Raw genomic sequence first — 57,671 nt, forward strand, 5'->3', positions numbered from 1 at the left:
GTAAACACTAAAGCTGAATCAAACCGAAAATGCCAAGCGTTGGGAATCCGTCTTAAACGCTTTGTTAGGAATATTTTTCTCGAATCTTACGCTGGAATTCTTCATCAGACATTTCAGGGTTCAAAGCCATCAGTTCTTTGGGTGTCCAAGGCTTTAAACCATAACGTTCAACAACCTTGTTGGAACCACCAAAAAAGATTTGTTCGTGAACATAGTCAGGTGGATCACCACCATCCATGGAAAGGTGTATGTATTTCAGTCCCGACCAATCATTGAGAACTAATTGAATTGCATTTATAGCTTCACGAGCGGGAATCCGAGAACCAAGCCATATTCCCTCTTGACCAGATAAGCTGGTATGAACTTCAGACGGGAAAGGAGAAGGATCTTCGTAAACTTCCACATTGTAACCCCTAGCTTTTAATTTCTGTGAAAGAGCGATAGCACTTGGAGTGTTTAGTAAACTCACTAGAAAGTTATTGTCCTCAACCTTGTCAGTAGCCTCAGCACTCGAAGGTAGCTCTGGGAGACGAACCCCCTGAGTATATTGACCTTGATCTTTCAACCAACGCGCATATTCTTTTCCATCCTGCAAATGTGGACGAAATTTAGTCAACATTAAAAACACACACGCAATAACTGTAATCACCACAAGTGAGGTGAAACAAACCAAATAGCCTGCAGCCCAAACAGGGCTTTCGATTTGAACAGCCGCCGTAAGTAATACTGAACTAAGGAGAACGAGCATTGCAAACCATGCAGCCATTAATTGAAAAGGGCTAGTGATCTTCTCTGGAGCCAAGTTTGTTCCTGACATACTTATTGTTTACCTCATATTCCTAACGCCGCGTTAAGTGGTGAGCAACGCTAACCACCCTGTCTAAACCATTGTGACATAAACACTTAAATTGAAGTAAGCCGAAAACGCCATGCGTTGGGAATCCGTCTTAAACGCTTTGTTAAGCTTCATCTTCAGGGAACCACATTACTACGTTTTGCTCCATAAAGACTTTAAGGATAGTTAGTGATTGAAGCGCATCAGACTTAGCTAAAAGTTCCGCAGACTCAAAACGTCCATCGATCATCTTTTTTATGAGCGAGCCCGACTTAATGCCGGCTTTAGCATGCACATACGGATTTCTAATTTTCCTCAGCGCCTCCAATAAATCGTAAAGTTCTGCATCGATAATATCGTTACTCAATGAGTTATCGATGATTTTTTTAAACGACGACTCTGCAATTGCGTTTTGACCCCGCATTATGAATTCGCCAGATAGAGAGTGCTCAATAAACGCTTGAACAAGCAACACAACAGCCATGTAATTTCCATTGACATAGCTATTAGCTAATTCATGCAATGCGAGTTGAGATTGCATACCACCAGTTAGTAATTTGTCACCTTGTGGTCCAAATAATTCATTTAACTCTACAAAATGTTCAATTCTGCTAGCTTTGTTAAGTTCTTCGTCAGCAAGGAAACTTTCGATTCCTTGCCTTTTTAATTCTTCATAGTCCATAACTTTCTCATTGAAGCTTAACGCCGCGTTAAGTGGTGAGCAACGCTACCACCCTACCTAAACCATTGTGACATAAACACTTAAACCGAAGTAAGCCGAAAACGCCAAGCGTTGGGAATCCGGCTTAAACGCCTTGTTAGCTATATTGTTTCTTAAATACTCTTGCTTTTAGAGAAATCTAGATTGAGCTTTCTTTGCTTAGTGGGGTTGTTGAGTGCTTCTTCCAATATATCATCAATCGAAATACTATTAGTTCGTGAGTCATAAGTCTTGACCTTTAAAGATCTAGAAAAGTCACTTTCAATTGACTTGAGAATCTTATTCTGGGTAACTTGCATACTATGAACTGCTGCTGTTAATTCATTCACTTGAATAGCTGCGCGATCTTCAGCTGAAATGTCAGTTTGATTTAGTTGAGCGGGCGTAGTGAGTTCCATCAGTCGAATTAATGAGTTAATTTCTGACTTATCATCTTTCTTTTCATAAGTTTCTATTATCGTTTGAGTCAGTTTTTCTATTGCTAACTTCACATCTCGATAGCCCATGTCTTTTTTATACTCAACGTACCGGAGGCTCGATACATCAAAAGGAGCAGGGGTTACATCGTCAATCATGAGAACTGTCGGTTTATCAAAAGCCTGCCGAACACCTAGTTCATAAAATACATTGGGATTTTTTGCGCTCATATCACAAATTGCAATATCTGACTCTATAACTTTACGTAAAATATCCAACTGAATTAGATTGGTATTAACAGTTTCATCAGCCCGTACAGCTTTCATTCCCGCAGCTTCAACAGCTGGTTTAATAATATCCTCGTAAACCAAGCTAAAATGACTTGATTCATAACCCGATTGATTTGAAATTGGCATGATTACAAAACAAATTTTTGCTCGCAAATCAGCTTCTTCGGTCTCTTTCTTTTTATTCGTCATAACAATACTTTAGAATGTAAAAAATACACTTTCAGTATATTCCATGCGTGACGGGTTGTATATATAGCTAACGCCGCGTTAAGTGGTGAGCAACGCCAACCACCCTACCTAAACCATTGTGCCGTAAACACTAAAGCTGAATCAAACCGAAAATGCCGAGCGTTGGGAATCCGTCTTAAACGCTTTGTTAGCTTTGTTGGTTAATGGATGGGTTTGCCGTTAACGCCCATGAATTGATATCAGCTCCGCACTGCAAGAGCTTTAAGTCTCTCCGCCCCCATGATAAAAGGATCTCTTTAAGCTCATCACCACTGAGGTGTTTCTTTTTTGAAACATTTTTGTATATATGTCGCCCCAAATATACTTCTTTTATTGCGTCAGTTGGGATATCAAAACAATATAGTGGACGTCCCGCCACCGTGATTTTATTCCACTCATTGCAACGACCCTCACCAACATGATAACCAAACGGTAACTTTGATATGTCCTTTACGACACGAACCTCTTCTTCATAGCCCCATTCAATTGATTTGTATAAAAAGGCTCTCTTAACCAAATTAAAAGCATCCGAGTTAAACTTAATGCCGTTGCCAATACTCATTAATTCATTTTCACTAATGATTGGTAAATTGTTATGGGGCTTAGTCGCGGAATAAATAACCTCTCCGTACTGACTAGGAATAATGGCGGCACTCTCATCCGATAGATTGGCTAGGTCAACGTCAATACCTATAACAACACCTTGGTGCTCGTCGCCATAATGCGCCCACATTAACGAGTTTAAAGGTTGTCTCGTCAATGACAATACACCATAGTTTCTCGAAAATCGGTTTTTGCACGCGTTCGTAGCAATATTAGCTGTGATAATCGAACCATCACTCTCTTCAAACCCAAACGAAGTACATTCAAAAGGATCATTCAGATCTTCTAGACACGAAAAACCAAGTGACGAGTTTTCAATAACTGACCGTGCAGCTTGAAACGACATATATTTATACAGAATCACCGTTCATCCTCAAAAAGCTAACGCCGCATTAAGTGGTGAACAACGCGACCACCCAACCTTAAACCTTGCCACATTTAGCACTGAAGCTGACCTAGCCTGAAACCGCCAAGCGTTGAGAATCCGTCTTAAATGCTTTGTTATGTTTTAGCACAATTCGTTGATTTACTTGGCAAAGAACTGAAGTGTAGACCTAGTTTTCTGAACCAAATCACAAGCTCGAACTAACTTGACTACCAGATGCGCCAAACCAACAACGAGTAAGTCCACTTCCCTGCAAATGAGGCAACTCGATCAAGCCTCAACAAGCGCCCTTTCTTAGCAACAATAGCGCAAAACAATGGTGATTTGCCGAGGCAACTGCCAAGGTTATTGGCTGATTGGGAAATACGCTCAAAGCGACTTTAAACCAGAAAAACAAGATGACCAACCTACCCCGAAACCTGAATAAAGCAACCCACGAACTTTGACATGTTTTACGGGTGAAGTGATTCAAGAATTGAGGCAGATAATAGTGATTTGCTGAATCTACTCCCAACAAATAGCCAAAGGGACAAAGAACGACTCAAAGGCATTTAAGCCATTGAAATCCCATTAAAACATAACGCCATGTTAAGGGGTGAGCCAACGCATTACACTGAAGCCACGGCAAACCACCTTAAACACCATTGCTGAATTTAAACAGAATTCGCCAAGCGTTGCGAATCCTCCTTGAACATTTTGTTATGCAAATTCAGCGACATAGCCAGAAACTTACCACAGAAGCCAAAGCCATTAAGCCAAAAACAGTTCCCAAAATCATAGAACTCTACGAAGTTCACGAACTTAAGAAACCTAAAGCCTCAACAAGTAGTAGGCACTCAACTTCAGCGCTTAAAAATGCTTTTGCGACAAATAACTAAAAGTGCCAGAGCCTCAGCAAGTTTGGGCTATCGTTTACTTTACCCTTTCCACAGTTTAAGCCAGCTAAACTCACCACCAACCAGATAGAAAAATTGAATGAGGCAACCCACAAAATTTGGCATGTTTTACGGCTAGAGAGATTCAAGAATTGAGGGCGACAATGCCGATTTGCCGACACCAGAAAACGGGTAGCCAGAGAGAACAAAAAAGACGATTACTACCAATTTTGCTCTCATTGCATAACGCCCTGTTAAGGTGTGAGCAACGCAATACCAAAGCCGCCGCATACCACCTTAATCACTTAAACCAACGCATACTGAAAATGCCACGCGTTGCGAATCACTCTTAAACAGATTGTTATAGCACAGCTATCGTCGGCATAATTTTCATCCGATAAAAAAAGATGAAAGCACCAATTGCAATTATGGTTAAGATAATCGCTACACTATTGAAGATGCGATCATTTTTTTTTGCATTTTTACTTTCCGGCTCATAAAAGCAACTTTTAATGCCCTTTACGTTATCTACCAATTCCCAAAGAATAAATACCCCTAAACTGAGAAGTATTGCAAAAGAAGGAGTCATGCTTCCATCAAAGCACTTCGCCATATTCATAGATATAAGCGCTCCAACAACTGTTCCATTACATGTATTAAAAAAAACAGCTATTGAATCATGTAATCGGCTGATACCACAAAATAGTCCAACCATACTAAGTATGGAAAATATAAATACTAAAACTTTGTATATTCCATTATTTATATGGGCATCGATTAACATGTCGAAGTTATTAAATCCACCCACTACCGCTACTAAAGCAGGTAAAGACAGTACACTTACTAGTGTTGCAAACTTTTGCATAGTTTATTATTTATCCTTATGTGCTATAACGCCGCATTAAGTGGTGAACAACGCGACCACCCTACCTTAAACCTTGCCACATTTAGCACTAAAGCCGACCTAGACTGAAACCGCCAAGCGTTGAGAATCCGTCTTAAATGCTTTGTTATGTTTTAGCACAATTCGTTGATTTACTTGGCAAAGAACGGGGATACAGACCTAGATTTCTGAACCAAGTCACAAGCTCAAACTCACTTGACCGCCAGATGCGCCAAACCAACAACGAGTAAGCCCACTTCCCTGATAATGAGGCAACTCGATCAAGCCTCAACAAGCGCCCTTTCTTAGCAACAACAGTGCAAAACAATGGCGATTTGCCGAGGCAACTGCCAAGGCTATTGGCTGATTGGGAAATATGCCCAAAGCGACTTTGAGCCAGAGAAACCTGACTACCGAACCACCCAAAATCTCGAATGAAGCAACCCACGAACCTTGGCATGTTTTACGGGTGAAGTAATTCAAGAATTGGGGCAGGCAATCGTGATTTGCTGAGTCTACTCCGAACAAGTAGCTAAAGGGGCAAAGAACGACTCAAAGGCATTTAAGCCATTGAAATCACATTAAAACATAACGCCGCGTTAAGTGGCGAGCAACGCTAACCACCTTACCTAAACCATTGTGACATAAACACTTAAACCAAAGTAAGCCGAAAACGCCATGCGTTGGGAGTCCGTCTTAAACGCTTTGTTATACGTGTTTACCACTTGGGGACTATACTCAAAGCAGAAGTAATTTGATCTCTTGCCACTTCCCCAAATAGATGAGTATTTGCCATCAGCATATTAACCGCGGCTCCATTAGAAGCAATTTGCTTGCGAATACGTTCTTTTGCCGCAAAAGCTGGTTTCTGACGTTTATAAACGTCTTCCCACCAATCTCGACCATATCTATTTATGAGACTATTTTTAATTGATTTAAAACGTTCTCTACTTCGAACACCCTCAGCAGATACCAAAACGCTAGCCCAAATCATGCGCTTTTGTAAATCATTTGGAATCCAACTTTGACGTTGAAGATCGGAAATAACATCAGGATGAAGATAAAGCGCATTCTCAGAAACCTTTCGTGCTATCCACAAAGCCTGAGCACGCTCAAAAGCTAATTTCTTATCCTGAGGACTAAAACCTTGGCTATATTCTTTCCAAGTTTCTAGCTCATCAATTAATGCTAATTTCTGAACTAATTCTTCCAAGACTAAAATCCTCCGAGAACGTATAACGCCGCATTAAGTGGTGAACAACGCGACCACCCAAGCCTAAACCTTGCCACATTTAGCACTAAAGCTGACCTGAACTGAAATTGCCAAGCGTTGAGAATCCGTCTTAAATGCTTTGTTATGTTTTAGCACAATTCGTTGATTTACTTGGCAAAGAACTGAAGTATTGACCTGGTTTTCTGAACTAAATCACAAGCTCGAACTCACTTGACCGCCAGATGCGCCAAACCGGAAACGAATAAGTCCACTTCCCTGATAATGAGGCAACTCGATACTCTTTCAACAAGTGCCCTTTCTTACCAACAACAGCGCAGAACAATGGCGATTTGCCGACTCAACTGCCAAGGTTATTGGCTGATTGGGAAATATGCCCAAAGCGACTTTGAGCCAGAGAAACCTGACTACCGAACCACCCAAAATCTCGAATGAAGCAACCCACGAACCTTGGCATGTTTTACGGGTGAAGTAATTCAAGAATTGGGGCAGGCAATCGTGATTTGCTGAGTCTACTCCGAACAAGTAGCTAAAGGGGCAAAGAACGACTCAAAGGCATTTAAGTCATTGAAATTACATTGAAAAATAACGCCGCATTAAGTGGTGAACAACGCGACCACCCAACCCTAAACCTTGCCACATTCAGCACTAAAGCCGACCTAAAATGAAATTGCCAAGCGTTGAGAATCCGTCTTAAATGCTTTGTTATGTTTTAGCACAATTCGTTGATTTACTTGGCAAAGAACTGGGATGCAGACCTAGATTTCTGAACCAAGTCACAAGCTCGAATTCACTTGACCTCCAGATGCGCCAAACCAGAAACGAGTAAGCCCACTTCCCTGATAATGAGGCAACTCGGTTAAGCCTCAACAAGTGCCCTTTCTTAGCACAAGCAGCGCAGAACAATGGCGATTTGCCGACTCAACTGCCAAGGTTATTGGCTGATTGAGAAATATGCCCAAAGCGACTTTGAACCAGAGAAACCGACGACTAAACCACCCGAAAAGTCGAATGAAGCAACCCGCGAACATTGGCATGTTTTACGGGTTAAGTGATTTAAGAAAGGGACGATAATAGTGATTTGCTGAGTCTACTACCAACGAATGGCTAGAGGGGGCAAAGAACGACTCAAAGGAATTTAAGCCATTGAAATTTCATTAAAACATAACGCCGCATTAAGTGGTGAACAACGCGACCACCCAACCTAAAACCTTGCCACATTTAGCACTGAAGCCGACCTGAACTGAAATTGCCAAGCGTTGAGAATCCGTCTTAAATGCTTTGTTATGTTTTAGCACAATTCGTTGATTTACTTGGCAAAGAACTGAAGTGTAGACCTAGTTTTCTGAACCAAATCACAAGCTCGAACTCACTTGACCGCCAGATACGCAAAACCTGAAACGAGTAAGCCCACTTCCCTGCTAATGAGGTAACTCGATCAAGGCTCAACAAGCGCCCTTTCTTAGCAACAACAGCGCAGAACAATACCGATTTGCCGAGGCAACTGCCAAGGTTATTGGCTGATTGGGAAATATGCCCAAAGCGACTTTGAGCCAGAAAAACCTGACTACTGAACCACCCGAAAACTCGAATGAAGCAACCCGCGAACCTTGGCATGTTTTACGGGCTGAGAGATTTAAGAACTGAGCGACAATCGTGATTTGCTGAGTCTACTCCCAACGAATGGCTAGAGGGACAAAGAACGACTCAAAGGCATTTAAGCCATTGAAATTCCATTAAAACATAACGCCGCATTAAGTGGTGAACAACGCGACCACCCAACCTTAAATCTTGCCACATTTAACACTGAAGCTGACCTAGGCTGAAATTGCCAAGCGTTGAGAATCCGTCTTAAATGCTTTGTTATGTGCCTGAACTATATAACTTTTACAAAATACACTGGAGACGTATTTTCAGGAAAAGTCGATACAATTGGTGCAGATTCAACACCCCATGCAAAAAAGGTTTGCTTGTTGCAAGCAGTACAAGTGGCAGCATATTCGCCGTTAACTTGAAATACTCCATTAAGAGCTGCTTGATACTTCGTGCCACATTCTTTACACACTACATCAGTTATTGAGTACGACATTTTCACCTACCTGTTTGATTTATAATAAGATCGTGAACCAACTTTCTTGAATTCCACTTTATTCTGGTCTTGTAAGTGGCGAGCTAACGTTGCGAAAAGCCACCCAGTTTTATTGTCAGTTTTGTTACCTTGCGGGTAAGCATTCTTAGTAAGGTTAAGCTGTTGCTTGATAAAAGCTGCTGGTACCCAACCTTCATCAAACCCTGATTCAGACTTAGCTATAAAGCTTAATACTTGCTCCGCCATCTCATTAAACAATTGATCTATTTGATTCTTTTCTTCCACCAATGCCTCCTGACACATAACGCTTTCTATACGCCTACCAGCTCGCTTTCCACGAATGATAACATTATCTTTCATGCTATCTTACTGGCAAGGTTGTGCTTATAAGTACTTAAAAAATTTTGCAATTTATAGCATAGATACCACTTTACTTTTGCGTGTTATACGCTCAAATGACTCATATTTCTTGCTTATCTCTATTTTTATACCATATGTACATAAACACATATTCAATCACATTGAATGCTATATAATAGAAAACCCCGTAATTCATTTGAGGTCTAACCGTAACCCCTTTACAAGTATGGATATGGGTTTTCAAATGTATTTATTGACCTCATCGTATCGCAACCGATGCAAGCTAATTTTTTATCCCAATAAATTCAATACGTAACACGCACAACGTTCAGTAAACCATAAACACTGAGGTAACTTTGCCTACGTTCAGCTCATGTTTTAAAGTGCGGGATTCAGCACTTTTCTCTTGTTGTTTTTCAATCAGATACCGTCAACTCACTGACTAAGTAAAATTCCCTTCGCACTTGCTCAGATTGATTTTTAGTCTACTTTTGTTTAGAGTACGAAGGTTTTTCGGTAAAAATTAACAATTATTAAAGGACTAATAAATGTCGCCCATCTTGGAAGTTCAGGGGCTCTACAAAGTCTTTGGGGAAGATCCCAATAGAGCATTTTCTCTTATTGAGAAAGGCGCAGATAAAGATGTTATCTTCGAGAAAACCGGGCTAACCGTCGGTGTTCATGATGTATCATTGTCTATCAACGAAGGCGAAATCTTCGTCATCATGGGGCTCTCAGGCTCCGGAAAATCCACTCTTGTTCGATTGCTCAACCGTCTTATCGAGCCCACCCGCGGCAACGTACTTTTACGTGGCAAAGATATCGCACATATCTCTGAAGATGAATTGAGGGAAGTTCGTCGTAACAATATCTCAATGGTATTTCAAAATTTCGCTTTGATGCCGCATATGACGGTGATTGAAAATGCCGCTTTTGGATTAGAGCTTGCAGGTGTGGCGCCCCAAAAACGCAAAAGTGCCGCGCTTTCAGCACTTGCTCGTGTGGGACTAGACGCCTATTCAGAGTCTTACCCCGATGAATTATCCGGAGGTATGAAACAGCGTGTTGGATTGGCCCGAGCTTTAGCTTGTGACCCCGATATCCTGCTAATGGATGAAGCATTTTCAGCATTAGACCCGCTCATTCGTACAGAGATGCAAGACGAGCTGATCCGTCTACAAGGTGATGATAAACGCACAATCGTATTCATCTCCCATGATTTGGATGAGGCAATGCGAATCGGCGACAGAATCGCGATCATGCAAGATGGCGTGGTTGTGCAAGTCGGCACGCCAGACGAAATTCTAAACAAACCTGCCAATGACTATGTCGAAGCATTTTTCCGCGGCGTTAATATCGCCAGTGTCCTTACCGCTAAAGACATTGCTCGTAAAAACCCTGCAGCGGTATTCAAGAAGTCAGAACATGATGGTCCGGCTTCTGCACTTAGATTGCTCAGCGACAATGACCGCGAATTTGGCGTCGTCATTGATAAGTCCAATAAGTATTCAGGTTTGGTTTCTATTGACTCGTTACGTGAAGCACAAAAATCTGGCAGTTGCCTTGTTAGCGCTCAGATCGAATCAACAATCACATTGACACCAAACCAACCTATTAATGAAATTTTAGGTTCAGTCGCGGAGGTGCCTTACTCAGTCCCCGTGGTCGATGAGCAAGGTCAGTATTTTGGCGTGGTATCGAAATCACGTTTACTTCATGCATTAGATAGGGATTAGTCGACATGTCAACACAACAAACCAGTAATGATCCCTGGGCACAAACAACACCAGAACAAAGTAACCCATGGGGCGAAGAAACTGCAGCATCCAGTGATGCGAGTTGGTTATCAGCAGAGGCTGTCGAAAAAGCCCCGTTTGATATCATGAATCCCTTTGACGATGCAGTGATCCCTTTTGATATGTGGGTTGAAAATGGACTTGAATGGTTAGTGGATCACGGAAGACCTCTTTTTCAGGCAATTCGCGTACCTATCGATTTCATTCTCAGCTCTTTTGAAACCGCACTTGTTGCCACACCAGCACCTTTCATGCTGCTGATTCTATTTTTACTCACTTGGCAGTTCTCTGGCTTGAAGTTGGGGCTGACTACCCTTGCCTCTTTAGTCGTTATCGGGCTCATTGGCGCATGGAGTGAAGCCATGACGACTTTGTCACTGGTGATGACCTCGGTCTTTTTCTGTCTGATTATCGGGCTACCGATGGGCATATGGCTAGCGCGGAATGATACCGCAGCTAAAGTGATAAGACCCTTGCTTGACGCCATGCAAACCACCCCTGCCTTTGTGTATTTGGTACCGATTGTAATGCTATTTGGTATCGGTAATGTGCCGGGCGTTGTTGTGACGATCATATTCGCGTTGCCGCCAGTGGTTAGGCTGACCATTTTGGGAATTCAACAAGTGCCAGAGGAGTTGATCGAAGCGGGTCATTCATTTGGTGCCAGTAAAAAGCAAATGCTCTATCGCATTCAATTGCCCCTCGCAATGCCAACCATAATGGCGGGTGTGAACCAAACATTGATGCTGTCACTTTCGATGGTGGTTATCGCTTCGATGATCGCGGTCGGCGGACTTGGGCAAATGGTTCTTCGCGGCATTGGTCGCTTAGATATGGGGTTAGCGGCGGTGGGCGGTTTAGGCATTGTAATCCTCGCCATCTTACTCGACCGTGTTACGCAAAAACTGGGCGAAAACGCACAAGATACAAAACTGCGCTGGTATCACTCAGGTCCAGCTTCTTTAATCGCTAGGCTTAGCGCAAACAAAACCGATGGAAAATCAATCCAGGAGAAAACTGAATGAATAATTCATGGAAGAAAACACTACTAGTAAGTGCAGTATCTGCGCTGACTGTCTCAACAAACGCTTTGGCTGCAAAACTGCCGGGCGAGGGTGTGGTTGTACAGCCTGTTCAATCGACTGTAGCTGAAGAGACCTTCCAAACATTAATCGTAAATAAAGCGCTAGAAGCACTAGGCTACGATGTGAATGAAACAAAGGAAGTTGACTACAACGTTGGCTATACATCAATCGCAAAAGGTGACGCTACGTTCTTGGCTGTCGGTTGGTTCCCACTGCATGCTGATAAATACACCATGGCCGGCGGTGATGAAAGCTTCTACCGCGAAGGTCAGTACATCAGTGGCGCAGCTCAAGGTTACCTTGTTGACAAGAAGACAGCCGACAAATATGGCATCACTAACATTGGACAGCTATCTGACCCTAAAATTGCCAAACTATTTGATGCAGATGGCGATGGAAAAGCAGACCTAACGGGTTGTACTCCGGGCTGGGGTTGTGAAATGGTGATCGAAGAACAACTAACCGCTTACAAACTTCGTGACACCGTCACTCACCAACAAGGCAACTACGCCGCTATTATTGCCGATACGATCTCTCGCTACCAAAATGGTGAGTCAATTGTCTACTACACATGGACACCATACTGGGTAAGTGGCGTGCTTGTACCGGGTAAAGACGTTGTTTGGCTAGAAGTACCGTTCTCTGCGCTGCCTGGCGAGCGTAAAGATATCGACACGACACTACCAAATGGTAAAAACTACGGTTTTGAAATGAACTCAATGCGCATTGTTGCGAATAAACAGTTTACTGATCAAAACCCAGCTGCGGCGAAGTTGTTTGAGATTATCAAGGTCGACATTAACGATGTTAGTGCACAGAACATGATCATGAGTAAGGGTAAAAACTCTTCTGCTGACATTGAAGCGCATGCGAATGGCTGGATCAAAGCCAACCAAGCATTGTTTGATTCTTGGATTTCAGAAGCGAAAAAAGCCGCTCTTTAATTCAAAACGAACTTAACTAATAGAGCCAGTGGTTTCCTCCACTGGCTTTTTTTCCGGCAAAATACCCTCTCGCCCTCTAACCAGCATTAGCCCCTTTCAAGTGATTAAACTGCCGTCCCAATTTATTTGCATTAACTACCATTTGAAACGTTAACGCCATTAGCACCACACATTAGTGAGGCTTAAGTCTAAGCGCCTATCTCTCTATCAATTTAGTATTAAATTCAAGCAAGTCAATAAGGTAACAACATGATAGTAACGAACGCATTTAATCAAAACTTAACTGACGAGTCGAAACAGCACTGGCTAAGTTACTGGAAACATTTTACTGATGAGCCATACAGTTACTGCGCGGAGCAAAACTGCACACAGCAACAACAGCATGGTGTTTTAGTAACCCAGCCTAAATTGTCACCACACACCTTATTTGTTGTGCCTCTTTGCGAAGGACACAGTAATAGTTTTGTTAGCCAGCTAGAAATTGACGACAGCGCCAGAATTGTTCCGACAGAACTGAGCTTGTAATAGAGATTGGTAGGGATTTTGTTGGACTTGAGCAATGACACACTCCTTGTCATTGCTCTTTTTTTTTAACTATAGCATTTGAACTTAATTAAACGACTAATTGGCTTAGAGAAAGCACAGCGTCACTGTTGCAGCTTGAATTTGTGGAAAACATTTCTTCTATCTGTTCTTGGGAGACGATATTGGCATTAAACGCCGCTATATGAATTTTATCGCCCGCATGCACAAAATTATCGTTGCCCCATTGGGTATAATTTGGCGCACCAGTATATAAAATTAATTCTGATGGAAAACCCATGTTTGCCAAGGTTGGCAATATTTCTTGATACATTCCTTCACCTTGCTGAGTATTAATTCGCTCAACCATCCACGCCATTAGATAACAATAAAAGACTTTCATTTCCGTGCAACTCACCACTGGCGTCGCAAGATGTAGCGTTTGGTCACGTTCAATATAAGAGACCAGTTTTAAATTTTCGTCGTAATTTAGTGGTGAAAGGCGTGAGACATTCCACCAATGATTGTTGATCCCTTTAGACTGCGTCCCCCACGCTTTTCTTTGTGAAATTTTTTCACTGCCTGCAAGCGAACGAATGGTCATGTCGTTACCAATCGAAATATGAGTGGTCATCAAAGAGCTTACTTTGCCATCTTGGTACCCAACCTGACAACGTAGTACAAACTCAGGTTCAATATCCACCTCTGTCCCCTGTCTTGGGTAACGCAACTCTTCACCAGAGGTAAGAGTGTCATTCTCTTCGCAGTTAATAACGAAAATGCCATTCGGCATTAAATCTTCTGCGACCTTTTCTGCACCACTCAAATGACCAGTGAAATTTCCTATTATTCCTAAGCAAAGCATTGATGTTCCTTCTTTGTCCGAGCTATATACACGTCATACTTGAAGTTACCGCAGTGTCGGCTGTGTTCGTGCGCCCCAATCACATGGTTCACCTATGCTCAGGGGACTTTCTTACTTGCCGCCTATCTGTACCTTCAAGTTTCTTGGGTATATGCTCTCGTTTTAATACATTTAATCTCGCCAATTACTTGTTAATCAGCACCAGTGAGCAAATGTCGAGTTGCACCAGTAACCAGGTCGCCGCCAGCAAATCGGCGCTCCCGCCAGGGCTAATGTTACGTTCGATAAACAGGCGGTCCATCGCGAAAAGATGTTGCTCAAAATCATGATGGCTGTCATAGCTTGTTGTCATGAGGCTATTTGCTTGCTGCTTAACAAAGTTCAAGCCAACAAGGCCGGCACGGTTGATAACATTGGTGTCGTTGTTTTGCGCCATTAACGCAAGCAGGGTTACGCTTAAGGCCTTTTCTTCAGAGCTGCCTTGTTCTATGGCTTTGGTATAAGTTGGCAATGCACAGTCAAAAATTGTTGGGTAACCTTGCGCTGCTTCGCCTCGAATACCCGTTAAACCATATTGATGAAAAATGCGCTCTCCAGCAGTATTCGTTTTTGATCGACTCTGTTCTAGTTCTTTTTCTACCAACGAAGCACAACTCGCTTTTATCACTTCCCGAACACTTCGCGCGTTATAACTCTGCCCATTTTGATGCAGCCAACCTACCGCACCACAAATAAGCCCAAGGGTAAAAATCATACCTTTGTGGGTATTCACGCCCTCCGTCACAGCAAACATTGCTTTTTCTGCTTCAATCCCGATCGGTCGAAGATGGGTGAGAAGATCGCTAGCTGAAACATTTGAGGCTTGGAAACCGGCGTGAACAAAGGCTTTCATAAACGGTCTTAACGCATCACAACTGGCGACAAAAGTGGTTAGATCCATATCGTTATGTGAACCACTATTGGCGCAGTCCACCAGCCCAGGTTTAGGCGTAAGATGAACCTCTAACATCATCGCATGGTAGGCAAGATTTCCCGCCAGTACTGAAACATTAAGTCGAGACTGCCCCTCCTTCTCCGGGTGATAAATACAACAATCATCCAGCAACCACATCAGTGTTTTATTGGTAATCATTGGTCATCTCCATCATTTTATTAATCAATTGTGCTTTGGTGTGCGCTCTGCTTCTTGCACAAAGCTTTGCTTCGCTATCGCACACTAGGCAACGTCTTGGGGAACGATTAACTTCTTGGCGAGAAATTGGCTGGAGATTTTGGGGGATCACATCAATGTCAAAAAGACGCCCGAGCGTATGCTCCTCTTCTATTGCGATCATCCGTTTCTTTAAACGGATCACATCATGAGTATAGATGGCAGCAAGCAATTCATATCCGCTATCTGCCTCGACGCATTCATGTCTAATAATCGTCAATTGGGCGGCGTCACAAGCTGCGAAAATCGCTTCAACGCCAGCATTAAACGCAATTTGGGCGATGGTGTTTTTCTTCACCTCACCCATCATATTGATGCTAAAACTCACCAGCGGCAAAGAGTGAGTTTGCACCCACTCCCGCTGCTTGTTGGCTCTGTTTTCGCGACTTTCGAGAACTTGCTCGAGGCTAACGACAGGACCGTGATACACAGCTACTCCTTCACTTGGCGAATAACATCAATCACTGAACCATCGCGGTAACGGATGAAACCGACCACCTTGTCTTCGTATCGGATCGATCGTGCTTCACCCGTAAGCAGTTCAGCTCGTTGTTGCAGAGCCTCAATGGTAACTAACTCGACACCCGCTTTTTCAAGCCTTGCGATCACATCCTCTCTGGCTGGGTTAACCGCAATGCCGTGGTCAGTCACCAATACATCTATCTGCGAACCTGCTGTTACGATGTTTAGCACCGAATTAACCACTGTTGGAATTCGCCCGCGTACCAATGGCGCAACAATGATGGTCAAATTCGCTGAAGCTGCGGTATCACTATGCCCACCGGATGCACCGCGGATAACACCATCAGAACCGGTAATCACATTTACGTTAAAATCGGTATCAATTTCGAGTGCACTCAATATCACCACATCGAGTTTTTCTACCGCTGCGCCTTTAGAAGCTGGATTGGCGTATTGATTAGCCGATATTTCAATATGAGCAGCATTACGCGCCATCGATTCAGCGGCACTGGCATCAAACGACTGAACATCGAGTAAAGTCTTAATCAGCCCTTTCTCGTGCAAATCAACCATAGTTGAAGTAATACCACCTAAAGCAAAACTCGCTTTAATATCATTACTTGTCATCTTTTCTTCTAGGAAGCGAGTCACCGCCAGTGAGGCACCACCAGAACCGGTTTGCATGGAGAAACCATCGTAGAAATAACCAGAATGCTCAATCACATCAGCGGCTCGGCGCGCAATCAATAGTTCTCTTGGGTTGCTCGTCATTCGCGTAGCACCGCCACCAATTTTTGATGCGTCGCCAACGCTTTCTACTTGCACAATAGCATCGACTTGATCTTGTGCGATGGATGCGGGTTGATTTGGAAAAGCCACTAACTCTTCGGTAAGTAAAACGGTGTATCGGGCGTATTGAGCATCAATTTGCGCATACCCTAACGAGCCACATTTTGCCTTGCCACTTACCGCATTGGCATTACCAAACTCATCGCTGGTTGAAACACCAAGAAAGGCAACATCAATATTAAGTTCACCCGTTTCAACCAAATGAACTCGCCCACCATGAGAGTGGATATGAATCGGTTCTTCCATTAAGCCACGGGAGATCTCTTCAGCTAAATCACCACGTAGCCCTGAGGTATAGATTTTCTTAACCACACCATTTTTAATATGCTCAACCAATGGAGAGTGGATCTCTGACAGCGAGCTGGACGCTAAAGTGAGATCTTTAAAGCCCATTTCAGCTAGCGCTTGCATCACTAAGTTGATGGTTTTATCACCGCCACGAAACGAATGATGAAACGAAATAGTCATGCCATCTTGTAAGCCACTCTCTTTAATTGCTTGCTCAATACTTGGCGAGATTTTTCGATGCTTTCTATCGACGCCTTGTTTAAGTTGTGGAGTCAGGGCATGAGGTCCTGAATAAGGTTGGATCTGATAGCGTTCAAAAAGCTCAAGGTTTATATTTTTCATTCTGCAACTGCCTTAACGTTTAATGCCTGACTTCGCGCGCTCTAAGGTCCATCGTGCACGCTCAATAATTGGTCCATCGACCATTTTGCCGTTCAATGAAACAACGCCAGTACCTTGTCGCTCCCCTTCTTCTGCCGCTTCAATCACCGCAATCGCATGGTCAACATCCGCTTGTGATGGTGCAAATACGTGATGCAAAAGCTCAATCTGACGAGGGTTAATCAAAGATTTGCCATCAAAGCCAAGCCCGTGGATCAAGCTCGCCTCTTGCAAGAAACCGTCTTCGTTGGCGGAATCAGAATAAACGGTATCAAACGCCATGATCCCCGCAGCACGTGCCGCCTGCAAAATTGAGCAACGGGCAAACAGTAGTTCAATGCCTTCAGCAGAACGCTGCGTACGTAAATCACGAACATAATCTTCTGCGCCTAAGGCAATACCAATTAAACGCTTGGAACCGTGGGCAATGGCAACCGCGTTATTGATCCCCATCGCCGATTCAATTGCCGCCAACATTTTAGTGCTACCCAACTCGCGACCAAACTCCATCTCAGCGTGTTCAATCATCATTTCCATTTCAATGACGTCTTGCAACGTGTCGGTTTTTGCTAAGCGAATAACATCCACGCCAGCTTTCACCATCGCCAGCACATCGGCTTTACCAAATTGAGTATCCAGTGAGTTAACGCGCACGACGGTTTCAATATCGTCGTAGAGTGGGTGTTGAAGTGCGTTATAAACCAGCAAACGGGCGGTGTCTTTTTCTCGGATTGAGACGGAATCTTCAAGATCAAACATGATGGCATCGGCATCATAAATAAACGAGCTACTTAGCATGGCTGCATTCGAACCGGGTACAAATAGCATGCTACGACGTAATTTCTGGCTCATATTGCCCCCCAAACAAGTTGATGGCACTCTTCACCTTGAGCCGCGCGCAATACTGCCGCTTGCACTCTTGCTCGAATAACGCAATCAAGCGCGCCTTTATCATTAATTGAAATGCGAGCCGACTTGACGCCTAGTTCATCTAGCGTGGTCATAACGACTCTACGGATTGCGGGTTCGAACTGCTTCTCAACAGAGCTTGAGATCTCTACCTCAATAGAGCTCTCGTAAGCTGGCGCGACTTCAACTAGCAAGTCGCTAGATTCAAGCGTGCCAGCGTATGAGCGCTGAAATATTTCCATGTTGGGTCCTTAGGGTACTATTTTAATTAGAGTAAGAACTGTGCTAAGTGAATCATCACTTTTGCTTTACGGAATATTGTCTGTGATGTGGTGAATCCATTGCTGGACTGCGCTCAAATTTCGCCATAGGGTAAAGTTGACTTATGTTTTAAATGACGTTTATTAATTTGATATTGATGTGAAAAAATAAACCCTTTCCAAATTGAAAAGGGTTTATTGAAGATTATCGCTATGAGGTTAGTTTCTAACGTAAACCCGCTCTGGTCGTCCAACCCGACCATGCTCATTTTCTACCATTAAGAAACCACTCGCTGAGCAGTACTCCAAATAACGGCGCGCGGTGGTTTTACTGATCCCCACCTCGTTTCCTAACGTTTCAGCAGTAAACTTAAGACCTAAATTATCGTTAAAAACTTGCTTGATCTTATCCAAAGTCAACTCACCAATCCCTTTCGGTAGGCGACTAGAGCCCTTGTCTCGTACCTGCATGTTGAACAAGTCATCAACATGACGTTGGCTAATGTTATCAAACGCCTTAATGGCGCAGTTGTACTTTAGATAGCGATTGAGCGTTTCTTGCAGGCGTTCATAAGAGATAGGCTTAAGAAGATAGTCAAAACAGCCGCATTGAAGCGCTTCTTTTACAGTGTCCATTTCACTCGAAGCGGTAACCAAAATAACATCTGGTTGGGTGGCTTTTTTATCTGCCACAATTTCTCGTAGCAAATCCACACCTCGACCATCTGGTAAGTAGTTGTCCAGAATAATCAGCTTAGGCTTATGGATACGAATCATACTGCGAGCCATGACCAAATTAGAGGCAATACCCACAGGGTTAAATCTTAATGTTTGACGAAAAAACTGGGCATGTAGCTCTGCAATTCCCACTTCATCTTCAACAATTAGAACATCAATTAAATTCATGCGTTGTTACCTTATTAGGAATAAATATTGAAAATGTTGTTCCCTTAGGCTCAGCATCGTCAACTAGAATAACTCCTCCAGCATTGGTCACGTAGCGTTGGATCAAATAGAGGCCAATACCATGACCATCACGGTCTTCCTTGCTCGTCACACCTCGGCTAAATATACTGCTGGCGATATCATCTGAGATGCCGCAGCCATTGTCGGAAATTTCAATCACCAAATCATTGCCAGCATCGGTAATTAAAACCGTTACTATCTTGTTGCTGTCAGGGTTTTTTAGTGTGGCTTCAAAGGCGTTATCAATCAAATTCCCTATAATTGCCGATAAATCGTTCGACTCAATTGGGGCATTGAGTTGTAACAATTGACAGGTCGGATCGAACTGCAGTTCTATACCCAACTCTTGAGCTCGTGAATATTTACCAAGAAGAATTCCAGCGACTTTTTTCAATCTTATTCTCGATGTTATAAAATCAATTAGCTGTTGTTTCTTATTATTTTCACTATTAATAATTTCTAATGCGGAATTATATTCTCCTATTTCAATTAAACCACTAATTGTAGAGAGTTTGTTAGCATGCTCATGGCGCATAACTCGTAAATTCTCTGTATACTGTTTTATTTGCGTCAATTCAGCCGTTAGCGAATTAATATCGTTTTTTGCTCTAAAGCTAACAACCCAACCTATTAAATTTTCATCATCGTAAATCGCGACTCTATTTGCAATAACCGTTTTTCCGTTTAAGGTTATAATTTCATCCTTAAGATTTTGCTCATAAGGTGTTTTAAAGAAAAACTGGTAATTGGTAATAAATTCTAGTAACGAATTTTTTTTCAATGCTTCAAAATGTTGGTTTATTCCTAGTATTTGTACTGCGCTTCTATTCACAGCTAGCGTTTTTCCTTGCCTATCTATGGCAATGACACCTTCATACACCGAGCTTAATATTGACTCTTCTAAGTGAAGCGCAAACGCAATTTCAGCCGGTTCCATGCCATTCATTTTCTTCTTGATATGTTTAGAGAATAACCATGCACCGCCAAGAGTGAGTATCAAAGACAAAATCAACTCGTAAACCAAGGGTTTAAAATAGAGAACGACCCACTGATCGAAGCGATTTAGCAAGTAACCGACCGAAATTACGCCAATTGTATTGCCATCAAAATCGACTATGGGTGCTTTTCCTCTTACCCCATAGCCTAAGCTACCCTCTCGAATAGAAATGTAAGATTCGCCACGCTGCAATGCCCCTGCGTTATCGCCACCTTGCATTGGAAAACCGATTTTTTCTTTATCAGGATGGGAGAGACGAACGCCTTCCTCATCACCAATAACAATAAAGCTTGCATCTGATATTTTATGTAGTCGATCCGTTACTCGTTCAATTGCAACAATATTCTTGATTCTAACTTCTTGTATTAATTCAGGATCACTAGCAATCTCTTTTGCTTGAATTAATGCTCTTGTTCCTACTTGGTCTTCTAAAGTATCAAGTAACGTCTGATGAAAATTAGTTGTTACAAATGCTAATTGAATAAACATCAAACCCAAAATTAACATGAACACTCTGCTACTAAATGACAAGCCATGTTTATATTTGTTAATTAGTTGCATGGCAGGCACCTTCATATAAAATCCTTTTATAAACACCATTAAAAATATTTAATCTTATTTTGCGCTAATAATAATTAAAAAGGAAGATAACGAGTTCTTCCTTTTTAATATTTTTGTTAGCTACCGATCACATACTTGATCATTACACCCGCAGCGACAGCTGAACCTATTACTCCAGCAACGTTTGGTCCCATTGCATGCATTAATAAGAAGTTGCCACTATTGGCTTCAAGACCTACTTTATTTGATACCCTTGCTGCCATTGGTACTGCCGAAACCCCAGCCGAACCAATCAGTGGATTAACTTTTTCTTTACAAACTAAGTTCATTAATTTGGCCATCACAATACCCATCGCGGTACCAACACAGAATGCAACAATGCCCAATGCCAAGATACCCAGTGTTTGTGGCTGCAAGAACTTATCTGCCATGAGCTTAGAACCCACAGAAAGCCCCAAGAAAATCGTCACTATGTTGATCAAGGCATTCTGCGCGGTATCATTTAAGCGTTCGACTACACCACACTCTCGCATTAAGTTTCCGAAACAGAACATACCCAATAGTGGCGTTGCCGAAGGCAGTAACATCGCAATTAAGATCAACAGCATCAGTGGAAAACACACTTTCTCAACCTTGCTGACACTGCGCAGTTGCGTCATCGAAATTTGGCGTTCAGCGTCTGATGTTAGTGCTTTCATGATTGGCGGTTGGATCATTGGAACCAATGCCATATAAGAATATGCAGCAACCGCTATCGCACCCAATAATTCAGGCGCTAACATGCTTGATACATAAATCGCCGTCGGACCGTCAGCTCCACCAATGATACCAATGGCAGCGGCTTGAGCAACGCTAAAGTCCATCACCCCTAATTGGCTAAGACCTAAAGCGCCTAACACAGTGGCAAAAATACCAAACTGCGCCGCGGCACCTAATAGCAAGGTTTTCGGGTTTGCCAATAACGGTCCGAAATCCGTCATTGCGCCAACGCCCATGAAGATCACTAATGGACCAACACCTGAAGCAATCGCAACACTGTAGAAGGTGTAAAGCATGCCATCACTGTAATTGTACTGCTCTGCCAACAATTGCAATTGCATTTTTTGCGTTGGGTTAGCCATTTCATAAGCATGCTTTAGGCTATCAAACGCCACATCCGTGGTACCAAGAATGGCAGCAAGCGCTTGGAGTACCTCTTCCTTGCCACTATAGATAGCAGCTTCGACTGCATTAATAGCCAAGTTAGCATCTGGTAAATTTGCTAATATGCCACCAAGCCCAATTGGAACCAGCAACAATGGCTCAAACTTCTTGACGATCGCTAAGTAAAGTAACCCCAAGCCAATCAGTATCATTGCCGCTTGACCAAGTTTTAAATGCAGAAAACCAAAGTCATTAATTAGTGCTAATACGCTTTCCATACTACCGCCTTACGCCAAGCTCATGAGTGCATCGCCAACTTGAACAGCATCGCCTTCAGAAACCGTGACACCATCAACGATACCATCACGTTGTGCGCGAATTTCTGTTTCCATCTTCATGGCTTCTAAGATCAAAAGAACTTGGTCTTTTCTCACTTCGTCACCCGGCTTAACGTGCACTTTCCAAATGTTACCGGCTAAAGGGGCTGGTAAGGTTTCGGCATTGCCCGACGCGGCAACTGGCTTCACTGCCGCTTGCGTGTTGACTGGCGCCGATGCCAACAGTTCCGCGTCAGCACCTTCGTTGACCTGAACCACATAGGCTTGATTGTTAACATTGATGGTGTAGATGCCTGTCCCGCTCTCACTTGCTGGCTTATCTGCCGTTGACGCGGTTTTTTTGGTCGGTACTGGCTCAAAAGCGTCTGGGTTATGGCGATTTTCTAAGAACTTCCAACCAACTTGCTCAAACAACGCAACAGTCAGAACGTCATCAATCACATCGTCGCTAAGAGAAATCTCTTTCTGCTTTGCGTTCTCTAGCACATCAAGTGTCAGCGTTTCAATTTCTGGGTTGATAAGATCGGCTGGTCGGCAAGTAATCGCTTCAGCGCCTTCTAACACGCGCGCTTGCAGCTCTGCGTTAACGGGGGCTGGTGTATGACCGTATTCCCCTTTCAATACACCCGCAGTTTCTTTACTGATGGTTTTATAGCGCTCACCCATCATGACGTTAATCACCGCTTGCGTACCGACAATTTGCGAAGTCGGTGTCACTAACGGAATGTAACCTAGATCTTGACGAACTTTAGGGATCTCTTCTAACACTTGGTCTAGTTTATCTAGCGCATTTTGCTGCTTTAACTGCCCTTCCATGTTAGTCAACATGCCACCAGGCACTTGTGCCACTAAAATACGCGAATCAATACCTTTTAACTGCCCTTCAAAATCGCTGTACTTTTTCCGTATTTCACGGAAGTAAGCGGCAATATTTTCCAGTTTATTAATGTCTAAGCCAGTATCTCTATCGGTACCTTGTAGTGCTGCGACAATCGATTCGGTTGCTGGGTGCCCGTATGTACCACTCATTGAAGAGATCGCCGTATCAACACGATCAACACCCGCTTCAATCGCTTTAAGCAGCGTCATATCCGCTAAGCCCGCCGTGGAGTGACAATGTAAGTGCAGCTCTACGTCCAATTGTTTTTTCAACGTCGAAACCAGTTCACTGGCTTCGTATGGTGTCATCACGCCAGCCATATCTTTAATCGCAATCGAGTCAACGCCCATTTCAACCAATTGCTCTGCTACATCAACCCATGACTGCATGGTATGCACTGGGCTAGTGGTATAGCAGATTGTTCCTTGTGCGTGAGCGCCTTGCTTTTTCACCGCTTCAATAGAGCGTTGCAAGTTTCGAGGGTCATTGAGCGCATCAAACAAACGAAACACATCCATACCATTAACAACGGCACGTTCAACAAACTTATCCACCACATCATCAGCGTAGTGACGGTAGCCCAAAATGTTTTGACCACGGAATAGCATTTGCTGTTTGGTGTTTGGCATCGCTTTTTTCAGCTCGCGTAGACGCAGCCATGGATCTTCACCGAGGAATCGAATACATGAATCGAAAGTTGCACCACCCCAGCTTTCCAGTGACCAGTAGCCAATTTTGTCTAACTCAGCAGCGATTGGCAGCATGTCATCAAGGCGAAGACGCGTTGCAAAAAGAGATTGGTGAGCATCGCGCAGCACCACATCGGTAATTCCTAACGGCTTTTTAACTACAGACATTTGTTTCTCCTAAATTTGAACACTATTTGTTTTAAGTTTTTTGTGGTGATGAATTGCCGCAGAAATGGCAGCAATAACAGTGTCGTCAGATGAGGAGGAACGCTCCGGTACTGTCGATGTTTCTAATGGCTTAGGGGTAACGAGAGCTGCTGCTCTTGCGAGGAGATTTATCGCGACCACCATTAAGCAGAGGAAAAAGAAGACAAAACTCATGCCTAAAGCCATGAGCATGAGGCCCTCATAGATGATTGGTTGTTGGCTCATTGTAAATACCCGTATTTTAAGAGTAGGGTCATTCTAAATGTCGCCCCACATGCACATCGTGAAGCGCATCATCGTAATGACCCCGCTTAATGGGCATCAATGGCGTTAATGGTTTTTATTATTAATCCGCTAAAACGAACCAAGAAATTACAACCATTAACACCATTTAAAACGCATTTTTCACCAATAAGTGTTCAGAACATCTAAATAGAGTTACCAACTTTTCGATAGGTTAAATGTCCCTATCCCAACCAAGAGAGTGAGACATGCTTGATACATTAAGCCCTTTAGAACAGTACAGTGAAGAAAGACAACAACTACTCAACAATTACAAATTGCCCGTTGTCACTCTGAAGTTAAACTTACCTGCTGAGTTACAACACCATAGCTATGCAAACACCTTGTTCGAGGCTGCAATGGCAACGTTTGATCACCAATTAGCAGCCAATGAAATTCAACTTGTCGATAAGCGAGTGTCGCGCGATAACCGACATCAAGCGATGTTCTCTACCCACTTTCACTCGGTAACATTACTTAAAAAACTGATGATAGAGATAGAAAGTACCCATCCTTGGGGCAGTCTTTTCGACTTTGATGTGATCTCCGCTCAAGGCAAGACTCTTTCGCGTCGTTCAGCCTACATGGAGCCAAGATCGTGTCTGGTTTGTGACAATGCTGCGCAAAAGTGCGCTGGTATTAGGCGCCATAGCGTGCAAGAAATAGAACAAGCAGTGAAAAATCTAATGGGGCTATAAATCTCGGCAGAACAACTATTTAGAAAGAGCGCTAGGTTGTAACCACTAGCGCTCTTCTACGGTGAATACTTGCAGTTATGTATTAAATCTTTTTAAGCTATCTGAGCATCACGCTGCTCACTCACCAACATCGCTCTTCGCTTCACCTGGTACGGTGAGGTTTCCAAATCAAACAACTTTTTCAGATGTAAGAAAGTTGTTCTCGGTACCAGTTTCTCTATCATCGACCACTGGTTATCAAACAGTAAGTTACGCACTAAAGATGCAGACACAGGTTCGTTGTTACTCTCCATTCGCGGTATTTCAATTAGCGTGACGGGCTCGCTTTCCAGTGTTGGGGTTGTCAGCCATTGCTGCATTTGCTGATTATAAAAATTGGTCACTTTACACAAGGGCTCAGTGCCGACATAACGGTGAGTAATACCTAGTGCAGGGGCAATATGGGTGCGGAAAATTTGTAGATCCATTGCCGTATGGCAGTAATTAATCACCCCTTCATCTTTTAAGAAATAACTTGGGAATGTCGCGCGTGAAATAATATAGTCAGAACCTTGATGAACAATCACGTTATTGAGATCTTTCAAACCGGCTTGAATCATCAATAAGCGGTCTTTGTAAGTGAAAAACGAGCGATCTTCCTGAACGACGAACAGATGTACCCAATCGCATTCCTTTGCCGCGCGTTCAACAAGATGGCGATGTCCATTAGTAAATGGATTGGCGTTCATCACTATGCTACCTACCCTTTTACCCGGTTGCTTAGCACGCGATAAGCCATAGCAATATTCGCGTAAACGGGACTTGCTGTTTTCAAGCAACACAACGCGATTTTTCACTGAAGCAAGTAAATAGAAACCAGCCTCTTTAAATAACTTATAGTTCTCAGGCTTGGTATAAATAAATAGGTTGAATCGCCCCAGATCGTAGGCGGCTTTGACTAATTCACTGATTAGACTGGTAGAGACGCCTTGCCCTTGCAAGCCCTCATCCACCGCGATGGATTTCAAGGTATTACCAGCCAGACCGCCCGTTGCAACAACTTGTCCATTTGAAAACGCAACCACAAAAAATTCAACGTCAGTATCAATGCCTAGCCCCATGCGGCTAAGAAACGCCCTAACAGGCTCAATTTTGCGGGCATTTTGTCTTCGTATTCTTTCAAAATAATATGACGTGAGCACTAGCCTATCTCATTTATAATTCACGATTACATTATCCTATTGCTGTGAATACGAAATAATGACCATAATCAAATCGCACCACAGGGATAAAATATTTAAATGGTGTTAATTAATTTAATCCCGCCAGCTTGTTACATACTGCCTACACAAAAAGCCAATCGACCTAAATCGATTGGCTTTTGTCATATTTAAATAATCAACTAAACCATTTTTTTACTTAAGCTGGCTGCTGCGCTTCCTCTTTGCGCTTGCTGCGAATCATGCTGATTACTGGTAGCGCAATTGATAGCACTGTAATCACAATCAGAACTTGAGAGACTGTCGAACCAACAAAGATTGATAAGTCTTGGTTCGAAATTCTAAATGCCTGACGGAACGACTGCTCCATAGTACCGCCAACAATAACCGCTAGAATCATTGGTGCTGTTGGGATATTAACGCGCTTCATGACCACACCTGCAACACCCAGAATTACCAGAATGTAGAACTCGATAACTGAGTTACTGATTGCGTAGCAACCAATAAACGCCAAGCCCAATACGATTGGGTATAGAATCTTAGGTGGAATTGCCAATACTCGAACCAGCACACCAGCGAGTGGAATGTTCACAAATGCTAGGATGATATTAGCCACAAACATACTTGCGATTAGGCCCCATGCAACATCCGCATGTTGAACAAACAGTAGTGGACCAGGCTGAATACCCAGCATTAGAAGTGCACCCATCATTACCGCTGTGGTACCTGAACCAGGAACACCCAGTGATAGCATTGGAATCATCGCACCGATTGAAGCGGCGTTGTTCGCCGATTCAGGTGCCGCTAGACCTTCAATTGCACCATGACCAAACTCTTCGCTGTTCTTAGAAAGCTGCTTCTCGTTGTTGTAACACATCAGTGAAGCCATAGTACCACCGGCACCTGGTAGCGAACCAACAAGGAAGCCTACCGGTGCACTGCGCAAGATTGGCCATTTAGAACGTTTCCAATCATCACCTTCAATCCAAATACGCTTGAATTTCGTTTGCGCTTTCTTGGTTCCTTTACTCAGTGAACTAAAGCTCTTGAATACTTCACCCATCGCATAGATACCGATGATGACTACCAAGAAGTCCACCCCGGTTTGCAGGTGAAGGTTGCCAAATGTAAAGCGTTCTGTACCCGTTTGAGCATCAATACCAATTGTCGCAATTGCCAGACCAACCACCATTGATAAGAAGCCTTTCAGCATATTGCCTTTTGACATTGACGCCGTCATTGAAAGCGCGGCAACCATCAACAAGAAGTACTCTGCAGGTCCAAATTTCAATGCAAATCCAGCAACCGGTTCAGCAAGCAGAGTCATCAATACTGCGGCAATCATACCGCCGATAAGTGAGGCAATCGCAGAAATCGCCAATGCTGATTCCGCTCGCCCTTTTTGAGCCATCGGATAGCCATCAAATGTCGCCGCGAGTGCTGCGCCATCTCCAGGAGTATTAATCAGAATCGAGCTACGCGAACCACCAAACATGGCACCAATATAAACACCGGTCATTGTAATTAGGGCGGCTGTTGGTCCCATAGCAAATGTCATTGGCAGCAGTACCGCTACGCCAGTAGCAGGGCCAAGACCTGGTAACATACCGACAATTGTACCTAGCACACCCCCCACGGTGACGAGCAATAGGTGGTATGGCATTAGTGCAACACCAAAGCCATTCATTAAGTTAGCAAAAATTTCACTCATGATAAGTCCTTAACCCATGAAAGGAAGTGGTGGAAGACTAATAGCCAGTAACGTATTGAAGATAAAGAATACGCTGACTGCAAATGTCGCGGCGACCAGAGCATTCTTTTTCCACTCTGATAAACCACTGGTAATGACCAACATTGCAAAAAGGAACATGAATGTACTGATCACGTAACCTAAAGTGTCAAACACTAAGGCATAACCAATCGAGACCATACAGGTATAAAGAATCCGCTTACGATCAAACTTTTTGGTTTCATCTTCGTTGATTAAATTAACCCAAGCTTGGACTGAAGCCTTAACGTTGCTTTTTGCTAGCAGAATACAACCGACAATAACCGATAATACTGCTACACCCATTGGGAAATATAGGGGATCTAATGGGTTACCAAATGCGGCCCTAGGCATCGCATATGTCATACCACCATAAATTAAACCAAAACCAATACTAAATATGCCGGTAAACGCATCCCAGTTTGGATGAACTTTTTTATTTTCCATGTTAAATCCTTACAGAACCGAGAAATATGGAATGTAGAGCCGAGTAATAGAGCACTAAAAAGTGGTGCTCTATTGATCACTCGGATAAATTACTTTTTGAAAATTTCCGCTAGAATTTCTTTATATTCCTCGTTTGTTTGTGCAAGGAAATCATTAAACTCTTCGCCCGTTTGGTAAGCCGCATCCCAACCGTTACGCTTACGCGCTTCAGCCCATTCAGGTGTCTCTACCATTGCTTTTAGTGTTTTGTTCCAGTAAGTCACGGCATACTCAGGCATGTCTTTAGGAGCAAACAAACCACGCCAGTTTTCAAATGTCGCATCAATACCCTGCTCTTTTACTGTCGGTATTTCTGCTACTTTACCGTCGCCGACACGCTTATCAGCCGTTTGAGCTAGCGCATGTAAGTTGCCGCTTTCAACTAACTGAGCAACATCGCCAAGACCGGTTGAAATGAGGTCAACGTGTCCACCCAATACCTGAGCCACTGCACCGCCGTCTTGAAACGAGATGTAATCAATTTGATTTAAGTTTGGTACGCCCGCCGCTTTTGCAATCAACAAGAATTGGATGTGATCCATACTGCCAGCGGCAGATGTACCACCAATTTTCACTGACTTAGGATCTTCCTTCAGTGCTTCCATGACTTGGTTGATCGTGGTGTATTTTGAATCTTTTGATACAACAAATGCGCCATAATCCGTGATCAAACGAGCCAATGGTGTGGTGTCTTGGTAGCTGTATTTACTCGCACCTGTTAGGTTAGTCAGCAGGATTGGTGGTGAATAAACTGAAATCAGTTTGTCACTGCCTACTTGCGTTTGCATGTACGCTAGGTTTACTGCACCGCCGCCACCAGGTCGGTTAGTGATTGGCATATTCGCATCGACTAAACCTGTGTCTTTAAGCGTTTTTGCCACGGTTCGAATTGTCAAATCCCAGCCGCCACCCGCACCAGAAGGGGCGACAAACGAAAGTGTTTTTGGTGGGTAGTCTTGAGCGGCAACACTCGTCATTGGTATTGCAGCAACAGAGGTCATTGCAGCTCCAATCATTAAACTCTTTAGTTTCATGTTCATTCTATATTCCTATAGTTATTTTGTTTTTAACTTCAGCTTGAGAAAAATATTTCATCTCAAGTTGTTAGGACTATTATTCAATGAACAGGCAAAGTGTTATGTGATTGGCTAGCTTATAAATTAGTTGTTTAATGTAGATTATGGCGTTAATGGATTTTTCTACTTGAGCCCTTATTTAAAAAGAGCTCACTGAGTATTAACACCATAATTAGGATGACAAATAGCGTGGAAAAACATGAGTTCCATCAAATTAACGTCGTATTGAAATCGCCCGAAAATATTTTTGAGGGTATTTGTCAATATATACCTTAATTATCGAATTGTTCTTAGATAAACGCTTAATTCAAGATCAGACTTACTTTGAGCGTAATAGGTAACCACTGAGGACCATTGTAAAAGCAAAGAATGTACTTGTGGGGAGAGAAGTGGGGTGAAGGAGTGCTTGCTCGACATTATCTCAAGCAAGCATCATAAAGGCGTTATCGGCTCACCGAGACCAGCGCGCTGCACTCGCCCATACCTTGAGAGCAATAACTATAGAAGAAAGTTGCATTGTCAGATAGACAGGCGCTGAGCTTATTACTACACGTTTGGTAGTTTTCTAAGTCAAACTCTCCATGGGCTAAATACAGTAAACCCGTAACACACGGACAATCTTCATCACTCAAAAATTCAATCAACTTTTCTTCACTATTAAAAGCCAATAGTTGATGGTCATCGTCAGCAAGATATCGAATATCAGCCACATCGATATTGTTGGGGAAATCACGGCTATCTAGCTTGGTTTTAACATTAGCGATCACCTGCTCAACCACTTTTTCGTCATGATCTAATGACTCAACACAAGCCGCTACACAGCCAATTTCTTCACACCAGAACTTAACCAGTGCCGTTTGCAAGGCGGAAGCCCCACTAACCAGTAAAAGGTCCAATTGAAGCTCAGCGATGACATCCTCGCTAAGCTGGTTGAATGGGATGAAATAATCACAATCAAGTTGTGTACTTTTATTTAGCGCTGATAAGCCAACGATAACTTGCTCTTCTTGAGGCTCTAACGGCTCAAACATTGCGCCTCCGACTTCTAAACTTCTACACTTTCGCTTCTATTTTCACTTACGCGTCTTTTTTTTTACTTCGAGTCTAACTACAAACCAGCTAACAAATTCAACCCAGTATTATACGCATTTATGATAGGTATTATTTCATTTATTTAGGACAAAACTCAACCAGCTACGCACGGTATTACTCTCTAGTCGCTCGCTGTAAGCATAATCGTGATAAACTAAGTCTAATAGTTTCAGAAACATCGACACTGCCATAGTTTCAAATGGATAATTCGGTGCGTGAGTATTCGTCATGCCACCATTAAAACCTTGGAAAACTGTAAAGCAGACAATATTATAAAGGCATACAATTCAAATGGTTAACAACTCAATTCAATGGTTTCCGGGCCACATGCATAAAGCGCAAAAGGAAATTGCAGAAGCAATTCCTCAAATTGACGTGATTATTGAAGTGCTCGATGCGCGGATTCCATTCAGTAGTGAGAACCCTATGATTTCTGAACTACGTGGTGAAAAACCGGTAGTTAAAGTGCTTAACAAGCGCGATCTTGCTGATCCAGAGATGACTCAACTATGGATTGATCACCTCGAAAAAGAGAGCAACGTAAAGGCGATTGCAATCACTACCACTCAGCCACAAGAAGTTCAGAAGATTCTAGAATTGTGCCGTAAAATTGCGCCGCATCGCGAAGAGATTGGTAAAAACATTCGCACCATGATCATGGGTATTCCAAATGTGGGCAAATCAACCATTATCAACACGCTTGCTGGTCGCACAATTGCCGTTACAGGTAACCAGCCCGCGGTAACTCGTCGTCAACAGCGCATCAACTTACAAAATGGCATCGTGCTGTCTGACACTCCGGGAATTCTATGGCCGAAAGTAGAAAACCCTCACAGTGGTTTCCGCTTAGCGGCGACTGGTGCGGTAAAAGATACCGCGATGGAATACGATGAAGTTGCGTTCTACACCGTTGAGTACCTTGCACAAGCGTACCCAGAGCAACTTAAAGAACGTTACCAAATTGAAGAACTGCCAGAATCTGACATTGAAATTATGGAAGAGATTGGTCGTCGCCGCGGCGCTCTTCGCGCAGGCGGTCGAGTAGACTTACATAAAGTCTCGGAGATTTTATTGCATGAACTACGTGGTGGTATCCTTGGACAAATCACGCTTGAACGCCCAGAGATGATCACTGAAGAACTGGTACAGGTAGAAATTGAAGCAACACGCCGCGCTGAAGAAAAAGCAAAGCGCAAAGAAGACCGTCGTAAACGTTACTTAAAGAACAAACGTTAATTTACCTGACACATGCATTAATAAAGGGGACCTAATGTCCCCTTTGCTATTTCGACTCTGCTGTGAAAGCGTTTTCGCTATTTAACTCCTGCCAACTGAATCAATACTTGCTCTAGTTGATCCCACGCCAAACATTGTGAATCTATCACTTCAAGCCTTGATTCAAAGCCCGTTAAACTCATCTGGTTTACGGAGACAATGCCATTTGCCACATTAAATGCGTAGCAGCCTTGGTCAGTATTGACTACCGCTTTTACTCGCTCAGCGGTTAGGTCTGAAAGCATTGAAAACAGTGCGTCAAAGTCAAACTCATATTCCGCACCAAACAACCAACCACAGCTGAAATAGCCCTGCCCTTTGTTTTCACGGCGAATGAATGCTTGCCCCGGTGGCAACTCAAACTGCGGCTCTAAACTCGCATGCTGATGATGATGGTGCTCAATATGGCTTGAAGCACTACCAAACACCCGCTCAACGTCGAGTACCTCTAGAGGCAGATCGCCATTTTTCATCAGCTTGCTGAACACTTTCGGTGGTTGCTGAACGGTGACCCAACTATTGAACGCATCCACGTCGGACGCATGGCAAAGGTCGACTTTATTGCCAATGACAACATCAGCACTATCAAGCTGGTCGTTAAAGTTCTGATTGGTTGAATACTTCGAGTTAGAAAGGTTACGCGGATCCACCAGCGCGATAGTCGCTTTTAAATCAACGTACTTCTCATACTGTTCTGACGTTAACGTCGCAATCACTTGTTTTGGATGACCAAGCCCTGTCGGTTCGATGATCAAACGATCAGGCTTTTGACGTAGTAGCGCATTAATACCCACAGACATCGGTACTCCTGCCGTACAACACATACATCCGCCAGGTACTTCTTTAATTAACGCGCCTTGATCGGTCATCAGAGCGCCATCAATACCAATTTCACCAAACTCATTCACCAAAACAGCCCAGTTTTCGTTCTCAGGTTTGTTCTTCAATAGGTTCAAAATGGTCGTGGTTTTGCCAACACCTAAAAAGCCAGTAATGATGTTGGTTGGTACTCTTGATGTCATGGTTGTTCTCCAAACGTATTATGCTAGGAGTATATCGCCAAAATGGTCTTTGAGCAGCATTGATTTACTGTGGTATAAACGACAAAAGGCGCACTGTAAAAGCGCGCCTTCTTTCCCTCGTTACTCAATCGTGAGTTTGCGAATCAGAATGTCTATTGATGCATTCCGATAAAATACGAGGCTTTCGAAATGACTATGTTGAATCCATCCAAATTGTAGGTAAGGCTTACATTCCTCCATGGGGGTCGATTCAATTTGCCTTACACTCTAAATATGGCTCAAAACAGTGAAAGTGCAAGTAATTTAAATGACATCCAGTTCATTTTACTCAATATTACGCAACTGCTCACATTAATCACCAAACAGACAATAAAACCAATTATGGAATTCAATATTTCATTCTTGTCGCTATAGTTATACCTATAGTGGCGTATAATTTTACTTCCTTCCAAAACACTGGCTAAATAGCCACATCCTAAGAGGTGATGTTCCGAATGACCAAAAGAGAGAAAATTAAGCAATCTTTACTCGCTAAAATGCCGAAAGATGCCATCAATCAGTTTCTCTCTAAAGACAAGACGCCAATTTCAGTACTCTTTATGTCACTGTTAGTGGGCATTTTTGCCGGTTTCGTCGGGACCTATTTCGAACATGCAGTTGAGTTTGTGTCTGAAACTCGTACCGAGTGGCTAAAATCAGAAATTGGCAGTTTAGTACCTCTTTGGTTAGCCGCCTTTATCATTAGTGCTGCACTTGCCTTCATTGGTTATTATTTAGTTCATCGCTTTGCTCCAGAAGCTGCTGGGTCAGGTATTCCTGAAATCGAAGGGGCAATGGATGGCATTCGCCCTGTTCGCTGGTGGCGAGTGCTTCCAGTAAAATTCTTCGGTGGTATGGGAGCACTCGGTTCAGGCATGGTGCTTGGTCGCGAAGGTCCAACCGTGCAGATGGGTGGCGCAATTGGTCGTATGGTGACGGATATATTCCGCGTTAAAGACAACGATGCTCGCCACTCCTTACTTGCCTCCGGTGCCGCTGGCGGTCTTGCTGCTGCCTTCAATGCCCCATTAGCAGGCATTATGTTTGTGGTTGAAGAGATGCGCCCGCAGTTTCGCTACTCGCTGATCTCAATTAAAGCGGTGATCATTTCCGCTGTGTCCGCCAATATCGTGTTTCGTTACATCAATGGGCAAGCTGCCGTCATTACGATGCCGCAATACCAGCCACCAGAGCTTTCTGCCTTGTGGTTGTTTTTGGTGCTCGGCGCACTGTTTGGTATTTTTGGCGTGGTTTTTAACCGCCTAGTCACACTGGCTCAAGATCTCTTTGTTCGCTTACATAAGAATGACCGTAAGCGTTACTTACTCACTGGATCTATGATTGGCGGCTGCTTCGGCTTAATGCTGTTATACATACCAGAACTGACTGGTGGCGGTATCTGGCTGATCCCAAATATCACCAATGGTGGCTATGGCGCAGCATTCTTACTGCTACTTTTTGTTGGTCGCATCTTTACCACCTTACTCTGTTTTGCTTCCGGCGCGCCCGGTGGCATTTTTGCCCCAATGCTTGCCCTAGGCACATTGTTTGGCTATGCCTTTGGTCTTATCGCGCAACAATTATTCCCTGAACTTCCAATTATTCCTGGAATGTTTGCAATTGCGGGTATGGGTGCGCTATTTGCCGGTACTGTTCGTGCACCTATCACGGGCATTTTGCTGGTGATTGAAATGACCAATAATTACTACTTGATCTTGCCATTAATCATCACCAGTTTAGGCGCTGTTATTTTTGCTCAATTACTCGGTGGGCAACCTATCTATAGTCAGCTTCTACATCGTACGCTTAAGAATGAGAAACTAAGACAAGAAGACTTTCCACGCGACTAATTGATAATTGTCATAACGAGCTAAGGCTTGCTATTATTCGCGCCACTGAATAGAGCTTACGGAAAAGCTCGGTATTTAATAATATTCGTACGGTAGGAGTTCGGCTTGAATATAAGAAAGCTGACACAATTTCAAGGCGTACCGCCATCACAAGCTGCGCTAGCGCTTGGTATCATTGGTCTTGGTCATGCGTGGGCATTGTATATGCCAGAGGTCGGCGAGTTGATCCGCCCCTATTTAGCTGGGTTAGGCGCGCTATTACTTGCCCCTGTACTGCTGAAATACCTACTGAATCCGCATTTATTCATCGCCGACCTACGTCATCCATTGAGTGGAAGTTTGATGGCGCCAATGAGTATGGCTCTGCTGATTTTATGTGACTATTTGGCGGTGATCTCACCAATGATCGCCTACCCTATTTGGTTTGCGGCGGTTTGGCTTCATATCACCATGATGGTGCTGTTTTTTACCTTCCAACTCTCTAATTTTAAAATGTCCAATATCGTGCCAAGTTGGTTTCTCTACCCAGTAGGGCTAATCAGTAGCTCTCTTGCCGGGACACAATTTGGGCATACGCTGTTTTCTGAAACCTTAGTCAATATCTGCATTACGATTTACTTCTTCATGCTGCCATTGGTTCTGTATCGATTGGTTTTTGAAGGTATGCTGCCGAGACGAGCGCGCCCAACATTAGCCATAATGGCGGCGCCAATTAATCTAACGCTCGCAACCTATTTGGTGAACTTTAAACAGCCAGACCCTATTTTAACCGGAGCGCTAGCAGGTATCGCCATTACTATGACCTTGATGATCTATCTGTGCTATTTCCGATTAATGCGCTTAAAGTTTCAGCCCTCAATTGCTGCTGTCACTTTTCCTTCGGTGATCAGTGCCGTAGCAATGCATCGCTTAACCGCTTTTTTTGAGCAGTACCACCCTCGCTGGCATTGGCTGCACAACTTCGGATTTTTTGAGCTTTCAATTGCCACTATCTTGGTGATTTGGGTGTCGTTTGGTTATATCAAAATGTATTGGCCGCAAGCTTTTCGCCGCTCAGTTAAAGAGCACTAAATCCAATCACTAAATCCATTGCGCAATTTTCAGCATGAGCATGTCACTTTCTGCCGGCTTGATTAAATAGTCGTTAAATCCCGCTTGGTAGAGCTGCTTCGCCATATCATTCGATGAATCGCCGGTATAACCAATAATGGGTAAAGACGTACCTTGATGACGAATCACCTTCGCCGCGCAAAGACCATTCATGATCGGCATTTCCACATCCATCACAATCAAATCGACTGACCGTTTAGTCAATATATCCACCACCTCTTGCCCATTCTGCGCTTCCACAACCGTAAAACCGTACTTTTTCATCAAAATCGCGGTATAAGCTCGAATCGAGTGATTATCATCGGCAATGAGTAACGTTTTGCCTTGATAACTCTTGGGCTGAACATCTAACTTGCGGCTGCTTTTTGGAGAATCAAAACAGAGTCCATCAAGCGTATGTGCACATCGGCTAAGAAATTGTCGTCTATCTACGGGATAAAAATCGATACTACGATCTAAATCGTAACGGAAAATCGAGTCTTTATCGTAGAGGTAAACAATGCGCCCTTGAGTGAATCCGAGTTTTTCTTCCAACCGCCTAAAGTTTGATTCTCGGTTCATCTTTTGGTTTAGATCGACAACAATGATGTCAAATTCAAATTCATAGTCTTTGCGTGACAGTGCTTTTTCTAACCTAAAATGAGTTAATTTAAATCCCTGATAAAAGGCATTTTCATCCAACACCCGTAGCAATGAATTGTACTCTCCTATGTAGAGCACGGACTTCTCCTTCATCATCTCTTGCTTGATCTGAGACACTGCTGAAGAATTGTACGTCGGGAAAGTCAATGTAAACTCGGTGTACCTATCAAGTTCAGATTGGCAACGAATTTGCCCGCCCATCGCCTTCATGACCTTTAAGCAAAATGGTAAGCCAATACCGTAGCCGCTGACCTTACCTTGAGTATAAAAATCATCAAAGATAAGCTTGCACACATCCGGACTCATGCCGACACCGTTGTCGCGCAGCACCAATTGGTTGCAGCTATTGAAACGCTTCAACTCAACCGTAACGGCAAAATTATCTCGCCTACCATGAGAATATGCGTTTTTCAGCAAGTTATAGAGGGTGTATTTGACCAAGGTGTCACTGCCAAAAAAGGAGTAGTCTTGCTCGAGTTTGGCACTCACGCTCGCACTATCCATTTGATCTGGATAGGGGAAACTCTGTAGTGCTTGCTCCACCACTTCTTTTATCGAATGCTTACAATAGGTCGCGTTGGTGATTCGGTTTTGGTCAATGGAGGTCAGCAGTAAATCAATAGTTTCGGTGCCGCTGTTTATCGCCTGATTCGCTTGTTGAATCACTTCATTCGCGAGTTTTAACGACTCAGCATCAAAACGAAGGTCGTGTTCTCCCTCAAGGCTTGAACCGTTAATTTGTTGCGGTTTAGGCAGCAAGGTATCGAGCACATCTATCGATGCCTTAAGTGCACTGAGTGGATTACGCATTTCATGAGCAATGCCAGCGCCAAAAGATTTTGCCAACGACACTTTGCTTTCGTGTTCGCTTTGGCTACGAAGGTAAAATAGGTTACCAAAAATATAGGTGAAGGCAAAAATAGGCACGTAAGCCCAGACTACATGCTGGCTGATCACTTCTAAATTGGGTCCGTAGACAAGCAGCACCGATAGCGTAACTGCCGCGACAGTCTGTAACAGCATCAAACCCGTTCGATACACCACCAAAACATGGATCAATATCGACGCCATAAACGACATAACCCATACTTCCGACCAGTCGTTTTTAAACATCATGTAAGAGAAGAAAAATGGCAGACAGATAGGAATACAATACGCAAAGTATATCGGTAGATATCGCTGCAAATGACTCGGAACGTAGTGCCTCAACGCGATTACCGCAAAGAGCGCCGAGCAGATAAATCGTAAACTAAGTGATTCATAAGGCTGTGGAAACAAATGCGCCCATACGTAGTAATAAGCTGGGTAGCCTAAAAAACCCATCCAGCCAATCACTGTTAGATTAGGTTCCGCATATTGATATACCTTACGAACCGATTCCATTTGGCTTCTCATACTCTTTTCTGGCTCACGAAACAGCTATCTTACTTGGTTTAAAAGTTCAGTTAATAAACGGTGGCGCTTGAATCCTGACCCATTACATCGATCAGAATTCAATCACACACAATACCCATTACAACTATAGTACTAGCTGCATGGAATTTCCCGATTATCCAATGCCTTGCAAGCGAATTTGACTGCCTGTTCGTTCTGCTTGGACATCAATTCTCAATGGCATCTGCTCTTTTAGTTCACTCACGTGTGAGATCAAGCCTATCGTTCTACCGCCTTGCTGAAGATCAATCAACGTCTGAATAGCCAAATCAAGAGATTCAGGATCCAAGCTGCCAAAACCCTCGTCGATGAAGAGCGTATCAAGCCTGATACCGCCACTGTATGATTGCACCACATCTGATAAGCCAAGTGCCAAGGCCAGTGCAGCCATAAATGATTCACCACCCGACAGCGTTGCGACATCTCGTAACTTACTTGAATAGCTATCTTCCACCATCAAATCCAAACCAGAGCCGGCATGTCCTTTGGCGCGCTCCTCTTTACGTCGCAATTCATAGCGTCCTTTACTCATTAGACGCAAGCGTTGCGAAGCTTGGATCAACACATCATCAAGCAATACCCCAAGCACGAAACGATGCAAACTCACCTTCGCGCCGGTTCTGCCATTGGCAATGTCGCTCAAGGTGCCTATTACTTGGTATTCGGCCTCAAGGGCTTGGTTTTGCTGGTGTAGTTGCGCCAAAATTCCTGCAACTTTATTGAGATTATCAAGCTGAGATTGCAGCTTGGTGCAGCTGTCTAGGCATATTTGGTGTTCAACCTTAACCGCCTCCAACACTTCTGCTAACTTATCAAGCTGTGGCATTGCTAAACTCGCAAGATCTTGCTCTAAGGTGTTGATTGCACCATTCAAGGTTGACGTAAGCTCGGCAAACTGGGCAAGCTGCTGTTCAATTTTCTCAATTTCATCGGCATCAAGTCGCGCAGTAAGATATGCTTGCTCATCATCAAAATGGCTAGTTGCAAGTGCCGTTAACCAATCTCTCGAGCTTGACTCCACTAAACTTAACGCTTCATTAAGCTGCTTTTCATTTTCTTGTTGCTGAGTTTGCGCCGTCACCCATTGAGTATGTGTGGTATCTCGTTTACTTTTCGCCTGCTGCTCAGTATGTTGCAGTAACTGAATTTGCTTCTCTAACTTGGCGATTGAGTCAGCCACCACCCTACTGTCTAGTTCGTCTGGTGATAAATCCTGCACTAAACTGGCGAGCGTACCACTCACTTTTGCCACTTGCTGTTTAGCTTCAACAAGTTGATTGTTCAGCGCATCACTTTGCTGCTTCAACTGCTGCAAAGAGTGCTCGGTTTGCTGTAATTGCTGCGTTAACAGCTCAACCGCATTCGGGTTTATCTGCGCAATTTCAAGATCAAGTTGGTTTACTTGCTGGCGCAAGACTTGCTCAGGCTCGGGATTATCGCCCAACTGGGCTTGCCAGCCTTGCACTGCTTGCTCAACTTTAACCACGTCCGTGTGAGCGGCTTGCATCGCTTGGCTTGCTGCTTCTTGGATGCCTAAGCAGTGCTGCTGATTAGCGCGCGCTTGGTCTACCTCTAATTTGCTGATCTCTTGCTGACTAAACGAGGCTGGCTGAGGGTGCTCTTTGCTACCGCATACTGGGCAAGGCTCACCGATTTGCAAAGTTTTAGCCAACTGCGCTGCTTGTGAACTATGCCAGTAGTATTCCTGCTGATCAGCAAATAGCTTTGCCTGTTCGTAAGCGGATTTGGTCTGCTCAAATTGCGTTAACTTTGTTTGATAAATTGCACGGAATTGTTCCGCGGCCTGCTGCGTCTTCGCCAGCTCTTGGTAGTGGTTAATTTGGCTGTGTAACTGTTTTAGCTGAGCTTGCTTAGCAGGCAGTGTCGCTTGGCTATCTTTTGCTAACTGCAGTTGCTGCTGTCGAGTTTTCACTTCCTCTTCCAGCCTTTGCTGCTGCTGCACCACATCACGACTCACTTGCTCAAGGTGAGATTGGGATTGCTGCGCTCGTTGCAAGTTAGCTTGCTCTTGGTCTCGTTGCTGCAGGCGTTTCGCCGCTTCATTTAATCCATAAAGCTTTTGCGTTAACTCAGGGACCACTTGCGCGGCTAAACTGGCTCTATCGCTCTCAGTTTGCGCCACAGTAAACTGCTGGGCAATTTGCTCAAGCTGCTCGCGGGTAGTCGCCACGGTTTGCTGTAATTGGCGTTGCTTTTGCTCAGACTGAACCCAATGATTGTGCGGTAACGTCAGTGAATCAGCAAGTTGGGCACGCTTTCGCTGTGCGTTCAGCTCATCCATCTTTTCTTGCTTGGTTAAGTGCTCACTGCGCTGGGCGACCAATTGATCTCGTTGATTAAACTTGGCAAGTAAATCCCCTGCGGCCTTATGCTGAGACTGCGCATTTTCAAGAGATTGGCGCACATTAGACAGCTTTTCATTACATGTGATCAGCTCAGGCTGAACCTGTTCAATTTGAGTGCGTAACTCTTCTTCACTGGCAACACCCGCAACATCTAGAGCCCCTTTTATTTGGTTATCAAACTCATCTTTAGCGCGGCGAATATGGGCTGCTTTATCAAACAAGGCTTTTTCTATCGCGACATAAAGGTGAGTTTGAAACAACTGCCCAAAGATCTGCTCACGCTCTTTGGAGTTGGCAATTAACAGCTCGCGAAACTTGCCTTGTGGCAATACCATCACTTGACGGAACTGTTTCACATCCAAACCAATCAGTTCACTGATCGCTTTACCCACTGGCATCGGCTTGTTTGCCAATAGCTGCTCATCTTCGCCTTCAATGCGAAACAGCACCGCGCTGTGATCTTTTTTCGTTAGACCATCACCGCGTTTTTTAGGCAACATTTGGTTTGGTGAGCGTTCTATACGGTATTGCTTGGCGCCTAAGCCAAATTCAAAGATCACTTCAGTCGCAAGGTCCGCTGGGGCATGGTCACAGCGCATTTGTTCACCGGTGCGCTCGCTGCCTGTGGTTTCGCCATACAAGGCAAAACAGATTGCATCAAGAATTGAGCTTTTACCTGAACCTGTAGGACCATTAATCAGAAACAGCGGAGCTTGACCAAGTTCAGTGAAGTCGATCAATTGTTTGTCAGCAAATGGACCAAAAGCTTGGATGGTGAGTTTTAGTGGCGTCATCGATCAAGCCTCCTGTTGACGAGTTAACTTGCTGATGATCTCACTCACCGCCTGTTCTTGTTGTGAATTCAGCGGCTCTTGCTTTGCTTCTAAGAAGAAGTCTTTAAACATGTCTAATTCACCACGCGCTAAGCGTGCTTTGCCCATCTGCTGGTCCACGCCAATCAGCATACCTGGCTTTTCCAAATGCAGCACATTTGGGTAGACCTTGCGCAGCTTTTCCATCGGGTCAAGAATGGCGTGCTTATCCATTAATCGAGCCAAGATATAGTCATGGCTGTTCGGATCCGTTTTGCCTTGCTCAATCAAAGTTGCCAACTCCCCTTCAATAATGCGCATTTGGTGCGGTGCGGTAAGAGGGATATGCGTTGCTGACTGGAAGCCGTTTTGATCTAACTCTACGAGTGTCATACCCTTCGCTTGATGCTGCTCGGAAAAGCTGTATTTCATCAGCGAGCCGGAATAACGAATATACTCCTCGCCTTTTTTCTGCGGTTGGTGCAGGTGCCCTAGCGCCACGTAATCAAACTCGACGAAGTGCTCATGGCTGACGCGATCTGAGCCACCAATCGATAACGGGCGCTCTGATTCAGATTCAATCGCGCCATCAACAAAGCAGTGACTAAGTAATACGTTTTTCTGCTGCGGTTTAAACTGCTCACGAATTTTCTCAAGCAGCAGTTGGTGCGCTTGATCATGATCTTTAGCGGGTTGTTTGGTGTAGTGACGAACCAATTCAGGGTCGTTGTAAGGCATGCCATAAAACGCCACCTCGCCAATATCAGAGTTGATCACCACAGGCGTCAGCATGTCATCAAAGTTGGCAATAATGTGTAAGCCCGACGACTTCATTTGGCTTGCGGCAAAACCTAAGCGCTGTGCTCCATCATGGTTGCCGGGAATAATAATCACTGGCAGCTTCATCTCACCACAGACTTTCTCAACAAAGTGATTCATCAGCTCTATCGCTGAAGTAGGCGGCACACTGCGATCGTAGATATCACCAGCGATCACCAGTGCATCAACCGGATTGTTTTCTAGATAAGAGATAAGTTGTTCAAGCACCGCTTGCTGATCGTCCAGCAAGGATACGTTGTGAAACTGTCGGCCTAAATGCCAATCGGAGGTGTGAAGAAACTTCATTTGCGCCCTAGCTTTGCTGACTGATTTATTGTCTTCTAAGGCGCAATATTAACACTCTAACTAAAGAGTAACTATCTAGACTGGCTTGTTTTTGCAATGATTAATCGCGTTTTCCAACAGTTCCAATGCACTGCTGTCGCACTCGGTCAATTGTGCATCACATTCTGTTAGCGGTGTGACGCGATCACCCCATTTTATTAGCCCTGCGCCCCATGTTAAGCCCGCACCAAAGGCAGCTAACAACAAGTTGTCGCCCGGTTTTACTCGACCTTGCTCTAGTGCTTCACACAGTGCGATAGGTACAGTCGCCGCCGACGTATTGCCATAATTTTGAATATTAACAAACGCTTTGTCTTGGCTGATACCCGATAAGTCACACAGTGTTTGGATAATACGGATATTAGCTTGGTGAGGGATAACGACATCCACTTGATCTGTTGAAAGCTGACTACGCGCAAGCACATTGTGCGCTGCCGCTCCCATGCCTTTCACCGCTCGTTTGAAGATCTCTTTGCCAACAAAGTTGAAGTCCCAGTAACCATTGTCTGCCGCAAAACGATCCATAGAAGTACCAAATTTTGGCACCGCCAAAATATCACGCCCTTGCGAATCACAACCAAGCTGAGCATGCTGCAAGCCAACCTGTTGCTCGGTTTTACTTAGAATGACAGCACCAGCACCATCACCAAACAACACGGCGGTATCGCGCTGTGTCCAATCAATGTAGAAAGAGAGACGTTCGGCACCAATCACTAAGGCATGTTTATAATTGCCGGCTTGGATAAGGCGTGTTGCCGTTTCAAGCCCATAAACAAAACCGGTACAAGCCGCATTTAGATCGAACGCAGCAGCACCTTTAATAGCCAAGTTTTTCGACACTTTCGACGCAATGTTAGGGATCAGCGAATCTGGTGAGCAGGTTGCCACAATAATCACGTCAATATCTTGCGCCGTGATACCTGCACAAGCAATCGCATGTTGTGCTGCAACCGTTGCCATGTCGGAGGTATCAACATGACTGATTCTACGGTTTTCGATACCTGTACGGGTGCGAATCCACTCATCTGACGTTTCGATAAAAGTACTTAGGTCATCGTTCGAGAGTGTCGCTGGTGGTAGACACTTACCCCAGCCTGTAATTTCTGCGTAAGAGTGGGTCATTCATAGCCTTTATGTTTTCTTATTTTACCTTCGATAGTATAACTATAGCGAATGCGCCTCAAGTCACTATAAATCTATGTTTTCGATTACTGTGACTCGGTGAAAAAAACAAAATGAATTAAAGAGAGAAAGCCATGTCAACATTTAACACTCGTTGCCCATCTTGCCAAGGTCTCAACCGTGTCCCAAACGAACGTGTTTCCGAAAGCCCTGTCTGTGGGAAATGCCAACACTCCCTATTCGATGGAAAGCCTATTGAAGGCACAGAATTAAACTTCGCCGCTTTGCTAAAAAGTGAGCAACCTGTTGTGGTCGATTTCTGGGCACCATGGTGCAACCCTTGTGTCGGCTTCGCCCCAGTTTTTGAACAAGTCGCTCAAGAGCATTCGGGACAGATTCGTTTTGTGAAAATTGACACAGAAGCACAGCAAAACCTTGCCTCTCAACACCAGATTAGAAGCATTCCAACCATCATGGCCTTCAAAAACGGGAAAAGAGTCGACGTTATCAACGGTGCACTACCGAAAAGTCAGTTTTCACAATGGTTAAGCGAAGCCATTAACAAATAGTTTTATGCAGTTAAAGCCGGAAATTTGCATCAAATTCCGGCTTTTTTTATATAAATATATGCACTTGACGACAACAAAAAACAATTATCGTTAAGAGTAAAAAAATTCATTTTACCGCTGTTCAAAAAATCCCCATAGTCCCGCCCATAAATCACCTATTTGTTTATTTATTTTTCGAGGCTACGACATTGGAAAACACTCTCGCTACTGCTCAAAAAGCTCGCATTTCAGTCCCTGTGATTGCGCTTGCTCTGTATGCGGTTGCTTCTGGCTATTTAATGAGCTTGATCCCGCTAATGCTTCCACACTACGGTTTGGATAGTTCGCTGGCGAGTTGGCTTGCCAGTGTGTTTTATGCCGGGTTGTTGACCGGTGCGATGGTATTTGAGCCTATCGTAAACAAAGTTGGTCATCGCAAAGCATTTATTTGGTGTTTGATTGCCTTTATTGCCACGATTGTCGTTCTACCATCAGTCGTGTATTCAGCAGCTTGGCTAGTTTCACGCTTTATTGCAGGTATTGCGGTTGCTGGGGTGTTTGTTATCGTTGAGTCTTGGTTACTTCACGGTGATGAAAGCGCTCGCGCTAAGCGTCTAGGTTTGTACATGGGTTCGCTTTACGGTGGTAGCTCGTTGGGTCAATTAGGTATCGGTTTTCTTGGTATTACCGGTATCATCCCCTTTATGGCTATTTTCGCACTATTGGCACTCGCTATTTTGGTTCTAATGTTTGGTCGTACCGATCAACCTGAAGAGGGTCAAAGCAGCGCATTGTCACTAAAGCAAATCAGCAAATTAAACCATGCCGCAATCATCGGCTGTATCGTTTCTGGTTTAACATTGGGCGCTATCTACGGTTTGATGCCAGTGGAACTGCACAACCGTGGCATTGCGAATGACAACTTAGGCAGTCTAATGGCACTGGTTATTCTTGGCGGTATGGCGGTACAACCTATCGTTCCTTGGCTATCTAAGTTCCTAGGTCGTACTTTGTTGATGGCATTGTTTTGCTTACTCGGTGTCGCCGCAATTAGCCTTGCAGCAACGAACGAAGGCATCCATGCGCTAGGTGTAAGCCTATTTGTTCTTGGCATGGCCACCTTCGCGCTTTACCCAGTTGCAATCAACCTAGGCTGTGACAAGTTAGACCCTGCTTACATTGTATCGGTAACGCAAGTGATGCTATTTAGCTACAGCATTGGCTCTGTAGTTGGTCCGCTTCTGGCTGACAGTTTTATGTTGGGTGAGCAAGGCTTGTTAGGCTACTTATTCGCAGCGCTACTTGCTACATGCATCTACATGCTATTGGCGAGTATCAAAACTAAGCGACAAGCGATGGCCGGTGAGTAACCAATAGGTTACATCAGACAGTTATTCAAAAATTGAACACATTGAATAAGGAAGCATTATGCTTCCTTATTTTTTTGTCCGTAGATGGCGGTTAGACTGGTTCGCGGCAGGTTTGGCATCGGGTACTGGTCGCCTTTCATGAATCAAGTGGCGAATCGCGAGTATTGGATGCGGTACAAGCATTCTTGGCCCGGCATAACGCATCACCAGTTTCATATCAGCTTTGGGCTGGGGTTTGTAACAGTGAATGGGGCAACGGTTGCAGGTCGGTTTCTTTTGTCCGTATGGGCATCTATCCAAACGTACTTCTGCATACGTTAAAAGCTCTTGGCACTGCAGGCACAAGGCTTCTGTCCCTTCCCTTACATGATGATTTTTACAATAAATCTCCATCATGTAAGCAACGGTTTTATATTCTTTAAATAATTCACCCGACAAGATATCTGAGTTTGGCTTGAGCGACTTTGATTTTGGCATACTAGAGCGTGTTTTATATCAATAACGAAACCATCATAGCATCGCTAACTAACTTGCTGGGATTATTTCTTTCATCCCACCTTTTGCCATTACCACTCACTACTGAGCTTTGACACTATACTTTTCGTATATAGGTACAAAACCAATGATGGAATAGTGTATAGGTCGATATGATGCTTCGCCTCTCTGCTTTTATACTCGCTATACTCACTTCGGTATGGGCAATGGCTTACCCAAGCTACGGGCAGCGTTGGCCTCACCGTAGTGTTTTCTATTTTGCCCCAACTCAAGATAAACACGTCGAGCAATTTATACTCGATACATTACTCAATGATTGCGCACTATCAGAGCGAGATGTGGTCACCATCATTGTTACGCAAGATGGCTATAGCAAACCGAGTTGGATCGAAAAACAATTCGATATCACGACTCTATTTAGTCTTTTTCAAGTCAACCCAAAGGAGCATACCGCGATATTGATTGGTAAGGACGGCGCAGAGAAAATGCGCTGGGGGAAAACAACTGACTGGCACAAGGTCAAGCAAACCATCGACAACATGCCGTTACGACAGCAAGAAATGAAAAACAAAGCGGATCCATGCTCGATTTAACTAAGCGTTACGGATTAATGTACATAGAGCACCGCGCAGCTAGAGTGAGCACCGTTAAACACCGGTGACACACTCCTTACTTCGCGCTCAAAGTAGATAATCTATAACTCTTGGCTTATCTGCTCTATTACATCATCTAGCCCCTCGCTCAATGACATAACCAGCGCATGATAACCTTCACTTTCCAGTGCGACTTGCTGCTTGAACATGCCACCCTTGGTGATGTTTCCATCAGAATCGACTAACATCCATTCGCCTCCAACTTGAGCGCTGCCAGAATAACTGCCGTTAAACTTATCAATTTGCATGATCAGCTTAGAACTATCGGACACATTAAGTGCAGAGCTCAGCCCTACCGCCCAGTAGCCATCTTGGCTTGATCGTAGTCGCTCGATGACCTGATCTTGTAACTGCAACTGAACATCAGACGCCCACAAGTGCTGCTTCGCCTGTACAATTTCTGTAGCGGATGTTTGGTAGACAATGCCATTGACGTCTAAGTACGAAGCTAGATTGACCTCCACCAACAATAGCGGGTCACTCTGGTTTGCCATCGGGTGTTGCCCCGAATCTGGCAATAAATACTGTTGAACACCATTAGGCGTTTGAGCCGCGCATCCCGCTAAGGTCAGCAAACCAAGCATTAACATTTTTCTCATTGTGCTGTTCCTTTAACTGGAATGGGGTCTGAAGTTTCATCTTCGCCAAAGATCAATACATCCGGCTTTTGGTCAATTTTCTTCAAAACGGGTTGCAGCGCCTTCATGGTTTTTTCTAATTCAGCTAGTGAACCATCCAAATTTTGATAAACACTTGATGTCGAATTAAAGCTATCAAGTGTGCGTTGCAACTCTTGTAAACTTTGTTTTATTTCAGTCGGTAGTGTTTGAGTATCATCATGCTCAACGACACTACGAATACTGTTCATCGTTTTCTCTGCTGCAACCAGAGTTTTCTCTAATTCAGAAAGCGAACGATTCAGTGAGCTTACACTCTCCCCTAGCGGCAATTCGCTTAGATTATTGAGGATTTCCATCATCTTAGTTTGAACCTCAGCTAGCTCACTCTGCATTGATGGGAAGATGGTATACCCATCCACTTTTTCGATGACAAATTGGTTATCAGGTTCTACGTAGTCCAAATCCACATACAGTGCACCTGTTAACAAGCTACCCGTGTTCAACTTAGCACGAAGTCCATTTTTAAACTCGCTAGAAATAAGTTGCTCCAACTCTTCATTACTCACCGACTTGCCATGCTCAAAAATCCTTCGAGGCTCTAGTTTTATTTGCACGGCTAGTTGAGACACTTCAAAGCCATCATCAAGATCCGCTCTTTTCCATGGCACTTTGGTCACTGAACCAATTTTTAAGCCACGAAACTCAACTGGCGCTCCTACTTTTAGACCACGTAATGAATCTGAAAACATAACGACGAACTTCAGTGATTGTCGATAAATACCTTCTTCCGCATCACCGTAATCATCATATAAGGGAAACTCATAGAAGTTTTGTGAGACCAAAGAACCTGGGTTGTCTTTTTCCAAGGTACCAAAACTCACCCCTCCTCCAAGTAATGATTCGATCGAGTCAATACGAACTTTAAAGCCTTCGGCGTTCAATTGCAGATCAACGCCTGAATTGAGCCAGAACTGGCTACCGGTGCGAACCAATTCATCAAATGGTTTAAAAATAAACAATTGGTATTGCGCGATTCGTTTATTCGCATCAATGGTCACTTTTTCTACACGACCCGCTGTAAAACCTTGGTAAATTACTGGGTCACCAATATCAAGCTTACCGGCTAACTCATGGTTTAGGGTAATGCGCAGCCCTTCCGTGTTTGGTGGTGCAACGGGCGGAATATCTAACACGTCAAAGTGCGTTTTACGGTGCTCTGATTTTCCTGGTTGTAATTGCAAATAGGCGCCAGAAAGCAGAGTCTCTAAGCCTGAAATTCCTTCTTTACCAACTCGTGGTTCGACTATCCAAAATTGGGTATCCTCGCGCAGCATACGCTCCGCGTCTTTATCCATTTGCGCTTTAACAATAATATGCTCGTAGTCTTTACCCAATTTCACGTCGGTCACCACACCCACTTTTACATTGAGCGCTTTGATCTGTGTTTTACCAACCTCAATACCTGATGCATCAGACATAACCAGGGTAATTTCAGGCCCCGTGCTGTTGACATACTCAAACAACATCCAGATGCCGATAGCAAGCGCAACTAAAGGCACTAACCATACAGCGGATAGATTCGATCGAGAACTGACGTTCGCTCGAACATCACTTTGCTCACTCATTTAATTCCAACTCCTTAACAGCGCTACCATTGCTCCAGATACTCCTAGAGTCGAATGAAATAGCGGAAAGCATGGTGAAGATAACCACAGCCGCAAATGACAAAGAAGCAGGACCTGGTGTAATTGCCATCAAATTATGTAATTGAACCAGCGCAACTAAGATTGCTACAACAAAAATATCTATCATTGACCAACGACCAATAAACTCAGTAAGACGATATAGTTTTTGACGTTTGATTGCTTGAGCATAAGGTAAAGATTTACCTCGCCTTGCATGCCAATATATCCAAGCTAGCGCCAACATTTTAGCCATAGGGATAAATACACTGGCAATAAAGATCACCATTGCAATCGGGTATGAGCCCAACTGCCAAAGCAAAATAACACCGCCCATGATGGTAGAGGGCAATTCATTACCCAAACTCACGGTATACATAATGGGGTATAAATTTGCTGGGATATAAAAGACGATCGCCGCCAGAAGATAAGCCCATGACTTTTGTAAACTCTGCTGAAGATCGAACGGGTGTAATGCACCACCACAACGTAAACAGTGACCAGAAGGGGTATCACTAACAGTATTGATTTGATGGCATTGATGGCAATCAACATGACTACCAGAGAGATGATCTTGTCCTGCTACGACACCTTCAATTGGGACGACTGGCGTAAGCTGATTCCAAATCCAAAAACGATCAACCAAGGATAGGGATTTCACCACTAGCACCGTATAGACACAAAAAGCCCAAAATGAACTGCCTAGACCAATCTCAGCCATGGATGAAATTTTGATTAAACTGACCAATACACCAATTAAGAACACATCGGTCATCAACCAAGGCTCAACTTTAAACAACCACTTACAGAGGCGCAACAGCTTAGAGGAGACACGAATAGCATTTGGCTTTTTCCTTTTTTGCCAAATTCTAAAGTAGAGGCAACTGACCGCCACTAGATAAGCAGCAGGTAACGCTAAAACTGTCAGCAAAAGCAACAACGCCAAGGCACTTTGCTCAAACGCATCTAGCATTGCTACAGTGTTAAAAAGATAAATTTCTTGTGTAATGCCTTTCACACTAAAAGACATAAACGGAAAAGAGAGGCTAATGACTAACATCACTAAACAAGCGATTGAGTAAGCAATCAGCTTTTGACACGGCTGAAGGCTAAGACTTGAAAGCGTATGTGCACATCTTGGGCATTTTGCTACTTGCCCTTCTTCGATCATCGGGAGATCACTGACCAAACCGCACTCTTCACACGCAATAAGTTGGCTTTGCTGCTTATTGTTAATCTGCACTTAAACACTCACTGTTTAACTATCTACCATTAGTAATTTTAGTTCGCTGGTTGATATTTTACCGTCAAGTTCAGCGCTGTGTTTATTATATTGGACAACAATAAAATAGCTCAGCAAATTTGCTTCGTAGGTTCAGGATTATTTTTAGGTAAGGTTCGAAAACGGTGAATGCTAACGAAAGTTTAATTTCGTTTATATTTCAATAGATGGATAAAGCTAAGAAAGAAATAGAATGGAGGCGCCTCCCGGAGTCGAACCGAGGTCCACGGATTTGCAATCCGCTGCATAGCCACTCTGCCAAGGCGCCTTTGGTACACCAATCAGCACTTACGAGAGAAGTGAAATTGGAGCGACACATCGGGTTCGAACCGATGACCTCAACCTTGGCAAGGTTGCGCTCTACCAACTGAGCTAGTGTCGCATTTGTTGCTACAATCGTAGCGGATGCTAGATGGTGCCCCGGGCCGGACTTGAACCGGCACAGCGCGAACGCCGAGGGATTTTAAATCCCTTGTGTCTACCAATTCCACCACCAGGGCAACGCAATTAAGCGTGGTAGCACCACCGTCCTAACGACCTTTGTCGTGAGAACGAGGCGTACTTTACCCGAATAATCATAGGCGTCAACATTATTTTCTTAAATTTCAACTGTATGATTATTTTCCGCTCATAGCGATCGTGATTTATACACCAACGTAGATTTATTCACCGCTTCCGACCTCCCGTCTATGGGTTTCACCCAATAGGAATTAATATAAACTTCAAACCAATTTATAAAACAACTTGCATAATTAATGTATTGTTATTTAGATATTTTCTAAAAATAAAGTATGCCACTTAATGCATTAATGTATTTAAAAACAGACCATTAAGTTGTATTTATTTCCCCTTTACATCACAAATAGACATGAAACATCGTTATAATTAACTATTCAATTATAATTTAATTAACCTTTTGATTTACATCATATCGGTCAGAACTTCACCTTTTTTAATATATACCCAAGTAACCTCAAGATGCTCAGTTCAGCGAGAGTTGTTAGGTTTGCAGGCAAGGCGTTGATTTGCAAATCTAGTCGCTCTAAATTAAGAATCGATAACGTAGTCTGCGAGCCTAACAAACTCGCCCTTCGGGAGCCTGTCACTGGAACCATTTGTTCGTCAAACAACTTGGAAATAGATGGCTATTCCACGTCATTGTTTTCCTTGAACTGGAACCAGTGACAAAGCTCTGAATCCTGCATATTGATGTCACTTGGGTATAGTCATTGAATAACTAAAAAAATCATCAACGTGATTAATGCAAATTTGGAATGTATATGGACAACAATCATACTACTGGTGGGCAATCCGATGCGCACTTGAATAAGGGATACAGCCATTCGCTCAACCTCATTTCTACAACCGATCCATCAAGTTACGTAACCTATGCCAATCACGATTTTTGTGACATAGCTGGTTATCGAGAAGATGAACTCATAGGTAAGCCGCATAACGTCGTTCGCCATAAAGACATGCCAAAAGCTGCATTTGAACAGATGTGGAGTTACTTAAAATCGGGTAAAAGCTGGATGGGCTTGGTAAAGAACCAATGTACTGACGAGCAACACTACTGGGTTTCAGCTTTTGTAACCCCTATAACAGACAGCGAAGGTAACATTATTGAGTACCAATCGGTACGCTCTAAACCTGAACCAGAACAAGTCAGTCGTGCAGCTAAGCTGTATAAAAGTCTACGCGAAGGGAAAAAATCCAACGCTATACGTTTCAATTTTCACACTTTCTCTGTCGGATTAAGTGCGTTGATGCTACTTAGCTCAATCGCACTGTCAGTACTACAACCTCACTGGTTGGCTTTCTCTTTGCTTGGATTATCAAGTGTTACTCTTGCCAGCGCGACTTACCAGCATAAGCGTTTTGCCAAATTGCAAACCATTGCGAAAGACGCTTACGATAACCCGTTAATGGAAAAGCCCTATACCAATAAGTTTGATAGCTATTCTCAAGTTGAGCTGGCACTCATAATGCGTAAGGCAGAATTGCGCGCAATCACAGGTAGAGCGACTGAAACGTCGGGTCGAATTTTAATTTCAGCAGAAGATGAGTTTGGAACCATTCAAACCATGGGTCAGAGCTTGACTCAACAATGTGCAGAAACCGAGCAAGTGGCTACTGCTGTTGAAGAGCTGACACAATCTATCGCAGAAGTCTCTAACGCAGCCTCTGCAGCCTCTACAATGGCAGAAGAAGCAAACCAACACTCAAGCAATGGATTGGCCTCCATTGAAGCCACAATCAACGAGGTTGATATGTTGGTTCAAGAGTTAAGTCACTCTCAAAGTATCATTAACCGTTTGGCGCAAGATACGCAGAAAATTGACGGTATTTTAGAGGTGATCACGGCTATTTCAGAGCAAACTAACCTACTGGCACTCAATGCTGCAATTGAAGCTGCGCGCGCAGGTGAAGCGGGACGAGGCTTTGCGGTTGTTGCTGATGAAGTTCGTAACCTTGCTTCTAAAACGGGCTCATCGGCTAGCGAAATCCACTCAATGATCCGCCAGCTACAAGAAACGGCGGAAAATGCCGTTACCGCAATGGACAAAGGACTCGATCTTTCTGAAAGATGTAAAGTACGCGCAGACGAAACCGGCGGCATGCTGCGTAATATTTCGAGTCAACTGGACAATGTAAACGACAGCAGCCACCAAATTGCAGCCGCCGTTGAAGAGCAGGCATCTGTCACGCAAGAAATAAACCGTAATATTGTTAATATTAAACAGCTTGCGGATGAAACCTCAATGACATCGAATAGCTCAATTGACCGCACTCGACAACTGGTTGAGAGCATTGAAGCACTGCAGCGTTTGATGGCTCAATTCCAAAACAAAGAAAAAGCATAAACGGTTTGGCTAGGGTAATGCCCTAGTCATTCTTTGCATAGCATCGATCGTAGAATAGCTCTGGTATTTGTTATTTGTGTTTTATATGAGGTTTAACGGAAAAGAATAGAGAAATGAATGGAGGCGCCTCCCGGAGTCGAACCGAGGTCCACGGATTTGCAATCCGCTGCATAGCCACTCTGCCAAGGCGCCTTTAATACACCAATTAACACTTGCGATAGAAGTGAAACTGGAGCGACACATCGGGTTCGAACCGATGACCTCAACCTTGGCAAGGTTGCGCTCTACCAACTGAGCTAGTGTCGCATTTATTTGTTACATCATTGATTTGTAACATAAAGCAGGTTAGATGGTGCCCCGGGCCGGACTTGAACCGGCACAGCGCGAACGCCGAGGGATTTTAAATCCCTTGTGTCTACCAATTCCACCACCAGGGCACACAAATCTAAATTTGCGATGCCTTTTACTGAAAAGTAAAACACCATCTTCAGAATCAATTTAGCCAATCAACTCTGATTATAATTTATAGCGACTAAGTCGCATTATCTCTCAAAGAGAGATGGAGGCGCCTCCCGGAGTCGAACCGAGGTCCACGGATTTGCAATCCGCTGCATAGCCACTCTGCCAAGGCGCCTTAATGAAACGCTTGAGTTACCCACCGCTGCGTTCGAAGCACACTTTACGGATTCTCCAACGGGAGTCAAATAAAATTCTTTAATCTCAGTTTGTTTGCTGATTATTAAAGCAAATAGATGGGTATTTGATCCATGTGGTTATTTTTTCTCTACCCGTAGCATTCACTACTTTGCGCTTAATCGTAGCCCAATGACACACGCTCAAGCTTTTTCAGCCCTTTGATCACTAACTCATAAGAGCGAACACATAAATCTTCGACAAAACCATCTTCCACATCACCAGGGTAGTAAACCGTAACCCAATGACGCTTGTTAGTATGATAGCCTGGGGTAATATCATCAAATTGGGCACAAAGAACCTCACCATCTTCCGGTTTGGCTTTAAGCGTCACGTACTCCCTCCCCTCACGATGCGCCAAAATAGCAAACATCTTTCCTTTGACCTTGTAAACCAACGCATCGGGACCAAAAGGGTAATCGGCTTCAGCACCAACAAACTCATCCAAATATTTAGCCAGTTGTTTATTTGTCATCATCGAGTCCTTAAGTAGAGCACACTATGTTACTCAACAGCTTATTTACTCTGACCCAAACTGACAAGGCGATATAGCGCTCACTGATTAGATTTGAGAGTTACCACTTACGCATCAAACGCCCAACAAGATTAGGATGATATGCCCAGCTATGATCAAACATGCCAAGTAAATCAGGATTACCATATTTAGATAATGAAATCGCATGAAAACGGTTTGAGCATTTCTTCAAATCCAGCACTTGTTGTTGGATCTCACCTACCGGAGCTGGGGCAATAAAATCAGAGATAACGACCATATCAGCGTTTTTGTATCGATCTCCTCGCATCAACTCAACCGTTTGAGCCAAGACAGGTTCTAAATCGGTGCCACCATGAAAGCTATAGCTTAAAAAGTCGCTAGCCTCTCTGAGTCCATCTTGCTTGGTCAACTGATAGGTGATCACTTGAGTTGAAAACAACATCACATAACAGTCACGATCTTCAGCCAACGCCATTTGCATCAAAGCGTACGCCATTGCTTTAGCGCACTGTTCAGGAAAACCACTCATCGACCCTGATGCGTCGATACAAACAACAAACGGTCCCTTTTCGATCTCCGCTTTGCTGTGATCACTCTTATGCGCACGCACTTTTCGAACGGTACGCGATTTACCCTGCGTCTTATAGTTCATCAAACGTTTATCAATTAAGTGCTTGTAAAAAACCACCTCCAGTTCCGGGTAAGCAAGAAACATGGTTTCATTGGGCAGCAGTTTATTGAGATCATCGCCTTCGTGTACGCCAACAATGTCATCCGTCGCTTCATCAGACGTCTCTTCAACGACTTGAAGCTCTTCCGTGGGAGAGCGATCTAGCGACGGGTCATCCACTTCACTCGCCATTCTCCCTAATTGTTCCGCGATTTCTTGTAAGGTTTTATTTTTTTTCAAAAACTCTGCGTGGCGCTTCATTACCGTTAGATCAGTTTTGGTGAGTTTGGCTGAGGCCATATCCCAGAGCCGACCAACACTATTTTCATCCCCTTCTTGCGTCACTTTCTCCATGTTTTTCATGGTTTCCATGCGCTGATAGAGATCTTTAAGAACTTTCTCTTTGTTGGCTTTGAGCTCTGTTAATTGAGCTTGGCGTATCGCGTCTGAAAGGCTGTTGTACCATTGATCACAAAAGTAATGGGGAAACATGGGGTTGGTTAAGCCTTTGTTCTTTTCCAGCAAACGCCGCGCTTCCATGTAGAAGGCACTGTGCCATTCCAGTTTTTTCACCACTTCAGGGGCTTTTTGAAAAAACTCATCTTCATTCCAATGGATGACTTCTTGGTAAAGCGCTAACTCTTGTTGAAAGCGCTCTGTTTCACACACTTTAGTAATGCGCTTTTTTACGCTACCACGCCATTTCACTAGATGGTTTTTCACCGACGACTTGATGCCGCGATTTTCAGCCATCGCCATCACTTGCGTGCGCGCCATCAAATCATTTACCGCACTATCGATAATACCTGAGTCGGCAATCATTAACGCGAGGTTAAGTCCATCAGCTCCTAACATTGCAACCTCCTAGGAGAAGAATTGATCGAGGTTTTTAAAACGGAACACCGCGCGCTCACATTCAACTTTGGTTGTCTCAAGCTGTTGTTGAAGTGTTTGCAGTCCCGACTCCATCACTCTCGGAAGTTCTGGGTCAACAAAACCATGCGGCAATGCACCATGGAAGTTTGATTTGACTTTGCGTAGATGAAACTCAGCGTGCTCTAGCTGTGTTAATGCTTGTTCCGCTTTAGCAAGCCAGTTTTGGTAGAGCTCGGCATCAAGCCCTTGTTTGGTAACCACCGCGACTAAAACGGCGCGATTGGCAATATCTTTAATAACAAGGTTATTTGCCCCATCCATTTCAAAACGCAGACGGCAGAGATTGGTGTTTTGATTAACATAACCATACACATCACCACTCCCTTCTTTGATGACTCGCTCTAACTCATTTTTAGGTGTATAGATCCAGCGACTGTCGCCTTTCTCTGACTCTGAAACCGACATGTTGCTTTGCAACAGTACCAGCTTGACTAAGTCACTCGCATTGCCGACGCGGTAAGATTTCACATTGGATAAATCGTAGTGATGGACACTCTTCTTGATCAGACCTGTGGTCGATTCCATAGAAAGTGGCATCGAGAATTTCGATTCAAGCTCTTCTTGTACGTCCAGCAACTCTTCACGGCAAAACGTTATCTGTTGTTCTACCTCTTGCTGATCGAAAGCCAAGTTAAGCGAAAACTCTTTAATAACGCTCCATACAATCTCTCGAGACTCGGCACTATTCCATAAGCAATCTTGCAGTAGCAGCAAGTCGAGCGGGTTGATGCTGTCTCGACCATTAAAATAGGCACTGGCTTTGAGCAGTTTTACCGCCTTCTTCCAGCGACGGTCGGAAACATACATGTCTGATTGCGCAAACTCAATTCCGGCTTGTTCTGCTTTTTGCTCAAGTAACGCTTTAAGCTGGTAGAGCTTTTCAAACACGTCATCGGTGAGGGTTAGTTTGTCGAGTTCTTGTTGCCAGAGGTGATATTCTTGATCTGTTATCGCTAAACCTTCGGGAATTTGAGCTTCTTGCGGGGTACCAACGGTGAGCATGGATTTGAAGTTTTGCTTATCTTGGATGCGATTGACAAAAATTCGCACTAACATTCGGTCGTATAAGGCTTCTAATCCGCTGTCTTCATCAGGTAATTCATTGGAGGCCGACACTAACAACCGCATTGGAACTGGTTCAATTTCGCTACCATTTTTAAAGGTTTTTTCATTAACAACGGTCAGTAGCGTATTCAGAATTGCAGGACCGGCTTTCCATATTTCATCTAAAAAGACAACTTGTGCTGTGGGTAAGTACCCTTCAGTCAGTCTGACATAACGACCATTATCTTTGAGTTCTTGGATACTTAGGGGACCGAACACTTCTTCTGGAGTGGAAAATCGTGTCATTAAATATTCGAAATAGGAGGAGTTATCAAAGGCTTGGATGAGACGTTTGGCGATTAGGCTTTTAGCAATACCGGGCGGACCTAATAAAAATACACTTTCGCCAGCAAGGGCTGCTAAGAGGCACATTTTTATGGTGCCCTCTCTTTCATACACCCCGTCTGACAACGCTTTCGCCAGTTTATTTATACGCTCAGACAGCAGCGCTTTATTGGAATGGCTCGCTTGAGAAAGTATCGTCAACACATTGCTCCTTGGGGAAAACATAAAGTTTCAATATAAGGTTAATCAATTGTTACTATTTTGTTA

General features: G+C 43.8%; 47 protein-coding genes and 7 tRNA genes. 12 read left to right on the top strand and 42 right to left on the bottom strand.

All coding sequences use genetic code 11. The annotated features are described in order from the left end of the window. Positions 1-64: 64 nt before the first annotated feature. From H2O73_RS00005 to H2O73_RS00035, 7 genes are all read right to left on the bottom strand, one after another. Complete coding sequence (locus H2O73_RS00005; RefSeq protein WP_182105297.1) at positions 65-817, bottom strand: hypothetical protein; 753 nt, start codon at positions 815-817, stop codon at positions 65-67. Between the two features lie 142 nt (positions 818-959). After that, positions 960-1,517: a hypothetical protein gene (locus H2O73_RS00010; RefSeq protein ID WP_182105299.1), complete on the bottom strand. Its 558-nt coding sequence runs from the start codon at positions 1,515-1,517 to the stop codon at positions 960-962. A gap of 152 nt (positions 1,518-1,669) precedes the next feature. After that, on the bottom strand, positions 1,670-2,452 hold the full coding sequence (locus tag H2O73_RS00015) for a hypothetical protein (protein ID WP_182105301.1): 783 nt from the start codon (positions 2,450-2,452) through the stop codon (positions 1,670-1,672). A 187-nt stretch (positions 2,453-2,639) separates the two neighbouring features. After that, a complete protein-coding gene (locus tag H2O73_RS00020; RefSeq protein WP_182105303.1) occupies positions 2,640-3,458 on the bottom strand; it encodes a DUF2971 domain-containing protein in 819 nt (272 codons plus the stop codon). Positions 3,459-4,715: 1,257 nt separating this feature from the next. After that, positions 4,716-5,219 (bottom strand): hypothetical protein, encoded by a 504-nt coding sequence (locus H2O73_RS00025; protein WP_182105305.1) that lies wholly within the window; start codon positions 5,217-5,219, stop codon positions 4,716-4,718. 736 nt (positions 5,220-5,955) lie between these two features. After that, a complete protein-coding gene (locus H2O73_RS00030; RefSeq protein WP_182105307.1) occupies positions 5,956-6,450 on the bottom strand; it encodes a hypothetical protein in 495 nt (164 codons plus the stop codon). Between the two features lie 2,113 nt (positions 6,451-8,563). After that, positions 8,564-8,917, bottom strand: coding sequence for a hypothetical protein (locus H2O73_RS00035; protein WP_182105309.1), 354 nt, complete (start codon positions 8,915-8,917; stop codon positions 8,564-8,566). A gap of 548 nt (positions 8,918-9,465) precedes the next feature. Between H2O73_RS00035 and proV the strand changes: the two genes are divergently transcribed. From proV to H2O73_RS00055, 4 genes are all read left to right on the top strand, one after another. Next, entirely contained in the window at positions 9,466-10,653 is a 1,188-nt protein-coding gene (gene proV, locus H2O73_RS00040; protein ID WP_182105311.1) for a glycine betaine/L-proline ABC transporter ATP-binding protein ProV, read from the top strand. Positions 10,654-10,658: 5 nt separating this feature from the next. Then, a complete protein-coding gene (proW, locus tag H2O73_RS00045; protein ID WP_182105313.1) occupies positions 10,659-11,738 on the top strand; it encodes a glycine betaine/L-proline ABC transporter permease ProW in 1,080 nt (359 codons plus the stop codon). Then, positions 11,735-12,742, top strand: coding sequence for a glycine betaine/L-proline ABC transporter substrate-binding protein ProX (proX, locus tag H2O73_RS00050; protein WP_182105315.1), 1,008 nt, complete (start codon positions 11,735-11,737; stop codon positions 12,740-12,742). The genes proW and proX overlap by 4 nt, the downstream gene beginning before the upstream one ends. 249 nt (positions 12,743-12,991) lie before the next feature. After that, complete coding sequence (locus H2O73_RS00055) at positions 12,992-13,267, top strand: hypothetical protein (protein WP_182105317.1); 276 nt, start codon at positions 12,992-12,994, stop codon at positions 13,265-13,267. An 88-nt stretch (positions 13,268-13,355) separates the two neighbouring features. Here the strand turns inward: H2O73_RS00055 and H2O73_RS00060 are convergent, their stop codons facing one another. The 11 genes from H2O73_RS00060 to H2O73_RS00110 form a co-directional block, all read right to left on the bottom strand. Next, entirely contained in the window at positions 13,356-14,129 is a 774-nt protein-coding gene (locus H2O73_RS00060; RefSeq protein WP_182105319.1) for a DUF5718 family protein, read from the bottom strand. A 184-nt stretch (positions 14,130-14,313) separates the two neighbouring features. After that, positions 14,314-15,258, bottom strand: a complete 945-nt coding sequence (gene citG, locus H2O73_RS00065; RefSeq protein ID WP_438696034.1) for a triphosphoribosyl-dephospho-CoA synthase CitG — start codon at positions 15,256-15,258, stop codon at positions 14,314-14,316. Beyond that, a complete protein-coding gene (gene citX, locus H2O73_RS00070) occupies positions 15,248-15,769 on the bottom strand; it encodes a citrate lyase holo-[acyl-carrier protein] synthase (RefSeq protein ID WP_182105323.1) in 522 nt (173 codons plus the stop codon). The genes citG and citX (H2O73_RS00070) overlap by 11 nt, the downstream gene beginning before the upstream one ends. A gap of 2 nt (positions 15,770-15,771) precedes the next feature. After that, positions 15,772-17,280 carry a citrate lyase subunit alpha gene (citF, locus tag H2O73_RS00075; protein WP_182105325.1) on the bottom strand — a complete coding sequence of 503 codons (1,509 nt, stop codon included), beginning with the start codon at positions 17,278-17,280 and terminating at the stop codon, positions 15,772-15,774. A 12-nt stretch (positions 17,281-17,292) separates the two neighbouring features. Then, positions 17,293-18,171, bottom strand: a complete 879-nt coding sequence (gene citE, locus H2O73_RS00080; RefSeq protein WP_246335793.1) for a citrate (pro-3S)-lyase subunit beta — start codon at positions 18,169-18,171, stop codon at positions 17,293-17,295. Continuing rightward, on the bottom strand, positions 18,168-18,470 hold the full coding sequence (citD, locus tag H2O73_RS00085) for a citrate lyase acyl carrier protein (protein ID WP_182105327.1): 303 nt from the start codon (positions 18,468-18,470) through the stop codon (positions 18,168-18,170). The genes citE and citD overlap by 4 nt, the downstream gene beginning before the upstream one ends. Positions 18,471-18,707: 237 nt before the next feature. Further along, on the bottom strand, positions 18,708-19,394 hold the full coding sequence (locus H2O73_RS00090) for a response regulator (protein ID WP_182105329.1): 687 nt from the start codon (positions 19,392-19,394) through the stop codon (positions 18,708-18,710). Next, positions 19,381-21,027 carry an ATP-binding protein gene (locus tag H2O73_RS00095; protein WP_182105331.1) on the bottom strand — a complete coding sequence of 549 codons (1,647 nt, stop codon included), beginning with the start codon at positions 21,025-21,027 and terminating at the stop codon, positions 19,381-19,383. Before H2O73_RS00095 ends, H2O73_RS00090 begins: the two co-directional genes overlap by 14 nt. Positions 21,028-21,128: 101 nt before the next feature. Further along, complete coding sequence (locus tag H2O73_RS00100; protein WP_182105332.1) at positions 21,129-22,433, bottom strand: sodium ion-translocating decarboxylase subunit beta; 1,305 nt, start codon at positions 22,431-22,433, stop codon at positions 21,129-21,131. Between the two features lie 9 nt (positions 22,434-22,442). Continuing rightward, entirely contained in the window at positions 22,443-24,230 is a 1,788-nt protein-coding gene (gene oadA / locus H2O73_RS00105; RefSeq protein ID WP_182105334.1) for a sodium-extruding oxaloacetate decarboxylase subunit alpha, read from the bottom strand. A 9-nt stretch (positions 24,231-24,239) separates the two neighbouring features. Then, entirely contained in the window at positions 24,240-24,494 is a 255-nt protein-coding gene (locus tag H2O73_RS00110) for an OadG family protein (RefSeq protein WP_182105336.1), read from the bottom strand. A 266-nt stretch (positions 24,495-24,760) separates the two neighbouring features. On the opposite strand from H2O73_RS00110, the gene citX (H2O73_RS00115) reads away from it, so the two are divergent. Next, positions 24,761-25,249, top strand: coding sequence for a citrate lyase holo-[acyl-carrier protein] synthase (gene citX, locus H2O73_RS00115; RefSeq protein WP_182105338.1), 489 nt, complete (start codon positions 24,761-24,763; stop codon positions 25,247-25,249). 92 nt (positions 25,250-25,341) lie between these two features. Here citX (H2O73_RS00115) and citC read toward each other — a convergent pair whose 3' ends face one another. From citC to H2O73_RS00140, 5 genes are all read right to left on the bottom strand, one after another. Next, positions 25,342-26,430: a [citrate (pro-3S)-lyase] ligase gene (gene citC, locus H2O73_RS00120; RefSeq protein ID WP_182105340.1), complete on the bottom strand. Its 1,089-nt coding sequence runs from the start codon at positions 26,428-26,430 to the stop codon at positions 25,342-25,344. A 217-nt stretch (positions 26,431-26,647) separates the two neighbouring features. Beyond that, a complete protein-coding gene (locus tag H2O73_RS00125; protein ID WP_182105342.1) occupies positions 26,648-28,159 on the bottom strand; it encodes a tripartite tricarboxylate transporter permease in 1,512 nt (503 codons plus the stop codon). A 9-nt stretch (positions 28,160-28,168) separates the two neighbouring features. After that, positions 28,169-28,663 carry a tripartite tricarboxylate transporter TctB family protein gene (locus H2O73_RS00130; RefSeq protein ID WP_182105344.1) on the bottom strand — a complete coding sequence of 165 codons (495 nt, stop codon included), beginning with the start codon at positions 28,661-28,663 and terminating at the stop codon, positions 28,169-28,171. 89 nt (positions 28,664-28,752) lie between these two features. Beyond that, entirely contained in the window at positions 28,753-29,742 is a 990-nt protein-coding gene (locus H2O73_RS00135) for a Bug family tripartite tricarboxylate transporter substrate binding protein (protein WP_182105346.1), read from the bottom strand. Positions 29,743-30,221: 479 nt separating this feature from the next. Next, positions 30,222-30,809, bottom strand: a complete 588-nt coding sequence (locus H2O73_RS00140; protein ID WP_182105348.1) for a hypothetical protein — start codon at positions 30,807-30,809, stop codon at positions 30,222-30,224. A gap of 352 nt (positions 30,810-31,161) precedes the next feature. On the opposite strand from H2O73_RS00140, the gene ylqF reads away from it, so the two are divergent. After that, positions 31,162-32,106 carry a ribosome biogenesis GTPase YlqF gene (gene ylqF, locus H2O73_RS00145; RefSeq protein WP_182105350.1) on the top strand — a complete coding sequence of 315 codons (945 nt, stop codon included), beginning with the start codon at positions 31,162-31,164 and terminating at the stop codon, positions 32,104-32,106. A 77-nt stretch (positions 32,107-32,183) separates the two neighbouring features. Here ylqF and H2O73_RS00150 read toward each other — a convergent pair whose 3' ends face one another. Continuing rightward, positions 32,184-33,167 (bottom strand): CobW family GTP-binding protein, encoded by a 984-nt coding sequence (locus H2O73_RS00150; RefSeq protein ID WP_182105352.1) that lies wholly within the window; start codon positions 33,165-33,167, stop codon positions 32,184-32,186. 494 nt (positions 33,168-33,661) lie between these two features. Here H2O73_RS00150 and clcA point away from each other — a divergent pair, with 494 nt between their 5' ends. Both clcA and H2O73_RS00160 read left to right on the top strand, forming a co-directional pair. Further along, positions 33,662-35,056: a H(+)/Cl(-) exchange transporter ClcA gene (clcA, locus tag H2O73_RS00155; protein WP_182105354.1), complete on the top strand. Its 1,395-nt coding sequence runs from the start codon at positions 33,662-33,664 to the stop codon at positions 35,054-35,056. Positions 35,057-35,161: 105 nt separating this feature from the next. Then, positions 35,162-36,127, top strand: coding sequence for a TDT family transporter (locus H2O73_RS00160; protein WP_182105356.1), 966 nt, complete (start codon positions 35,162-35,164; stop codon positions 36,125-36,127). A gap of 9 nt (positions 36,128-36,136) precedes the next feature. Here H2O73_RS00160 and H2O73_RS00165 read toward each other — a convergent pair whose 3' ends face one another. The 4 genes from H2O73_RS00165 to H2O73_RS00180 all read right to left on the bottom strand — a co-directional run bounded on the left by H2O73_RS00165 (position 36,137) and on the right by H2O73_RS00180 (position 43,706). Then, positions 36,137-38,203, bottom strand: a complete 2,067-nt coding sequence (locus tag H2O73_RS00165; RefSeq protein WP_306464253.1) for an ATP-binding response regulator — start codon at positions 38,201-38,203, stop codon at positions 36,137-36,139. A gap of 154 nt (positions 38,204-38,357) precedes the next feature. Then, positions 38,358-41,402 carry an AAA family ATPase gene (locus H2O73_RS00170; protein WP_182105358.1) on the bottom strand — a complete coding sequence of 1,015 codons (3,045 nt, stop codon included), beginning with the start codon at positions 41,400-41,402 and terminating at the stop codon, positions 38,358-38,360. Between the two features lie 3 nt (positions 41,403-41,405). Then, positions 41,406-42,545, bottom strand: a complete 1,140-nt coding sequence (locus H2O73_RS00175) for an exonuclease SbcCD subunit D (protein ID WP_182105360.1) — start codon at positions 42,543-42,545, stop codon at positions 41,406-41,408. Between the two features lie 75 nt (positions 42,546-42,620). After that, entirely contained in the window at positions 42,621-43,706 is a 1,086-nt protein-coding gene (locus H2O73_RS00180; protein ID WP_182105362.1) for a ketoacyl-ACP synthase III, read from the bottom strand. Between the two features lie 134 nt (positions 43,707-43,840). Here H2O73_RS00180 and trxC point away from each other — a divergent pair, with 134 nt between their 5' ends. After that, positions 43,841-44,275 (top strand): thioredoxin TrxC, encoded by a 435-nt coding sequence (gene trxC, locus H2O73_RS00185; protein WP_182105364.1) that lies wholly within the window; start codon positions 43,841-43,843, stop codon positions 44,273-44,275. A gap of 188 nt (positions 44,276-44,463) precedes the next feature. Beyond that, the gene (locus H2O73_RS00190; RefSeq protein WP_182105366.1) at positions 44,464-45,624 is read left to right on the top strand and encodes an MFS transporter; all 1,161 of its coding nucleotides are present in this window, start codon (positions 44,464-44,466) and stop codon (positions 45,622-45,624) included. A gap of 66 nt (positions 45,625-45,690) precedes the next feature. Here the strand turns inward: H2O73_RS00190 and H2O73_RS00195 are convergent, their stop codons facing one another. After that, the gene (locus tag H2O73_RS00195; RefSeq protein WP_182105368.1) at positions 45,691-46,101 is read right to left on the bottom strand and encodes a nitrous oxide-stimulated promoter family protein; all 411 of its coding nucleotides are present in this window, start codon (positions 46,099-46,101) and stop codon (positions 45,691-45,693) included. A 224-nt stretch (positions 46,102-46,325) separates the two neighbouring features. Here H2O73_RS00195 and H2O73_RS00200 point away from each other — a divergent pair, with 224 nt between their 5' ends. Beyond that, complete coding sequence (locus tag H2O73_RS00200) at positions 46,326-46,712, top strand: DUF4174 domain-containing protein (RefSeq protein ID WP_246335794.1); 387 nt, start codon at positions 46,326-46,328, stop codon at positions 46,710-46,712. Between the two features lie 101 nt (positions 46,713-46,813). Here the strand turns inward: H2O73_RS00200 and H2O73_RS00205 are convergent, their stop codons facing one another. From H2O73_RS00205 to H2O73_RS00230, 6 genes are all read right to left on the bottom strand, one after another. Next, positions 46,814-47,371: a PqiC family protein gene (locus H2O73_RS00205; protein WP_182105372.1), complete on the bottom strand. Its 558-nt coding sequence runs from the start codon at positions 47,369-47,371 to the stop codon at positions 46,814-46,816. Next, the gene (pqiB, locus tag H2O73_RS00210) at positions 47,368-49,017 is read right to left on the bottom strand and encodes an intermembrane transport protein PqiB (protein WP_182105374.1); all 1,650 of its coding nucleotides are present in this window, start codon (positions 49,015-49,017) and stop codon (positions 47,368-47,370) included. The genes H2O73_RS00205 and pqiB overlap by 4 nt, the downstream gene beginning before the upstream one ends. Beyond that, a complete protein-coding gene (locus H2O73_RS00215) occupies positions 49,010-50,311 on the bottom strand; it encodes a PqiA/YebS family transporter subunit (protein WP_182106868.1) in 1,302 nt (433 codons plus the stop codon). Before H2O73_RS00215 ends, pqiB begins: the two co-directional genes overlap by 8 nt. A gap of 239 nt (positions 50,312-50,550) precedes the next feature. Next, a tRNA-Cys gene (locus H2O73_RS00220) sits at positions 50,551-50,624 on the bottom strand. Positions 50,625-50,662: 38 nt separating this feature from the next. Then, a tRNA-Gly gene (locus H2O73_RS00225) sits at positions 50,663-50,738 on the bottom strand. Positions 50,739-50,769: 31 nt separating this feature from the next. Further along, a tRNA-Leu gene (locus tag H2O73_RS00230) sits at positions 50,770-50,856 on the bottom strand. A gap of 780 nt (positions 50,857-51,636) precedes the next feature. On the opposite strand from H2O73_RS00230, the gene H2O73_RS00235 reads away from it, so the two are divergent. Continuing rightward, complete coding sequence (locus H2O73_RS00235) at positions 51,637-53,220, top strand: methyl-accepting chemotaxis protein (RefSeq protein WP_182105376.1); 1,584 nt, start codon at positions 51,637-51,639, stop codon at positions 53,218-53,220. Between the two features lie 118 nt (positions 53,221-53,338). On the opposite strand, the gene H2O73_RS00240 is transcribed toward H2O73_RS00235, so the two are convergent. From H2O73_RS00240 to H2O73_RS00270, 7 genes are all read right to left on the bottom strand, one after another. Further along, positions 53,339-53,412, bottom strand: a tRNA-Cys gene (locus tag H2O73_RS00240). A gap of 38 nt (positions 53,413-53,450) precedes the next feature. Next, positions 53,451-53,526 (bottom strand) — tRNA-Gly (locus H2O73_RS00245). Positions 53,527-53,570: 44 nt separating this feature from the next. After that, a tRNA-Leu gene (locus H2O73_RS00250) sits at positions 53,571-53,657 on the bottom strand. Positions 53,658-53,780: 123 nt separating this feature from the next. Next, positions 53,781-53,854, bottom strand: a tRNA-Cys gene (locus H2O73_RS00255). Positions 53,855-54,031: 177 nt separating this feature from the next. Beyond that, positions 54,032-54,388: an MmcQ/YjbR family DNA-binding protein gene (locus H2O73_RS00260; protein WP_182105378.1), complete on the bottom strand. Its 357-nt coding sequence runs from the start codon at positions 54,386-54,388 to the stop codon at positions 54,032-54,034. A 100-nt stretch (positions 54,389-54,488) separates the two neighbouring features. Next, positions 54,489-55,934: an ATPase RavA stimulator ViaA gene (gene viaA / locus H2O73_RS00265; RefSeq protein ID WP_182105380.1), complete on the bottom strand. Its 1,446-nt coding sequence runs from the start codon at positions 55,932-55,934 to the stop codon at positions 54,489-54,491. A gap of 9 nt (positions 55,935-55,943) precedes the next feature. Then, the gene (locus H2O73_RS00270) at positions 55,944-57,605 is read right to left on the bottom strand and encodes an ATPase RavA domain-containing protein (RefSeq protein ID WP_246335832.1); all 1,662 of its coding nucleotides are present in this window, start codon (positions 57,603-57,605) and stop codon (positions 55,944-55,946) included. Positions 57,606-57,671: the final 66 nt, after the last annotated feature.

Origin of the sequence: Vibrio marinisediminis (assembly GCF_014050145.1) — a bacterium.
Lineage (GTDB): Bacteria > Pseudomonadota > Gammaproteobacteria > Enterobacterales > Vibrionaceae > Vibrio > Vibrio marinisediminis.

What these genes read in the sequence shown, in the direction of transcription:
- H2O73_RS00005 (WP_182105297.1), bottom strand. Translation starts at nt 817, where the DNA reads ATGTCAGGAACAAACTTGGCTCCAGAGAAGATCACTAGCCCTTTTCAA.
- H2O73_RS00010 (WP_182105299.1), bottom strand. Translation starts at nt 1,517, where the DNA reads ATGGACTATGAAGAATTAAAAAGGCAAGGAATCGAAAGTTTCCTTGCT.
- H2O73_RS00015 (WP_182105301.1), bottom strand. Translation starts at nt 2,452, where the DNA reads ATGACGAATAAAAAGAAAGAGACCGAAGAAGCTGATTTGCGAGCAAAA.
- H2O73_RS00025 (WP_182105305.1), bottom strand. Translation starts at nt 5,219, where the DNA reads ATGCAAAAGTTTGCAACACTAGTAAGTGTACTGTCTTTACCTGCTTTA.
- H2O73_RS00035 (WP_182105309.1), bottom strand. Translation starts at nt 8,917, where the DNA reads ATGAAAGATAATGTTATCATTCGTGGAAAGCGAGCTGGTAGGCGTATA.
- proV (WP_182105311.1), top strand. Translation starts at nt 9,466, where the DNA reads ATGTCGCCCATCTTGGAAGTTCAGGGGCTCTACAAAGTCTTTGGGGAA.
- proW (WP_182105313.1), top strand. Translation starts at nt 10,659, where the DNA reads ATGTCAACACAACAAACCAGTAATGATCCCTGGGCACAAACAACACCA.
- proX (WP_182105315.1), top strand. Translation starts at nt 11,735, where the DNA reads ATGAATAATTCATGGAAGAAAACACTACTAGTAAGTGCAGTATCTGCG.
- H2O73_RS00055 (WP_182105317.1), top strand. Translation starts at nt 12,992, where the DNA reads ATGATAGTAACGAACGCATTTAATCAAAACTTAACTGACGAGTCGAAA.
- H2O73_RS00060 (WP_182105319.1), bottom strand. Translation starts at nt 14,129, where the DNA reads ATGCTTTGCTTAGGAATAATAGGAAATTTCACTGGTCATTTGAGTGGT.
- citF (WP_182105325.1), bottom strand. Translation starts at nt 17,280, where the DNA reads ATGAAAAATATAAACCTTGAGCTTTTTGAACGCTATCAGATCCAACCT.
- citE (WP_246335793.1), bottom strand. Translation starts at nt 18,171, where the DNA reads ATGAGCCAGAAATTACGTCGTAGCATGCTATTTGTACCCGGTTCGAAT.
- citD (WP_182105327.1), bottom strand. Translation starts at nt 18,470, where the DNA reads ATGGAAATATTTCAGCGCTCATACGCTGGCACGCTTGAATCTAGCGAC.
- H2O73_RS00090 (WP_182105329.1), bottom strand. Translation starts at nt 19,394, where the DNA reads ATGAATTTAATTGATGTTCTAATTGTTGAAGATGAAGTGGGAATTGCA.
- H2O73_RS00095 (WP_182105331.1), bottom strand. Translation starts at nt 21,027, where the DNA reads ATGAAGGTGCCTGCCATGCAACTAATTAACAAATATAAACATGGCTTG.
- H2O73_RS00100 (WP_182105332.1), bottom strand. Translation starts at nt 22,433, where the DNA reads ATGGAAAGCGTATTAGCACTAATTAATGACTTTGGTTTTCTGCATTTA.
- oadA (WP_182105334.1), bottom strand. Translation starts at nt 24,230, where the DNA reads ATGTCTGTAGTTAAAAAGCCGTTAGGAATTACCGATGTGGTGCTGCGC.
- H2O73_RS00110 (WP_182105336.1), bottom strand. Translation starts at nt 24,494, where the DNA reads ATGAGCCAACAACCAATCATCTATGAGGGCCTCATGCTCATGGCTTTA.
- citX (WP_182105338.1), top strand. Translation starts at nt 24,761, where the DNA reads ATGCTTGATACATTAAGCCCTTTAGAACAGTACAGTGAAGAAAGACAA.
- H2O73_RS00125 (WP_182105342.1), bottom strand. Translation starts at nt 28,159, where the DNA reads ATGAGTGAAATTTTTGCTAACTTAATGAATGGCTTTGGTGTTGCACTA.
- H2O73_RS00130 (WP_182105344.1), bottom strand. Translation starts at nt 28,663, where the DNA reads ATGGAAAATAAAAAAGTTCATCCAAACTGGGATGCGTTTACCGGCATA.
- H2O73_RS00135 (WP_182105346.1), bottom strand. Translation starts at nt 29,742, where the DNA reads ATGAACATGAAACTAAAGAGTTTAATGATTGGAGCTGCAATGACCTCT.
- H2O73_RS00140 (WP_182105348.1), bottom strand. Translation starts at nt 30,809, where the DNA reads ATGTTTGAGCCGTTAGAGCCTCAAGAAGAGCAAGTTATCGTTGGCTTA.
- ylqF (WP_182105350.1), top strand. Translation starts at nt 31,162, where the DNA reads ATGGTTAACAACTCAATTCAATGGTTTCCGGGCCACATGCATAAAGCG.
- H2O73_RS00150 (WP_182105352.1), bottom strand. Translation starts at nt 33,167, where the DNA reads ATGACATCAAGAGTACCAACCAACATCATTACTGGCTTTTTAGGTGTT.
- clcA (WP_182105354.1), top strand. Translation starts at nt 33,662, where the DNA reads ATGACCAAAAGAGAGAAAATTAAGCAATCTTTACTCGCTAAAATGCCG.
- H2O73_RS00165 (WP_306464253.1), bottom strand. Translation starts at nt 38,203, where the DNA reads ATGAGAAGCCAAATGGAATCGGTTCGTAAGGTATATCAATATGCGGAA.
- H2O73_RS00170 (WP_182105358.1), bottom strand. Translation starts at nt 41,402, where the DNA reads ATGACGCCACTAAAACTCACCATCCAAGCTTTTGGTCCATTTGCTGAC.
- H2O73_RS00175 (WP_182105360.1), bottom strand. Translation starts at nt 42,545, where the DNA reads ATGAAGTTTCTTCACACCTCCGATTGGCATTTAGGCCGACAGTTTCAC.
- H2O73_RS00180 (WP_182105362.1), bottom strand. Translation starts at nt 43,706, where the DNA reads ATGACCCACTCTTACGCAGAAATTACAGGCTGGGGTAAGTGTCTACCA.
- trxC (WP_182105364.1), top strand. Translation starts at nt 43,841, where the DNA reads ATGTCAACATTTAACACTCGTTGCCCATCTTGCCAAGGTCTCAACCGT.
- H2O73_RS00195 (WP_182105368.1), bottom strand. Translation starts at nt 46,101, where the DNA reads ATGCCAAAATCAAAGTCGCTCAAGCCAAACTCAGATATCTTGTCGGGT.
- H2O73_RS00200 (WP_246335794.1), top strand. Translation starts at nt 46,326, where the DNA reads ATGGCTTACCCAAGCTACGGGCAGCGTTGGCCTCACCGTAGTGTTTTC.
- H2O73_RS00205 (WP_182105372.1), bottom strand. Translation starts at nt 47,371, where the DNA reads ATGAGAAAAATGTTAATGCTTGGTTTGCTGACCTTAGCGGGATGCGCG.
- pqiB (WP_182105374.1), bottom strand. Translation starts at nt 49,017, where the DNA reads ATGAGTGAGCAAAGTGATGTTCGAGCGAACGTCAGTTCTCGATCGAAT.
- H2O73_RS00235 (WP_182105376.1), top strand. Translation starts at nt 51,637, where the DNA reads ATGGACAACAATCATACTACTGGTGGGCAATCCGATGCGCACTTGAAT.
- H2O73_RS00260 (WP_182105378.1), bottom strand. Translation starts at nt 54,388, where the DNA reads ATGACAAATAAACAACTGGCTAAATATTTGGATGAGTTTGTTGGTGCT.
- viaA (WP_182105380.1), bottom strand. Translation starts at nt 55,934, where the DNA reads ATGTTAGGAGCTGATGGACTTAACCTCGCGTTAATGATTGCCGACTCA.